This window comes from Georgenia sp. Z1344 (assembly GCF_049856295.1).
Taxonomy (GTDB): domain Bacteria; phylum Actinomycetota; class Actinomycetes; order Actinomycetales; family Actinomycetaceae; genus JB111.
This window is the reverse complement of the sequence record NZ_JBNDMZ010000002.1, coordinates 143,476-201,146: the sequence shown is the minus strand read 5'-3', so window position 1 is coordinate 201,146 and position 57,671 is coordinate 143,476. Positions and strand designations below refer to the sequence as shown.

Genomic DNA, 57,671 nt, shown 5'->3' with positions numbered 1-57,671 from the left:
CGCCGCGCTCGCCTTCACCGACGTGTTCAGCGCCGGCATCTCCCGCTACGGGATCGGCGACCTGCGGATGCTCGCCGAGGGCACCCACGACTTCGAGTCGCGCTATCTCGACCGCCTCGTCGGCCCTCTCCCGGAGGCGGCGGCGACCTACGACGAGCGCTCACCGATCAGGCACGTGGACCGGATCACCGCCGCCGTGCTCCTGCTCCAGGGCGACGAGGACCGGGTGGTCCCGCTCGACCAGGCCACCTCGGTCGCCGACGCGCTGCGGGCGGCGGGGCGCGACGTCGAGCTCGTCGTGCTCGAGGGCGAGGGGCACGGGTTCCGCTCGACCGAGGCGATCGTCCGCGCCGCCGAGGCCGAGATCGCCTTCCTCGACCGCGTGTGGGGGCTGTCCGACGGGGCGTGAGCCGCGGGGAGTGGCGCCGTCCGGGCCGGGCAGCGGCGCTACCTACCCGTCCTCACCCCGCGGGTCGCCGATGACGCCGTGGACGAGCACCCAGCCGGTCTCGCCGTCGACGATGCGCACCGCGTAGGGGCGGTCGACGATCATCTCGGCCCGCTCGGGGGGCTGCGCAACGCCCGACTCCGCGACCGCGATCTCGGTGACGGCGGCCGCGACGACGCCCTCCTCGCCGATCTGCAGGCGGGCCTGCTGGACGGCCTGATCGATGACGTAGCCGTCGCCGGGCAGCATGCGGGACAGGTCGGGAGTCGGACCGAACAGCTCGACGGCGCCGAGCTCGGTGAGCACCGGGGCCAGCCCGAAGCTCGTCTCGACGTCGGCCCGCGGAAGGGCGAGGTCGAGGGCCACCTGGTCCGCCCCGTCCAGTCCGTCGGCGATCGCCGCCCAGTCCTGCGCCGTGAGCTCCGCCGGCGCCGTCCCTTCGCCCGGCAGCACGACCTCGAGGCGCAGCCCGTCGAGCAGCGGGAGGCTCGTCGCCTGGTGACCGTCGACCTCGGCGTACGTCAGCGGGGCCTCGGCGTGCATCGTCGGCACCTCGACGACCTCGCCGCCTGCGAGCGTGAAGCCGTCGTCGGTGGTGGCCGCCTCGTCGAACCGGTCGAGCCACGCCGACGCGACGAGCATCGCGTCCTGCAGGACGAGCACCGTGTCGGCCCTGGCGTCGATCCCGCTCTCCTCGACGAGCTCGGCCGTGTGGAGGCGGACCCACTCGTCGAGGACGTCCTGCATCTCGTCCGGGCTGCTCGTCGCGACCACACCCGCGCCGAGTCGGTGGGAGACCGTGTCGAGCCAGTCCTGCTCGGGGACGACGTCGTCGCGCAGGACCACCTGGTTGGCCGTGTGAAGGATCGCGTGGTCGGGCAGCGGGTCGAGCACGATCGTGGCGGGGTCCTGGTCGAGGTCGGCCCGCTCTGCCCGCAGCGCCTGGATCGCCTCGAGAGCGCCGTCGACGTCCGACCCGAGCAGCTCCTCGACCTCGGAGCGGGTCTCCCCGTCGCTCCCTGCACCCACCATCGCGAGAGCGGTCGCCAGGCTCGAGGGCGAGACGACGAGGGTGTCCTGGTCCGGGTCGGCGAGGACCTCCGCGACGACGTCGGCGCCGAGCGCGGCCGTCGCGGCGAGGTGGGCGTCGAGCGCGGTCGCGTCGGCGAGCGCGACGGGTGCAGGCTGTCCCGCGGGCTCCCCCGTCGGCGAGAGATCGGTGGCGCCGCCGGCGCCCGCGGGTCCGTCCGACGGCGCGGCACCGTCCGAGGGCGCGCCCGGGGGACCCGCGGTCGAGGAGCCGGTGGCATCGCCGGACCCGGCGTCGTCGTCCGTCCCCGGTTCTCCCGACCCGCAGGCGGCGAGGGCGAGGAGCGGGAGGGCGGCGGCGGCCGCGACGGCGCGGCGACGGGTCGACATGGCCCGGACGGTACGCGTCCGGGGTCACCTTCCGGTCACGGGGCGGCGTCCCACCGGATGCGGTCCGCGCGGAGCGCCGATCGGCCGGGCGCGGGCCGGGCGCCCCCGGGCTACCCCTCGCCGCGTGGGTCCGCGACGACGGCGTGGACGAGCACCCACCCGGTCTCGCCGTCGACGACGCGCAGCGCGTAGGGCCGGTCGACGATCAGCTCCCGGGTCTCGGGCGGGGGCGGGATCGCGCCGGCGGCGTCGGTCTCGCTGACCGCCGCGGCCACCACGCCCTGCTCCGTCACCTCGAGGGTGGCCTGCTGGACGGCCTCGTCGACGAACGCGCCCTCGAAGATGCCGCCGAGCTCACCGCCGCCGTCGGCGAACGACTCGGCACCGAGTCCGGGCAGGGCGGACATGAGGTTCGTCGTCGTGGCGAGGTCGGCGCGCGGGAGACCGAGGTCGACGAGCGCCTCGTCCCCCGAGGTCAGCGCGTCGTCGAGGGCGTTCCAGTCCTCGGCCGTCAGCTCGCTCGGCGCGGTCCCCTCGGCCGGGAGGACGACCTGGACGTCGAGCCCGCCCTCGAGGTCGAGGCTGGTCGCCGTCGCGACCTCGGTCTCCGCCCACGGCAGGGGCCGCTCCGCCCGCATCGTCGGCACCGTGACCTCCGAGCCGTCGGCGAGGGTGAACGGGAGGTCCTCGGTGGCCGACCCGGAGAACCGAGGCTCGAAGGACGCGTGCAGGAGGACGGCGTCCTGGACGACGAGGCCCGTGCTCGCGTCCGGGGTGATCGCACTCTCCTCGACGAGCCCGCCGGTGTGCAGGGCCACCCACTCGTCGAGCAGCCCCGGTAGCTCGTCCGGCGATGCCTCGACGACCTCCGCGCCGAGGCCCTCGACAGAGGTCAGCCACGCGTCGCCGGGAGTCACGCCCTCGCGGACGGCGACCTGGTCGGCGAGGTGGAGCACGGGCGAGTCCGGCCACGGGTCGAGGTCGCCGGCGGCCGGGTCGACCTCGAGATCCGCCCGGACCGCCCGCAGGTCGCCGATCGAGGCGAGGACGTCCGACGAACCACCGCCGAGCAGGGTCTCGAGCTCGGCGAGCGTCTCGCCCTCCGCCCCGGCGGCTAGGATCGCCAGCATGGTCGCGGCGGAGGCCGGCGAGACCACGAGCGACTCGTCCTCGGCGGTCGCGGCGAGCTCGGCACCGAGGTCGGAGACGGCGGCCACGTGCGCGTCGAGCGCGGCGGGGTCCGCGGGCTCGTCGTCGGAGGGGTTCTCGTCGTCGGAGGGAGTCTCGTCATCCTGCGTCGACGTCGATTCCTCGGAGCCGTCCTCGTCCTCGCCGCCGGCGCAGGCGGCGAGGACGAGCGCGAGGGCGGTCACCAGGACGGCGGGCGGAAGTGCGCGGGAGGATCGCATGGGCCGACGGTAGGTGCGCCGGATCAATGCGCACGGGCGCACGGACGGGGAGGTCCGCCCTCCCCCGCGCAGGTGGGCCGTCGTCGGCCGCGCCGGCGCCCCGGACCTGGGCGCGTCGATCCCGCCCGGACGCACCGCGGCCCCGACCCGAGAGGGCCGGGGCCGCGTGCGACCGGACCTGCTGCGTCAGGCAGCGACGAGCGAGCGCAGCACGTACTGCAGAATGCCGCCGTTGCGGTAGTAGTCCGCCTCGCCGGGGGTGTCGATGCGGACGACCGCGTCGAACTCCACGACCTCGCCGGACTCCTTGGCGGCGCTCACGCGGACCGTCTTCGGCGTCGTGCCGTCGTTGAGGGCGGTGACGCCCGAGATGTCGAACGTCTCGGTCCCGTCGAGCCCGAGCGACTCGGCGCTCTCGCCCTCGGGGAACTGGAGCGGGAGGACGCCCATGCCGATGAGGTTCGAGCGGTGGATGCGCTCGAAGCTCTCGGTGATGACGGCGCGGACGCCGAGGAGCGCCGTGCCCTTGGCCGCCCAGTCGCGCGACGAGCCCGAGCCGTACTCCTTGCCGCCGAGGATGACGAGCGGGACGCCCGCGTCCTGGTAGGCCTGCGAGGCGTCGAAGATCGTCTCCTGCTCGCCGGTGAGGAGGTTCTTGGTGAACCCGCCCTCGACGCCGTCGAGCAGCTGGTTCTTCAGGCGGATGTTGGCGAAGGTGCCGCGGATCATCACCTCGTGGTTGCCGCGGCGCGAGCCGTAGGAGTTGAAGTCCTTGCGGTCGATGCCGTGCTCCGCGAGGTACTTCCCGGCCGGCGAGTCGGCCTTGATCGACCCGGCCGGCGAGATGTGGTCGGTCGTCACGGAGTCGCCGAGCTTGGCCAGCACGCGGGCGCCGGCGATGTCGGTGACTGGCTCCGGGGTGGCCGGCATGCCCTCGAAGTACGGGGGCTTGCGGACGTAGGTGGACTCGGGGTCCCACGCGAACGTCGAGCCGTCCGGGGTCTCGAGGCTGCGCCAGCGCTCGTCACCCGTGAAGACGTCGGCGTAGTCCTCGGTGAACATGTCCGAGCTGACCGACTCCGTGATCGTGCGCTCGACCTCCTCCGGCGAGGGCCAGATGTCGGCGAGGAAGACGTCGTTGCCGGACGGGTCCTGGCCGAGCGGCTCGGAGTCGAAGTCGAAGTCCATCGTCCCGGCCAGGCCGTAGGCGATGACCAGCGGCGGGGAGGCCAGGTAGTTCATCTTGACGTCGGGGTTGATGCGCCCCTCGAAGTTGCGGTTTCCCGAGAGCACCGACGCCACCGCGAGGTCGTTCTCGTTGACCGCCGCGGAGATCTCCTCGGGCAGCGGGCCCGAGTTGCCGATGCAGGTGGTGCAGCCGTAGCCCACGAGGTGGTAGCCGAGCTCCTCGAGGTAGGGCCACATGCCGGCCTTGTCGTAGTAGCCGGTGACGACCTTCGAGCCCGGCGCCATCGAGGTCTTGACCCAGGGCTTGACCTGCAGGCCCTTCTCGACGGCGTTCTTGGCGAGGATGCCGGCCGCCATCATGACGGACGGGTTCGAGGTGTTGGTGCACGACGTGATCGAGGAGATGACGACGGCGCCGTGGTCGAGCTCGGTCGTCCGGCCGTCGGCGAGGGTGACCTCGACGTTGGCGTGCGGGCGGTGGTAGCCCGCCGGGACGGCGCCCGAGTGCTGCGGGTGCCCGAGGTCCGAGGACGAGTCGTGCGCGTCGTGCGACGGCGCGTCCGAGGCCGGGAACGTGTCGGCGAGCTCCTTGTCCTGCGGGCTCTTCTCGATGTCGTGGCCGTTGACCACGTAGTTCTTGAGGTCGCCGGCGAACTGGCCCTTCGACTCGGTCAGCGCGATGCGGTCCTGGGGACGCTTCGGGCCGGCGATGGACGGGACGACCGACGAGAGGTCGAGCTCGAGGTACTCGGAGTAGACCGCCTCGCGCGAGGGGTCGTGCCACATCCCCTGCTCCTTGGCGTACGCCTCGGCGAGCGCGACCTGCTGCTCGTCGCGGCCGGTCAGGCGCATGTAGTCGAGCGTGACCTCGTCGATCGGGAAGATCGCGGCGGTCGAGCCGAACTCCGGGGACATGTTGCCGATGGTGGCGCGGTTGGCGAGCGGGACCTGGGACACGCCGTCGCCGTAGAACTCGACGAACTTGCCCACCACGCCGTGGCTGCGCAGCATCTCGGTGATCGTCAGCACGACGTCCGTGGCGGTCGCACCGGACGGGATCGAGCCGGAGAGCTTGAAGCCGACCACGCGCGGGATGAGCATCGAGACGGGCTGGCCGAGCATCGCGGCCTCGGCCTCGATGCCGCCGACGCCCCAGCCGAGGACGCCGAGGCCGTTGACCATCGTGGTGTGGGAGTCGGTGCCGACGCAGGTGTCGGGGTAGGCGCGCAGCACGCCGTCGACCTCGCGCGGCATGACGACGCGGGCGAGGTACTCGATGTTGACCTGGTGGACGATGCCGGTTCCCGGCGGGACCACCTTGAAGTCGTCGAACGCCGACTGGCCCCAGCGCAGGAACTGGTAGCGCTCGCCGTTGCGCTCGTACTCGATCTCGACGTTGCGCTCGAACGCGTCGGAGCGGCCGAACACGTCGATGACGACGGAGTGGTCGATGACGAGCTCGGCGGGTGCGAGCGGGTTGATCTTGTCGGGGTCGTCCCCGAGCTCGGCGACGGCCTCGCGCATCGTGGCGAGGTCGACGACGCAGGGCACGCCGGTGAAGTCCTGCATGAGCACGCGGGCCGGCGTGAACTGGATCTCGACGCTCGGGTCCGCCGCGGCGTCCCAGCTCGCGAGCGCGCGGACCTGGTCCGCGGTGATGTTTGTGCCGTCCTCGGTGCGCAGGAGGTTCTCAGCCAGCACCTTGAGGCTGTACGGGAGCTTCTCGAGCCCCTCGACGGCGTCCAGGCGGAAGATCTCGTACTCCGTGCCGCCGACGTCGAGCGTCGCGCGGGAACCAAAGCTGTCCAGGCTCATGTTCTCTCCTCGGGTTGTCAGCTGTCCGGCGCCCTCACCGCCGACCCGCCCATGGTGTCAGACGTCGACACGCAGGGACGGAAGTTATCTCGACGTCAAGATACTTCGCGGCGGCGCGTCGTGTCCAACCGGCGCGCGGTCTCGGCGAGAGTGCGGTTCAGGTCGGGGTCCTCGACGAGAGTGCGGTCGGTGGCCGGCGAGGAACAGCCGCACCCGTCGAGAATGCGGTTCACACGCCCCTCACCCGCCCTCTCGACACGGGGCGACGGGAAAGATCAGGCCCGGACGAGCGAGACGACGGCCTCGAGGTGGTGCGTGTGGGCGAAGAGGTCGAGGGCGACGACCCGCTCAGCGACGTACCCGGCCGACCGCGCAGCCGCGAGGTCCCGGGCCAAGGCCGCCGGGTCGCAGGCGACGTGGACGATCCGCCGCGGTCCCAGGTCGGCGACCGCCGACATCACGTCGGCCCGGGCCCCGGCACGCGGCGGGTCGAGGACGACGGTCCCGCCCGCCGCCCACTCCGGCTCACGGCCGAGCGCGGCGACCGAGCCCGCGTCGACCGCGCCGCTCAGAGGTCGCGCCCAGGGGGTACCCACGAGGTTCGCGCGCGCGTCGTCGACGGCGCCGGGCGCGCCCTCGAGCGTGAGGACGCCTCCGTCCGGGCCGACGGCTCGGGCGAGGGCGGCGCTCAGCAGGCCGGCGCCGGAGTACAGCTCGAGCACGCGCGTGCCGTCGAGGCCGGCGCGAACCGCGTCCGCACGAACCTTGTCGGCGCGGGCGTCCTCGTCGGTTCCTGCCGGTCCGGCCGCCGCGTCCCGCTCCCCCGGTGGACGCTCCCCCGGTGGACGCTCACCCGGTGCGCGCTGCCCCGCGGCGTGGTCCGATCCGTGCGCGGTCCCGGCCTCGTCCGGCAGCCATGCGGGCGGGTCGGGCAGCCGGGGCGCGACTCCGGCGGCCAGGGCCAGCACCACCTCGACCAACGTGGCCGGGGCGGCGTGGTGCACCTGCCAGAACCCGTCGGCCGCCACCGTGAGGTCGAGCGGGCCGAGCACGGTCGGCACGGTCTCGGCGACCCGGGGTCCGCCCCGGAGGGCCCGCCCGTCGACGAGCAGGCGGGGTTCGGCGTCGGGCCCCGTCCCTGATCCGACGACGGCGCGCACCCGCGCGCCGGGATCCACACGCAGGTCGGACAGCAGCGCGGGGGCGTCGAGCCTGGGGTCCGCGAGCGGCAGGCGCGCGAGCGGGAGGACCTCGTCGCCGCGGTACCGGTGCATCCCGAGGCGGCCGTCCGCCGCGCCCGTCAGCTCGACCCGCGTGCGGGTCCCGGGCTGCGCGGGGTCGGCGACGGCGCGGACCGCGGTGGAGCCCTCGGCGGCCGCGACGTCGCCGGCCACCTGCTCCCCGCCGATCCTTCGCAGCGAGTCGTCGAGGACCGCGGTCTTCCAGTCGAGCTGGGCCGCCGGGGCCACGTGCCCGAGGTCTCCCCCGCCGACGCCCCCGGGCCCGGCCTCGGGCCACACGTGCCGCACGCGCGTGCGGGCCGGCTCGATCACCTCCACGGCGTCGGCGAACCACACGCGGGACCGGCGCGCCGTCACCGCGACCCGCACCACCTCGCCCGGCACCGCGTGGCGCACGAGGGTGACGACGGACCCCACGCGCCCGACGACGAACCCCCCGTGCGCGGGGCTCCCCACCGCGACGGGGTCGTCGAGGAGCTCCGCCACGGCATCGGGCGCCGGCGCTCCCCGACCCCGCCCGGACGAGCCCGACCCGCCGGCACGACCCCGACGCGCCCCACCCGGGCGACGGCCGCCGCGGCCACCACCGCGACCGCCGCTCCTGCCCCGGCCGGCACCACGGCCACCTCCCGCACCGCCGCGTCCGCCACCGGCTCGACCACCGGCTCCGGCGCCCTGCGAGCCGCGCTCCTCGTCGTCAGCCACGGTGGACCTCCTGGTCGCCGATCTCGTCGGCGCTCGAGAGCTGGAAGGGGACGGTCGCGACCACGACGCCCGGCACGAGCCGGAGCCGGTCGTGCAGCCGCTTCGCGGAGCCGTTGTGCAGCAGCCGGTACCAGGCGCGGCGCACGACGTACTCGGGGAGGTACACGACGACGATCTCCCGCGGGGACGCCCGGCGCACGGCCCGGACGTGCTCGAGGACCGGCTCCGTGACGTCCCGGAACGGCGCGTCGAGGACGGTGAGCGGGACGGGGACCCGGACCTCGTCCCACCGCCGGCGCAGCTCGACGGTCGACGCCTCGTCGAGGAGCACCGTCACCGCCTCGAGGGTCGAGGGGCGGGTCGCCCGTGCGTACGCCAGCGCCCGGGCCGTCGGCTGGTTGAGCGTGGAGACGAGGACGATCGCGTGCACCCGGGCCGGGAGCGAACGCGCCTCCGTGTCCGCAGGCACGGCCACCCGGCGCGCGACGTCGTCGTAGTGCCTGCGCACGGCCCCCATGAGCAGGAACACGAGCGCGATGAGCAGCACCGTGATCCAGGCGCCCCGCGTGAACTTCGTGACGAGCACGACGACGAGGACGAGCCCCGTGAGCACGGCACCGACCACGTTGATCGCCCTCGAGCGCCGGGCGGCCCCCCGCAGACCGGGGTCCTGCTCGGTGCGCAGGACCCCGCGCCAGTGCCGGACCATGCCCGTCTGCGCGAGCGTGAAGGAGACGAAGACGCCGACGATGTAGAGCTGGATGAGCCGGGTGACGTCCGCCTGGAGGGCCACGACGAGGACGGCGGCCGCGGCGGCCAGCGCGAGGATGCCGTTGGAGTACGTGAGCCGGTCGCCGCGGGTGTGCAGGCGGCGCGGCAGCAGCCCGTCGCGCGCGAGCACGGACGCGAGCACGGGGAAGCCGTTGAACGCCGTGTTGGCGGCGAGAAGGAGGATCGCACCCGCGACGACGGCGACGAGCGCGACGAGCGGCGTCCACCCGCCCAGCACGGAGTTGGCGATCTGCACGATGGCGGGGTCCTGGTGGTAGGTCGGCCCCACCGGCACGCCGTCGCGGAGGAGCTGCTCGGCGGGGCGCTCGACCACCCGGACGTCGATCGCCGTGGCGAGCCAGATGATGGACATGAGCATCGCCGAGGAGATGCCGCCCAGCAGCAGGAGGGTCGTCGCGGCGTTCTCCGAGCGGGGTCGGCGGAAGTTCGGCACGCCGTTGGCGACGGCCTCGACCCCGGTGAGCGCGGCGCACCCGGAGGTGAAGGCGCGCAGCACGAGGAACGCGCCGCCGAGCGTGGCGATCGCCTGGTCGTGCGCGGGGTCCGGGACGACCGTGAGGCTCGCGGTCGCGGCGTCGGGCAGGCCCGCACCGACCAGCTCCCGGACGGCGCCGACGACGGCGAGGCCGCCGACCGAGGCCATGAACAGGTAGAACGGCACGGCGATCGCCCGCCCCGACTCGCGCACCCCGCGCAGGTTGAGCAGGGCGAGCAGGGCGATGAGCGCGACGGCGAGCGGGACGCGGTACGGCTGCAGCCAGGGCACGGCCGAGGCGAGGTACTGGACGCCGGAGGAGATCGACACGGCGACCGTGAGGACGTAGTCGACGAGCAGCGCGGAGCCGACACCGCGGCCGGCGCGCGGTCCGAGGTTCGTCGTCACGACCTCGTAGCCGCCCCCGCCCGAGGGGTAGGCGCGCACGGTCTGTCGGTAGGAAAGGACGACCACGACCATGACGACGACGACCGCCAGGCCCACGGCGGGCGACAGCGCGGTGGCGGCGACCCCCGCGAGGGCGAGTGTCAGCAGGATCTCGTCGGGCGCGTACGCCACGGACGACAAGGCGTCGGAGGAGAACAGCGGGAGCGCGAGCCGCTTGGGCAGGAGCGTCCCACCGAGGCGTTCGGTGCGCACCGGGCGACCCACGACCAGCCGCTTGAGCGCCGAGACGAGGTCGGGCACGCGGTCGATGCTAGACCGGGGTACCGTCGCGGCGTGCACGTGGTGATCATGGGATGCGGCCGCGTCGGGGCCTCGCTCGCGGAGCGGCTCGACGCCACCGGGCACTCGGTCGCGATCGTCGACCAGGACCCTGACGCGTTCCGTCGGCTGTCCGAGGACTTCTCGGGCCGCCAGGTCAAGGGCGTGGGGTTCGACCGCGAGACCCTGCGGCAGGCGGGCATCGAGGACGCCTACGCGTTCGCCGCCGTCTCCTCCGGCGACAACTCGAACATCATCGCGGCGCGCGTGGCGCGGGAGACGTTCCGGGTCGAGCGGGTCGTCGCCCGCATCTACGACCCGGTGCGCGCGGAGGTCTACCAGCGGCTCGGCATCCCCACGGTGGCCACCGTGCGGTGGACCGCCGAGCAGGTGCTCGCGCACGTCCTGCCCGCGTCGAGCCCCGCCGAGCACGTCGACGCCTCCGGGCTCGTCTCGCTCGTACGGCTCGAGCCGCACGTGACCTGGGTGGGGCGCACCGTCGTCGACGTCCAGGAGGCGACCGGCGGGCGCGTCGCCTTCCTCACGCGCCGCGGCGAGGGCACGGTCCCACACTCGACCTCGGTCCTCCAGGAGGGGGACCTCGTCCACATGGCGGTGGCGACCGACCGGGTCGGTGCGGTCCGCCGCACGCTCGCGGACCGGCCGCGGGAGGCGCGATGAAGGTCCTCATCGCGGGAGCCGGCTCGGTCGGCCGGTCGATCGCGCTCGAGCTGCTGGGGCACGGCCACGAGGTCACGCTGGTGGACCACGAGCCCTCGGCCATGCGCGTCGCGTCGGTCGCCCGCGCAGATTGGCTCCTCGCCGACGCCTGCTCGCCGAGCGCGCTGACCGACGCGGGGGCCGCGAGCAGCGACGTGGTCGTGGCCGCGACCGGGGACGACAAGGCCAACCTGGTCATCTCCCTGCTCGCGAAGTCGGAGTTCGCCGTGCCCCGTGTGGTGGCGCGGATCAACAACCCGAAGAACGAGTGGATGTTCACCGAGACCTGGGGCGTGGACGTGCCCGTGTCGACCCCGCGGATCATGACGAGCCTCGTCGAGGAGGCCGTCTCCGTCGGCGACCTCGTGCCGCTGTTCCGCTTCCACCGCTCCGGGGCGTCGATCCACGAGCTCACGCTCCCGGACGACTCCCCCGTGGTCGGGCGGCGCGTCGGCAGCGTCGACCTCGGGCCGCACGCCGTGCTCGCGGCCGTCATCCGGTCGGGGACGGCCTACGGTGCCGAGCCGGACCTCACGCTCGAGGCCGGCGACGAGCTGCTCCTCGTCCTGTCCGCGCAGGGCCAGGACGACCTCGGCGCGCTCCAGGACGCGCTCGCGCCGCACTGACCGCGCGCGGCTCCTCACCAGGAGGTCGCCCTCGCCGAGGGGCGCCCCGGGGACCGGGTCACCCCGGGGACCGACGACGCCGGACGGGGGCCGGTCAGCCGGCGGTCGCGGCCGGGCGTTCCCGCACGAGCGCCCACGTCAACCAGGCGGCGAGCGCGAACAGCGGGATCCCCATGACGAGCCGGGCCACGCCGAGGGCCGCGACCTCGCCGGAGAGGTAGAGCGGCACCTGCACGGCCAGCCGGGCGGCGAACACGCCGACCCACAGCCACGACGCGGCGACGTACCGGCGGCGCAGCGGCGCCAGCTCGGGATCGGTGCGCCACTGCATGCCGCGCCCCTTGAGCAGCTCGACGAGCACGCCGATGGGCGCCCACCGGACGAGGATCGCGATCAGCAGGCCGAGAGCGTAGGCGCCGTTGACGTACAGGCCCCAGGCGAAGAAGTCCTCGGCCTGCCCGGAGCGCCAGGCCCACACCACCCCGATGCCCACCCCGAGAAGGCCCGACAGCGCCTGGGTGAGCGGGGTGCGCTGGACGAGCCGGACCGCGCAGAGCAGGACGGCGACGGCGAGCGAGGCCACGAGCGGGATCGTCAGCTCGCGGGTGATGACGAAGGCGGTGACGAAGACGGCGCCGGGCGCGACCGCCTCGACGACGCCGCGGACGCCACCGATCGACTCCGCCAGGGAGAAGTCCTCGGCGACGACCTGGCCGAGGCCGGACCGGCGCCCGGCGGCGCCCGCGGCCCCGCCCAGCGGGTTCGCGCCGGGGCCGCCCGGGTCGTCGGAGCGGCCGTCGGTACCGGGGTCGATGACCTCGTCCGGCTCGAGCGCCGTGTCCGGCTCGACCGCCGGGCGCGTCGCGGGCTCGTCGTGGTGGGCGGGACCGCGATCGTCGGGCGCGCTCACCGGTGCCGCCCGGCGACCTGGTCGATCTCCTCGAGCTCGGCCAGCGAGGGCCGCAGCTCGTACGCGGGGTCCACCAGGGTGGGTCCGTCGTCGTCGAGGACGACCCCCTCGGCCACGAGGCGCCGTCCCGGGACGATGCCGGGGACCTCGCGCCGTCCGCGCAGGACGATCGCGAGCTCGCCGGTCCCGTCGTAGAGGTGGGCGCGCAGGTCCGGCGCGTCGTCGACGGGCGGGTACGTCACCGACCGCAGGATCCCGGCCACGCGCACCCGCTCCCGGGGCGCGACCGAGCCGATGGGACGGCAGCCCTCGACCCGGGAGGACTCGCGCTCGTCGAGGGCGTCGAGCTCCGCCACCGTCGAGAGCAGGCGACGCCGAACGGTCACCGGGTCTCCTGGATCTCGGGTCCGCGCTGCAGGTCCTTGAGCGTGAGCGTCCGGCGGGCGGGGGCACCGCCCGTGTCGACCTCGTCGGTGGTCTCCCCGGTCCCCGGCGCGGTCAGTGCCACGACCTCGCGCGGTGCCCGCGCCTCGGGACCGCGCACGACGACGACGTCCGCGAGGACGTCCCGCAGCGGCTCGGCCGCGGCCTCCTCCTTCGCCGCCAGGCCGGAGAACATGCCGCGCAGGAACCAGCGCGGACCGTCGATCCCGACGAAGCGCAGCACGTTCATCGCGCTCGTGCCGTCGGACCGGGTGACCGGGAGGTGGACGACGAGCTCGTCGCCCCAGCGCCCGGTCGCCTCCTCGACCATCCCCTTCTGCTTCTCGACGGACGCGGCGAGCTCCGTGCGCACGTCGTCCCACAGGCCGGCCGAGCGGGGCGCGGCGAACAGCTGCAGCTGCAGGGCGGAGCCCTCGAGCGCCACCGACGTCCCGATGACGGTGCGCCGTTTCTTCTCGAGCTCGAGCCGCACCTTCATCCCCGACGCGCGCGGGATGCGCAGCGCGCCGAGGTCGAGCCGCCCGTCGAGGTCGGGCCGGTCGGCCACGTCGAAGGGCCCGGTGGCGCCGTCGTCGTGCTCGGTCGTCGAGGTGTCGTCCTGGTCCGGCTCCGGCGTCTGGTCCGCCTTGTGCCGGCCGCGTGAAAACAGTCCCATGCGTTCCTCTCCTGCCCGCCGTCGCCGCGGCCGCAGCGCGCCCGGCGGGCACCGCGTGCGAGCCTACCCGCGGCCCCCGGGCCTCGGTCACCGGGTCGGGGCCCGCTTCTCCCCGGGCGAAGCCGCCGTCCGCCCGCAGGCGGTGGCAGGCTGTGGCGGTGACCTCCTCCCCCGCCGCCTTCCGCGAACGACTCACGCCCGGCCCGATCCAGCTCGTCCTCGCCGCCGGGCTGGGCCTCTCGCTCGCGCTGGCCACGCTGCCGTTCGGCGCGGCGGTGGCCGTACCGGTCGGGGTGGTCTCGGCCGTCCTCGTCGCGGTCGCGCTCTGGCTGTCCGCACCCGTCGTCGAGGTCACGGCCGACGGGCCGGGGGCGCAGGGGGACGAGGGCGAGGAGGGGCCGTGCCTGCGGGCGGGCGGGGCCGTCATCGGTCTGCACCACCTGGGGGACGCGCACGTCCTCGACCCGGTGGGGATGCGGGCGATCCTCGGTCCGCGCGCCGATGCCCGGAGCTTCGTGGTCCACCGCTCCTGGGTGGGGCACGGGGTCGTGGTCGTCGTCGACGACGACCGGGACCCGACCCCGATGTGGGTGATCTCGACGCGGCGGCCGGACGAGCTGGCCGCCGCGCTGAGATCAGGTCAGGCGGCGCACTCGGTGCAGACGAGAGAGCCGTTCTCCTCGTAGGCCAGCTGGCTGCGGTGGTGGACGAGGAAGCAGCGCGAACAGGTGAACTCGTCGGCCTGGCGCGGGAGGACCCGCACGCTCAGCTCCTCGCCGGACAGGTCGGCGCCGGGGAGCTCGAAGCCCTCGGCCGCCTCGGTCTCGTCCTCGTCCACCGAGCTCGAGGACTGCTCGGCGCGGCGCGCCTTCAGCTCCTCGATCGAGTCCTCGCCCAGCTCCTCTTCGCTCTTGCGGGGTGCGTCGTAGTCAGTCGCCATGCTGGCGTCACGCTCCGGGTTCTACTCGTGGTTCATGGGGTGGGAAGCGCCCCTGGATCGCGTTCAACGCACGCCTGCGAAAATTGTTCCCGACCTTGGTCGGACGGATTGTGCACCACAAATCGTCCGGCGGCCACCCATATCCACGGTCCTGCACCTGTGCCGCGACAGACCGCGCCACCGGGGCGCGGACGGCCCGCGCCGACGGGGTCGCACGACGCTCGAACTGTGAGGCGATCCACTGCCGTACGGGGCACGGGCGTCGCCGTCGGGGCCGTGGCCTCCCGCTCCCCCGGACCTCGTCCACCTATCCTGAGTGCGCCCGGGACCACGGGCAGTCGCCGATGGAGGACCGCATGGTCGAGCTGACCGTCACCGGAACGTCCGAGTCCGGCGAGCACCTGCTCGTCGCCGGACCGGACGGCGCCGAGTACCACCTGCGGATCGACGAGGACCTGCGCGCCGCCCTGCGGAGGGCGGCGGCCAGCACCCGTCGGTCGACCGAGCCCACGCACCTCTCGCCCCGGGAGATCCAGGCCCTGCTGCGCTCCGGGTACGACGTCGACGAGATCGCGGACGAGCACGGCCTCCCGCGTGAGCGGGTCGCCCCGTTCGAGCCGCCGGTCACCGCCGAGCGGAACTTCGTGGTCGAGCAGGCCCGTCGGCAGCGCGTGGGGCACGACTCCGACTCCCCCACCCTCGGCGACCTCGTGGTGGACCGCCTCGCGGCCCGGGGCGTCGAGGTCGAGGACCTCGCGTGGGACGCCCGACGGCGCGCCGGCGAGTCCTGGCAGGTCGGCGTCACGTTCGTCGCCGCCCGCAAGGAGCGCAGCGCGGTGTGGACGGTCGACCTGCAGTCGCGCACCCTCGTCGCGGTCGACGACGAGGCGCGGTGGCTCTCGGAGACCGAGGTCGGTTCCACGCGGCGCCCGGGTCGTGCCGACGGCCCGCTGGGTGCCACCCGGCCGCGCGGCGGTGCCGAGCCGCCGTGGGCGCGCGACGAGACCTCCCGCGCCCGGTCCGGCACCGACGGCGAGACCGCCGTCGAGGTCGGAGCACCGCAGGGAACGGACGACGCCGAGGACGAGGTGACGTCCCCGGCCGACCTGCCCGAGTCGGACACGACCGAGGCGCTCCTCGACGACCTCGCCGCGCACCGGGGCACGCGGCTCGATCTCGACGACCTCCAGGACGAGCTCGACCTCGACTCCCTCGACGACGACACGGCGCCAGACACGACCCCGGTCGACGACGTGCCTGCGGCACACCCGCCCGCGTCCCGTCCCGACCAGGCGCGCGACGCCCAGGTCCTCTCGCTCGACGCCCACCGGCGCTCGCGCCCGCTCCCGGGTGCCGGACCGGACCCGGACGCGCCGGCGCTCGACCCCCGCGGGACGCACCCCTCGGGGCGCGGCCGCACGGCGCCGACCGGCGCGGGCCCCACGGACGCCCGGCCGCAGGGTGCCGGTGAGCCCGGTGCGGGACGGACCGCCGCCGAGGCCGCCGGTTCGGGCTCCGGTCCCGAGGCAGGATCCGGCTCCGGACCGGACCGCGACGCCGAGCCTTCGGGGACCGGCTCGACGGAGACGACGAGCTCGGCGTCGGAGTCTGCGCCCGACGACGAGACTGCCGCGACGGGATCGTCCGCCGGCCCCGCGACCGGGTCCGGTACGACCACCGTCGACGACGACGCCACGCCCTCCGGCGACGGGAGCGGCACGTCCGACCCGTCCGAGACGGGCGCGACGCAGGCCGACGCGGCCGACCGGTCCGACGCCGAGACGGACGACGCGGACTCCCCTGCTCCCGCGCCGCGCCCTGCCCGGTCCTCGGGCCGCAAGCAGCGCCGCTCGGTCCCGTCGTGGGACGAGATCGTCTTCGGGTCCCGCTCCGACTCGGACTGACCCGGGAGGCGTGCGTCAGTCGCCCGCGAGGTCGAGCGTCGGCGGGCTCAGCTCCCCGGCGCCCGCGCGCGCGGCGGTGAGCCCGCGCATGTGGTGGCGCCGGCACAGCACCTCGTACGCGACGTCGGCCCTGACTCCTCCGTCGGCCGTGTCCCCGACGACCACCTGCTCACCCTCGGTCACCATCACCCCGCCGACGGTCCGGGCGTTGTGGGTGGCACGCGCCCCGCACCAGCACAGGGCCTCGACCTGGAGCCGCTCGACCCGGTCGGCGAGCTCGACGAGCCGCGCGGCCCCAGGGAACAGCCGGGTCCGGAAGTCGGTGGTGATGCCGAAGGCGAAGACGTCGACGTCCATCTCGTCCGCCACCCGGGCCAGCTGCTCGACCTGCTCGGGGCTGTAGAACTGGGCCTCGTCGCACACGAGGTAGTCCACGCGCCCGCCGGCCGTCCGGCGGCGCACGACCTCGGCCCAGAAGTCGGTGGCGTCGGAGACCTCGACGGCGTCGGCGCGCAGGCCGAGCCGGGACGACAGGACCCCCGTACCCGCGCGGTCGCTCCGGCTGAAGCGCAGGCCGTCGCGCCCCCGGGCCGCGTGGTTGTGGTCGACCTGCAGCGCGAGCGTGGACTTCCCCGAGTCCATCGTCCCGGAGAAGAAGACGAGCTGACCCATCAGCCGGCCGCCACGAGGAGGGGGACCTCCTGCTCGGCCGGCGTCGACGAGCCGTGGACGCCGACCAGCCTGGTCGAGCCGATCGCCTCCGAGCCCTCCTCGAGCACGACCGTCGTACCGCCGAGGAACGCGACGACCTCGCCGACGGCGGCCGCGCGGTCGTCGGGCACCTCGGCGCCGAGGGCCCCCGACGACACGAGCTCCTCGCGGGTCACCACGGCGGACTCCGGACCGAGGACCTCGCGCCAGCGCGCGGCGACCCGTGCCGGTTCGGCGTCGTCGTCGAGGAAGAGGTGGCACGCACGAGGCTCGCCGGCGACGAGGGCGACCCCCTCGCGCAGCTCCGGGTGCGACGCGAGGTCGATCCGCCCGGCGACGTCGACCATGCCGTGGTCAGCCGTGACGAGCACCAGGGTGTCGCGGGGTACCTCCCGGGCGAGCCGGCGCAGCTCGGCGTCGGCGGCCATCAGCTCCTCGCCCCACTCCCACGAGCCCCAGCCGTGCACGTGCCCCACGTGATCGACGTCGCCCCAGTAGAGGTAGGCGAGGCGCGCATCCGCCCTGAGGGCACCGACCGCGGCGTCGACCCGCGCGGCCAGCGACTCACCGGTCAGGCCCCGGCCGCCGCGCAGGGCCGAGCGCGTGAGGCCGGAGCCCACGAACCGCGCCGGCCCGATCGTCACGGCGCCGCGCGGCTCGCCGGTCGCCTCCGCGGCCCGCTCGAACAGCGTGGGGACACGCTGCCAGCGTTCGGCAGTCATCGGCGCCTCGGCCCAGGTCACGAGGTTGACGAGGTCACCGGTCGGCGGGTGCCGGACGGTGTAGCCGAGCATCCCGGTCGCGCCGGGCAGCTCGCCGGTGCCGAAGGTCGTCAGCGCCGAGGCCGTGGTCGAGGGCAGGCACGTGTCGAGCGCGATCGCGTCCGGCAGCAGCGAGCGGAGGAACGGGGCGTGCCCGCCTCGCTCGGTGAGCTGGGCCAGCCCGAGCCCGTCGACGAGAACCACGCAGACCCGGCGCGCGTCCGGCAGGCCGAGGCCGCCGCGGTCCTCCGCGGACGCCCGCCCGGCGGACCGGGTGGGCACGCCCACGGCGTCGAACGCCGCCGGCAGGACGGCACGCAGGTGCCGCGAGAGGTCAGGTGCTCCCGGGGTGCGGGCCCGCATCTCCTCGCGCCTCAGGTGGTGGAGGCGGTCGCGCGCGAGAGGTCGCGGGCGAACCCGAGGGCGCGGTCGAGGGCGTCCTGTCCGTCGGCCTGGGCCGCCACGCGGATGACGACGTCCTCCGGGGAGAGCGTCCCGGTCATCCCGTGGTCGGCCTCGCAGTCCGGGTCGCCGCAGGTCTGCCGCTCGAGGTCGACCCGGTGGATCGCGCCCCAGCCCACCGAGAGCGTGAGCTCGGAGGTGCTGCCGGTCCCCGCCGGGTCCAGGACGCCGTGCGTGAGCGCCACGGTGCGGATCTCGTGCAGGGCGACGGTCTCCGAGGTGGCCAGCGCGCCCGGGCCCGCCTCCTCGTCGGCGACGTCGTCGACGTGCACGACGACGAACCGGCTCGGGGTCAGCGCGAGGACGGTGAGGTGGCGCCGCAGCTCGTGGTCGAAGGTGGTCTCCGGGTGCACGAGGTGGGCGGTCACGGCCTCGCCCGCCAGCGCGACGTCGAGCACGTCCGCGACGAGCTGGGGGTAGAAGCCCGCGTCGTCGAGGTCTTGGCGCAGAGAGCTGGTCCGAGGCACCGTGCCATCCTGCCACTCCCGTCCACCTGCCCGGAGCGCGGGGGCGAGTCCGCCGTCACGGAGCGCCCGCGGCGCCCTCCGCGCCGGGCCGCGGCAGGGTGCGGCGCCCGGCGTCGAGCCGGCTCGGCGCCCGCAGCGTGACGCGGGCGCCCGCCACCGCGAGGCCCTCGCGCGCGACGATGACGGGGTTGAGCTCGAGCGCGGCGATCTGCGGCAGGTCGTCGACGAGCGCGGCCACGCGGGCCAGCAGGTCGGCCAGCGCCGCGGTGTCGACCGGGGTGAGTCCCCGGTCGCCGGTCAGGCGCGCGGCGGCCCGCAGGTCGGTGATCATCGTCGCGACGTCACGGGCGGTCACGGGCGCGACCCGGTAGGTGCGGTCGCCGAGGATCTCCGAGGCGTCGCCGCCGACCCCGAGGGAGACGACCGGCCCGTAGACCGGGTCCTCCCCGCCGTGGACGACCACGGCGACGCCGGGCTCGGCCATCGCCTGCACCTCGAGGGCGCACTGGCGCCCGAGCACCTCGCGGGAGCGCTCCCGGACCTGGTGGACGGCCGCCGCCACGTCGTCGTCGTCCCTCAGGTCGAGCCGGACGCCCCCGAGGTCCGCGCGATGGCGCAGCACGTCGTCGGCCGCCTTGAGCGCGACGGGGTGGCCGACCTGCCGGGCGAGCGCGACCGCCGCCTCGGCGACGTCGTCGTCGGAGCTCTCGACGGGGACGTCGACGGCCCGTGGGAGGAGGACCTCGATCCCGTAGGTGCCCAGGAGGTCCGCCGCGCGCGCCGGGTCGAGGTCGACGCTGTCCCCGCTCGTCGCCGTGGGCGCCACGTCGGCGAGGGTGGCGCGTGCCGCGAGCGGGTCGGTGCCGTCGGGCTCGAGCAGCGCGCCGACGTCGTCGTCCCGGCGCGCGGCGGCCGCGGCACGCAGGGCGACGGACCGCGCCGCGACGTCGAGCGAGCCCACCGCGGGCAGCACGTGCTCGCCCCGGCGCAGCCGGTCGTCGAGGCCGTGCACGCCCGACACCCACGCGACCCAGGGCCGGTCCGCGTCGGCGGCGGCGGCCGCGGCGACCGCCTCGACCAGCTCGGCGTCGACGCCGCCCAGCACGTCCGCGGCGGCGACCACCACGGCGTCCACGTCCTCGTCGAGCACGACGCCCTGGAGCCGTTCGCGGGCGTCGACCGGGCCCGAGTCGAGCACGACGACGGGACCGACCGGGGTCAGACCGCTCGCGCGGGCGGTCGCCGAGAGGGTCGCGGCGAGGGAGTGGGAGGTCGCGACGAGCGCGACCCGCACCCCGTCCGGGGTCGGCTGCGTGAGCGCGACGGCCGCCAGGTCGAGCGCCTCCGCGACCGACCGCGCCGGCAGGGCGCCGGCCTGGGCGAGCACCGAGTCGATGACGCTGGGCGGCAGGGGCGAGGTGGCGACGGCGTGGCCCGGCAGAGTGGCGACCGCGGTCGTCGCCGAGGTGAGGACCACGAGCGCGCGGTCGACGGAGAGCCGCCGGGCCACCCGCGTGAACTTCCGCGCGTTGCCGAGCGTCTGCAGGTGGACGATGCCGACCCCGATGCGGTCGTCCGCGGACCAGCCCTGCATCGTGTCGTTGCCCGAGACGTCGATCCGGTTCCCGGCGGCGACGACCGCGACCTCCGGCAGCCGCCGGTTCGCGGCGCCCCGGCGCAGCGCGAGGGCGGCCTCCCGGGTCTGGGCGAACACGCCCACCCCGCGGCCACCGACCTCGCGCGCCGGCGCGCCGCCGTCGACCCCGAGCGCAGGGTCGGCGAGCGTGAGGTCGTAGGAACCGGCCGGACCGCGCCCGAGCACGCCGTACGAGGCGGGACCGAGGACGCGCAGCCCGGCGAGCCGGGTGGCGCGGAGCAGGTCGAGCTGCAGCTCGCGGCCCGGCCCGATCGCGAAACCACCGGTGAGGACGACGAGCGAGCGGACGCCGAGGGAGCGCAGCCGGGGGACGACGCCGACGACCCGTGCCGGCTCCCCGGCGACGACCGCGAGGTCGAGGTCGGCGCCCTCGACCAGGTCGGGGACCGCCTCCTCCATCGCGGTGACGTCGGCGACGTGCGGGACGCCCGCGGGATCGAGGTCGCCGACCGCCACGAGCGGGATCGTGCCGCCCTCCCCCGCGGCGGCGCGGGCCCGGGCGAGCACGCGGGACGCCATCGCCCGCCCCGACTCGTCGAGCGCCACGACGACCGCGCCGCGGGCCGCGGTGAGCGTGTGCATCGAGAGCGACTCGGCGCGCCGCTCCCGCTCGGCGAGCACCTCCCAGGACCGGCCCGTGCTCCGCAGCGGGATCTCGATGGCGACGACCCCGTCGTCGTACCGGGACCGGACCTCGTACCCGGCGTCGGAGAAGACCCGGATCATCTGCGTGTTGTCCGGGAGGACGTCGGCGACGAACGTGTGGACGCCGCGCTCCCGGGCCGCCGCCACCACGTGCTCGAGGAGGATCGACCCGAGCCCGCGGCCCTGCTCGGAGTCCGCGACCGCGAACGCGACCTCGGCCGTCCCGTCCTCGACGACGTCGTACCGACCCACCCCGCGGATCGACGGCCCCTCGGTCAGCACGAGGGCGACCCGGCGGTCGTGGTCGACGTTCGTGAACCGGTGGACGTCCGACGGCGAGAGCCGCGGCATCGGGGCGAAGAACCGCAGGTACTGGGACCGCTCGGACTGGGCGGCGTGGAAGTCGGCGAGGGCCTCGGCGTCGTCGGGCGAGATCGGACGGATGTGCATGGTCGCCCCGTCGCGCAGGACCACGTCCGCCTCCCACTGCGCGGGCGCCGCGTCCGGAGCGAGCTCGTCCCGCGAGGTCGCGTCGTCCTCGGCGGCCGCAGGCGTTCCCATGGACCCAATCTAGTCCGGGACGTGACGCGGCCCACGCCCGGGCCCGCGGCGGCGCGGGAGTGGCGGCGTGCCGCGCCCGGCCGTCGGCCTCGGGCGGTGCGACGATCGTCGGCATGCCGAAAGCACCGCCGCCCGTCGTCGAGGAGAACATCGTCGACATCGACGTCGCCGCCGAGATGGAGGGCTCGTTCCTCGAGTACGCCTACTCGGTGATCTACGCGCGAGCCCTGCCGGACGCGCGCGACGGTCTCAAGCCCGTGCAGCGGCGGATCCTGTTCCAGATGAACGAGATGGGCCTGCGCCCCGACAGGGCCCACGTCAAGTCCTCCCGCGTCGTCGGCGACGTGATGGGCAAGCTCCACCCGCACGGCGACACCGCCATCTACGACGCGATGGTCCGGCTCGCCCAGGACTTCGCCATGCGGCTGCCCGTGGTCGACGGGCACGGGAACTTCGGCTCGCTCGACGACGGTCCCGCGGCGCCCCGATACACCGAGGTCCGCCAGGCGAAGGCCGCGCTCGCGATGGTCGCCGACCTCGGCGAGGACGTCGTCGACATGGTCCCGAACTACGACGGGTCCACGACGCAGCCCGAGGTGCTGCCCTCCGCGCTCCCCAACCTGCTCGTCAACGGGGCCTCGGGCATCGCCGTCGGCATGGCCACGAACATGGCGCCGCACAACCTCGTCGAGGTCGTCGCCGCCGCCCGTCACCTCGTCGCCCACCCGGACGCGAGCCTCGAGGCGCTCCAGCGGTTCGTCCCCGGGCCCGACCTGCCCGGCGGCGGGCGGATCGTCGGGCTCGAGGGCGTGCGCGAGGCCCAGGCCGGGGGGCGCGGCGCGTTCCGCACCCGGGCCACCGTGCGGGTCGAGCAGGTCACGGCCCGCAAGAAGGGCATCGTCGTCACCGAGCTGCCCTACATGGTCGGCACCGAACGGGTGATCGGGAAGATCAAGGAGGGCGTCGACGCCCGCCGGATCGAGGGCATCTCCAACGTCGTCGACCTCACCGACCGGCACCAGGGCCTGCGGCTCGTCATCGAGCTGAAGACCGGCTACAACCCGGACGCCGTGCTCGAGCAGCTCTACCGCTACACCCCGCTCGAGGAGTCGTTCAGCATCAACAACGTCGCCCTCGTCGACGGGCAGCCCCGCACGCTCGGGCTCAAGGAGATGCTCGAGGTCTACGTCGACCACCGGCTCACCGTCACCCGGCGCCGCTCCGAGCACCGCCTGCGCAAGGCGCGCGAGCGCGCGCACCTGCTGGAGGGCCTGCTCACCGCGGTCCTCAACATCGACGAGGTCGTCCAGCTCATCCGGTCCGCCGAGAGCGCCGAGGCCGCCCGCACCCAGCTGATGACGGTCTTCGACCTCAGCGCCGAGCAGGCCACCTACATCCTCGACCTCCAGCTGCGCCGACTCACCCGCTACTCCGTCCTCGAGATCGAGGGCGAGCACGAGGAGCTGCTGCGCCGCGCCGCCGAGCTCGAGGAGATCCTCGGGTCCGACCAGGCGCTCCGTTCCCTCGTCTCGTCCGAGCTCGCGGAGGTGGCCCAGGCCCACGGCACCCCGAGGCGGACCGTGCTGCTCGAGTCCGCGGGCGGGGCCCCGAGGTCCGGCGCCGAGGCGGAGGCGGCGCCTGCGCGCGGACGCAAGGGCGCACCGGCCGCGCCGCTCGTCGAGCCCGACGACCCGTGCTGGGTCCTGCTCGGCGGCACCGGCCGGATCGCCCGCACGCCCGGCGAGGAGGCACCGCCGCGGACCGGCGGCCGCGTGGCCCACGACGCCGTCACCCACGCCGTCGCGACGACCGCCCGCGCCGACGTCGGCCTCGTCACCTCGGCCGGCCGGGTCGTCCGCCTCGAGGCGCTCCACGCCCCGGCGCTGCCCGGCACCTCGACGGCCCCCGGGCTCTCCGGCGGCACCGCCGTCGAGGAGCTCGTGGCGCTCGAGCGGGAGGAGTCCGTCGTCGGGCTCGTCGCCCTCGGGGACGACGCGGCGCCGGTCGCGCTCGCGACCGCGAACGGCGTGGTCAAGCGGGTCTCCCCCGCCGACCGTCCCGGCAACCGCGAGTCGTGGGACGTCATCACCCTCGCCGACGGCGACACCCTCGTCTCCGCCCGGCACGCCGGCGACGACGACCAGCTCGTGCTCGTCTCGTCCGACGCCCAGCTGCTCCGCTTCGACGCCTCGCTCGTCCGGCCCACCGGCCGCGCAGGCAAGGGCGTGGCCGGGATCAAGCTCACCGGCGGCGCCCGGCTCGTCCACATGGGCGTCGCGCCCACCGAGGACCTCGGCTCGTACGGTGTCGTGACGATCGCCGGGCCCGCGAACGCGCTGCCCGGCACCACGCCCGGCAGCGCCAAGGTCACCCCGCTCGACCGCTACCCCGCCAAGGGGCGCGCCACCGGGGGTGTGCGCGCGCAGCGGTTCCTCCGCGGCGAGGACGAGCTCCAGCTCGCCTGGGTCGGCCCGACCCCGGTCCGCGCGGTGGGCGCCGGCGGCCAGGCCGTCGAGCTGCCCGAGGTCGACGAGCGGCGCGACGGCTCCGGCAAGGCGCTGCCCGTCCCGGTCGCGGCGATCGGCTGACGCCGACGGGGCAGAGCTCCCGCACCGCACCGACGTCTCGCCGCTCCTGGCCCGCGTCCCCGTTCCCGATCAGGGAGCGGGGCCGCCTCGCGTCGTCCGCACCCGTGCTCCGTGCGCTCGTTCGGCCGGCAGGACCGCGCTCACTCGTGAAGCAGAAGTCCGCTCACTCGTCGTCCCGAAGGGTCGCCGGCCGGCCCGAGGACACCGTCGACACGCCGGGGGTTGTGTCCCGAACCCCACGGCCCTACTCTGCGGAAAGCGCTTTCGCGCATGCTCGTTCCGAACAAGGAGGCTCGGATGTCGACGAAGATCGTCAGGCTCACCACGATCGCGGCAGGCGCCGCTCTCGTCCTCGCCGCGTGCGGCGGCTCGGACGACTCGGGCGGCGGTGAGGACACCGACGACCCCATCGTCATCGGCGTCTCGCTGCCGCTGACGGGCGACTTCGCCGAGCCCGGGCTCGGCGTGCAGCGGGGCTACGAGGCATGGGCCGAGATCATCAACGACAACGGCGGACTGCTCGGCCGGCAGGTCGAGCTGCAGATCCTCGACGACGCCTCGGACGCCGCCCGCGTGGTCGCCGACTACGAGTCGCTCATCGCCCAGGAGGAGGTGGACCTCGTCTTCGGCCCGTTCTCCACCCGCCTCGTCGTGCCCGCCTCCCGCGTGGCGTCGGAGTACGGGATGCTCTTCGTCGAGCCGGCGGCCGCGGCCGCCGAGGTCTTCGAGCAGGGCTTCGAGAACATCTTCTACGCGGCCCCCGCGATCGCTCCCGACCACTACAACCACCTCCTCGAGGCCATCGAGGCCATGCCGGAGGAGGAGCGCCCGCAGACCGTCGCCGTCGCCGCCATGGACGACCCGTTCGCGCAGGGGACCGCCTACGGCCTGCGGGACGGGCTCGAGGAGATGGGGCTGGAGATCGTCGTCGACGAGGTCTACCCGCCCAACGCGACCGACTTCTCCGGCATCGCCGCCCAGATCGCGTCCGCCGACCCCGACGTCGTCATCGGCGGCACGCAGTACCAGGACGCGGTCAACCTCATCCTCGCGCTGCAGCAGCTCGACTACCAGCCGCGCCTGGCCGCCTTCTCCACCGCGCCCACGAACCCCGAGTTCGTCGAGGCCATCGGCGGCAACGTCGAGGGCATCATCGCCCCGACCGGCTACACGCCCGAGTCCGAGTACCCCTCCAACGCGGAGTTCGTCGAGGCCTACACCGAGATCCACGGCCACGCGCCCGGCGAGGACGAGGCCAACGCGTACACGACCGGCCAGGTCGTCGCCGCCGCCGTCGAGGCCGTGGGCTGCGCCGAGCAGGGCGACTGCCAGCAGGAGCTCATCGACTGGCTGCACGAGAACTCGGTCGACACGATCGTCGGCACCCTGTCCTGGGACGAGGCCGGCCGGCCCGACGGCGCGCACCTGATCCAGCAGTACGTCGACGGCGAGATCGCCATCGTCCTGCCCGAGGAGACCGCCACGACCGAGCTCGTCTACCCGAAGCCGGAGTGGTGACCGGATGGTCTCCGGACCCCTGCTCTTCCAGACCCTCATCCTGGGGATCCTGCTCGGTGGCCTCTACGCGCTCCTCGCGGCCGGCCTCACGATGTACTTCGGCATCATGCGCGTGGTCATGCTCGCGCACGCCGCGTTCATCGTGCTCTCGGCCTACATCGCCTGGCGCTGGCACGGGGTCACCGGCTGGGACCCGCTCCTGTCGCTGATCGTCACGGTCCCGCTGTTCTTCGTCATCGGGTTCGTCATCCAGCGCTACCTGCTCAGCCGGCTCAAGCCGGCGACGATGACGATGATGTCGGTGCTCCTCACCTTCGCGATCGCCCTGGCGATCGAGGGCGGGCTCGGCATGGCGTACTCGGGCACGCAGCGGAGGATCAACCTCAGCTACGGCTCGGACAGCGTCGAGCTGCTCGGCGCGCAGATCCCGGTCGTCCAGATCATCTCGTTCGCGCTCGCCGTCGTCGCCCTCGTGGCGCTGTGGCTCGTCCTCCAGCGGACCCGGCTGGGGCGTGCGCTGCGCGCCACGATCCAGCACCCGCAGGCGGCCCAGCTCGTCGGCATCGACACGAACAAGATCGCCGGGTTCGGTTTCGGGCTCGGGCTGGCCACGGCTGCCGTCGGAGGTGCCGCGCTGTCCCTCCAGGCGACGATCTACCCGTCGTTGCACTGGCACTGGGTCGGGCCGCTCATGGCGATCATCGTCGTCGGCGGTCTCGGCTCGGTGCCCGGGGCGGCGATCGCCGCCCTCGTCCTCGGCGTCATGCGTCTGCTCCTCGAGCTGCCCGTCGGCTCGACCTGGGCGCAGACGATCTTCTACCTCGCCCTGTTCCTCACGCTGATGTTCCGACCGCAGGGACTGTTCGGAGGCCGCCTTGCGCAAAGATTCTGACACCGTCACCGCACCCGCCCGCGTCACGCGCGCCCCGCACGCCAGCGAGCGCTCCTCCGGACAACGACGCGTCCGCAGCATCGGCGCGATCGTCGTCGTCGTGGCCCTGCTCGCCCTGTGGCCCCTGCTGGCCCCGAACGCCTACATGCTCTCGGCCGGCGTCATCGTGCTCAACTACGCGGTGCTTGCCACCGGGTGGAACATCATGGGCGGGTTCACGGGCTACATCTCGCTCGGGCACATCGCCTTCTTCGGGCTCGGCGCCTACGGGACCGGTCTGATCGTCCGCGACACCGGCATGAACAGCTTCGTCGCGCTCGGCATCGCCGCCCTCATCGTGCTCGTCGTCGCGATCCCGGTCGGGTACGCGGCGCTGCGGGTGCGCGGGGCGTCGTTCGTCATCGTGACGATCGCGCTCGTCCTCGTGCTCCAGCTCGTCTTCCAGTCCTGGCGCTCGTTCACGGGCGGCTCCGAGGGGCTCGTGGTCCCGCGGCCCTTCGACATGCTGCGTCCGGAGATGCACCAGACCTTCTACTTCCTCTTCCTGGGGCTGCTGGCCGTGGCCCTGCTCGTCTGGGCGATGATCGACCTGTCCCAGTTCGGGTCGGGGCTCAAGGGGGTCCGGGAGGACGAGGACAAGGCCGAGTCGCTCGGCATCCCCACCGCGGGGCTCAAGCTCGTGGCGTTCGCGATCTCCGCGGTCGTCGTCGGCCTCGCCGGGGGCCTGTACGGCCTGTGGTTCGGCGACCTCGACCCGATCTTCCAGTTCGACGTGGTCCTCAGCTCGCAGGTGGTCCTCATGGCCCTCCTCGGCGGCTCGCGCTTCCTGTTCGGGCCGCTGCTCGGCGCGATCATCGTCGGCTCCGCGCTCGAGTACTTCGTCCTCGAGTTCGGGCAGAGCCAGTTCCACCTCGTCGCCACCGGCATCCTGCTCGCCGTCGTCGTGCTCTTCCTGCCCGACGGCGTCCTCACCGGCGCGCAGAGCCTGTGGCGGCGGTTCCGGCACCAGGGCGAGACCTCGATCCGCGAGATGAGCGCCGAGGAGCTGCGCGCGACCCAGACGGCCTCGGCCGGGCCCTCCGGCTCGTCCCGCTCGGCACCTGCGGCCGGTTCGGCAGCTCCGGCTGTCGGTCCCGACACCGTCACTGCTGACGGCCGCGTGGTGGCCGACGACGAACGAACGGACGCCGACCCGGCGGACGACGAGGGAGGGAACCATGACCGTGGCTGAGCCTCAGGCACGCACCGCCGAGGGAACGGCGGTCCTTCGCACCGAGAGCCTGTCGAAGTCGTTCGGCGGCGTCCACGCAGTGGCCGACGCGTCCGTGACGTTCCTCGACGGGAAGATCAACGGCCTCATCGGGCCCAACGGGTCCGGGAAGACGACCTTCTTCAACTGCGTGACGGGCATGATCAAGCCGGACTCCGGCCGGGTGCTCCTGCACGAGAAGGAGATCACCCGGTGGGCCCCCCACCGCATCGCCCGGGCGGGGCTCGGCCGCAGCTTCCAGCTGTGCCGGGTCTTCCCCCGGATGACCGTGCTGGAGAACATGCTCGTCGCCGTCCAACCGCGCACGCTCGGCCAGTACCTCGGCGGCAGCACCTCGCCCGCCGTGGTCGAGCGGGCGCGCGCGATGCTCGCCCGCGTGGGTATCGACCACCTCGAGCGCTCGGAGGCGCGGGACATCTCCTACGGGCAGCAGAAGCTCCTCGAGCTGGGCTCCACCCTCATGGCCGACCCGCCGTTCGTCATGCTCGACGAGCCGGCCGGCGGCGTGAACCCCTCGCTCATCGAGCGGATCGCCACCCTCGTGCGCGAGCTGAACGACGAGGGGACGACCTTCCTCATCGTCGAGCACAACATGGACCTCATCATGAGCCTGTGCGACCACATCGTCGTGTTCGACCGGGGTGCCCCGATCGCCGACGGCCCTCCGTCGGTCGTCAAGACCGACCCTCGAGTCCTGGAGGCCTACCTTGGCGTCTGAGTCCGACATCATCCTCGACCTCGACCACATCGAGGCCGGCTACGGGAAGGCCGCGCTCGTCCTGCGCGGCCTGTCGATCCAGGTCCCGCGCGGGACGGTGGTCTGCCTGGTCGGACCGAACGGCGCGGGCAAGTCGACCGTGCTCAAGGTGGCCAGCGGCCTGCTCACGCCCCGCTCGGGCACGATCCGCCTCAACGGCGAGGACGTCACCGGCAAGGGTCCGCAGCCGCTGCTGCGCAAGGGGCTCAGCCATGTGCTCCAGGGGCACTCGGTGTTCAAGGAGATGACGGTCGAGGAGAACGTCATGCTCGGCGGGTACTCGGTCAAGGACCAGGGCTCCCTGAGCGAGCGCGCGGACTTCGTGCGCGAGATCTTCCCTGTGGTGGCCGAGAAGTGGTCGACCGTCGCCGGGGTGCTCTCGGGCGGTCAGCAGAAGCAGGTCGAGTTCGCCCGTGCGCTCATGGTGCGGCCCGACGTCGTCCTGCTCGACGAGCCGTCGATGGGCCTGGACCCCAAGCGCACGACCGTCGTGTTCGAGGAGGTCGCGCGGATGCGAGACGCGGGTGTGGCCGTGCTCCTCGTCGAGCAGAACGCACGGCGCGCGCTCGAGATGGCGGACATCGGCTGCGTCCTCGACCTGGGCACCGTGTTCGCCACGGGGCCCGCGCGCGAGCTGCTCGCCGACCCCAAGCTCAGCGACCTCTACCTCGGCGGCCGGCCGGCCGCCTGATGCGCGGGCCCCGCAGGCCGGGACGGGGCCCCGCAGGTCCGCCCGGCGAGGTGGGTTCTCCGCCTGCCGAGGTGGGTTCTCCGCCTGCCGGCGCGGGTGCTCCGCCGCCCGCCGGGACCGGCCCCACGGTGCGGTCCCGGCGGGCGTTCACGGGAGGTCTGGGTTAGCGTCGCGGCGATCCGGTCGCGGCGAGGGTCCGCGCGAGAGCACGAGGAGGGGCGATGGCCGAGCAGGGGGCTGGACGACCCGCGGCACCACGCGCGGGCGGACGGGGCCGCGTCACCCTGTCCCAGGTGGCCCAGGAGGCGGGCGTGTCCCTCGCGACCGCCTCGCGCGCCATCAACGGCAGCTCCGAACGCCGGGTCCGGGAGGACCTCCGGGAACGCGTGCTCGACGCGGCGCAGCGGCTCGACTACTCCCCCGACGCCAACGCCCAGGCCATGGCCCGCGGCCGGACCGACACCGTCGGCCTCATCGTCCAGGACATCGCCGACCCGTACTTCTCCGCGATCGCCGCCGGCGTCATCAACGCGGCCGACGAGGCAGGCTGCGTCGTCACCCTCGCGACGACGCACCGCGACCCGGTGCGCGAGCTCGAGTTCATCGCCACCCTTCAGAACCAGCGGGCGCGCGCGATCATCATCGCCGGTGGCCGCGTGGAGGACGCCGCCGTCAACGAACGCCTGCGGGACGTCCTCGCGACCTACCAGGACCGCGGTGGCCGCGTGGCCCTGGTCGGTCAGCCCCTGCCCGGCCTCAGCACCGTGGTCCCGGACAACGCGCACGGCAGCGCCGATCTCGCCCGGGCGCTGCACGGCCTGGGCTACCGCGACGTCGGCATCCTGGCCGGCCCCGACTGGCACACGACGGCGCGCGACCGGCAGGCCGCCTTCCGCGACGCGCTGGCCGAGCTCGGCGTCGAGGTCCCGGCCGACCGGGTCGTCCCCGGTGACTTCACCCGCGACGGTGGGCACGCCGCAATGACCACCCTGCTGCGCGGCGAGGGCACACCGCGCCTCGTCTTCGCCGTCAACGACGTCATGGCGGTCGGCGCGATGTCCGCCGTCCGCGAGGCGGGCCTCGACGTGCCCGGCGACGTCGCCGTGGCGGGCTTCGACGACATCACCACCCTGCGGGACGTCGCGCCCGGCCTGACGACGGTGGCCCTGCCCATGGTCGAGATGGGGCGGCTCGCCGTCCCCCTGGCGCTCGACCCCGCCGACGGTCCCCGCGAGGTGCCCGTCGGCGCGTCCGTCGTCCTGCGCGAGTCCACGCCGCGGATCGACTGAGGAGCCCGAGGGCGCGCTCACCCGCACCCTCGACACGCGGGGCACCCTCAGCCGCACTCTCGACACGCGGGGCGCGCTCACGCGCACTCTCGACACCTCACGAAGCACCCTCAGCCGCACTCTCGACACCGCGCCGGGGTGGACCTCGTTGACACCCGCGGCGCCGCCCCATAATGTGGAAAGCGCATTCCGCCCCGCACTCGATGGAGAGACCATGACCACTCGCACCCTCCGTATCGCCATGAACGGCATCACGGGACGTATGGGCTACCGCCAGCACCTCGTCCGCTCGATCCTCCCGATCCGGGACGCCGGGGGCGTCCGGCTGAGCGACGGGACGCTCGTCCAGGTCGAGCCCGTGCTCGTGGGCCGGAACGCCGACAAGGTCGCGGAGCTGGCGCGCCGGCACGGGGTCGAGCACTGGACGACGGATCTCGAGTCGGTCCTCGACGACCCGTCGATCGACGTGTACTTCGACGCGCAGGTCACCTCCCGCCGGGTCGAGGCGATCACGGCCGCCCTCGGCCGGGGCAAGCACGTCTTCACCGAGAAGCCGACGGCGGAGACCCTCGACGAGGCGGTCGAGCTCGCGCGCCGGGGCGACGAGGCGGGCGTGACCATCGGCGTGGTCCACGACAAGCTCTACCTCCCGGGCCTGGTCAAGCTCCGCCGCCTGGTCGACGAGGGCTTCTTCGGCCGGATCCTCTCGATGCGCGGCGAGTTCGGCTACTGGGTGTTCGAGGGCGACGTCCAGCCCGGTCAGCGGCCGTCGTGGAACTACCGCAGCGAGGACGGCGGGGGTATCACCACGGACATGTTCTGCCACTGGAACTATGTCCTCGAGGGCATCGTCGGCACGGTCGACACCGTGACGGCGCGGACCGTCACCCACATCCCCTCCCGCGTGGACGAGCAGGGGGCGACCTACACCGCCACCGCCGACGACGCCGCCTACGGGATCTTCGACGTCACCACCCCCGGCGGCGACCCCGTGGTGGTCCAGATCAACTCCTCGTGGGCGACCCGCGTCCACCGCGACGAGCTCGTCGAGTTCCAGGTCGACGGCACCCACGGCTCGGCAGTCGCGGGCCTGCACTCGTGCGTGGCCCAGCAGCGCGCCCACACGCCCGCCGCCGTGTGGAACCCGGACCTGCCCGTCACCGAGTCCTACCGCGACCAGTGGCTCGACGTCCCCGCGAACGCCCCGCTCGACAACGGCTTCAAGGCCCAGTGGGAGGAGTTCCTCGCCGACGTCGTGGCCGGTCGTCCGCACCGCTACGACCTGCTGTCCGCCGCGCGCGGCGTGCAGCTCGCCGAGCTCGGCCTGCGCTCCTCGGCCGAGGGCCGACGCCTCGACGTCCCGGTCGTCTCGTTCGACACGGCGCACGGGTCCGCCCCCGCGCCGGCCGCGCCCGCGGACGCGGCCCGATGACCGGCACCGGCACCGGCACCGGCACCGGGCCGAGAGTCACGCTGCCCGGCGCCGACGGCACCCTGGAGGACCACCGGCTCGCGCCGGCCCGGGGCTGGGACCGCCCGTCGGCCCCGTTCAACTCGCGGGTGGCCTACGCGGCCGCCCACGTCGTTCCCGTCGTCACCGCAGAGACCGCCCCGGGCGCGCCCGCGGTCCTCGACTGGGACTCGACGCTGGGTTTCCGGCACCACCTGTGGTCGCTCGGACTCGGGGTCGCCGAGGCCATGGACACGGCGCAGCGCGGCATGGGGCTGGACTGGCCGGCCGCGGCCGAGCTCATCCGCCGCTCGTCGGCCGAGGCCGCCTCCGTGGGCGGCACGATCGCCTGCGGCGCCGGCACGGACGAGGTGCTGCCGGCCCAGGTCGCCGGCGCGGACCCGGCCGGCGCGCTGCGCACGGTGACCGACGCCTACCGCGGCCAGCTCGACGTGGTCGGCGAGGCCGGCGCCCGGCCGATCCTCATGGCGTCCCGCGCGCTCGCCGCCGCCGCCCGCGACGCCGACGACTACCGCTCGGTCTACTCCGACCTCCTGTCCCGCTCGACGGCGCCGGTCATCCTCCACTGGCTCGGCGAGGCGTTCGACCCGCAGCTCGCCGGCTACTGGGGGCACGACGACCCCTACGCGGCCGCCGAGGTCCTCCTCGACCTCGTGCGCGAGCACCGGGGCGCGGTCGACGGCATGAAGATCTCGCTGCTCGACGCGGACCTGGAGATCTGGGTCCGGGAGCGCCTGCCCGAGGGCGTGCGGATGTACACGGGCGACGACTACAACTACCCCGACCTCGTGGTCGGCGACGAGCGCGGGCACTCCGACGCCCTCCTCGGGATCTTCGCCGCCATCGCGCCGGCGGCGTCCCACGCCCTGAGCGCCCTCGACGCCGGGGACACCGCGGGTGCGCACGCCACGCTGGCCTCGACGCAGGCGCTCGGACGACACGTGTTCGCCGCCCCGACCTTCTACTACAAGACGGGCGTGGCCTTCCTCGCGTGGCTCAACGGCCACCAGCCCGGCTTCCAGATGGTCGGCGGCCTCCAGTCGGGCCGGTCGGTCCCGCACCTGGTCGAGCTCGTCCGCCTGGCCGACGCCGCCGGGCTGCTCACCGACCCCGACCTCGCCGCCACACGGATGACCCGCTTCCTCGACGTCGCCGGGATCGGGGCCGGACGATGAGCGCCCCGGACCTGTCCCGGCTCTCCCTCAACACCGCCACGACGAAGCGCTGGACCCTCGAGGAGGCCGTCGAGGGCGCGGTGGCCGCGGGGATCCCCGCCCTCGGGCTGTGGCGCGACCGGGTCGCCGAGGCCGGGCTCGAGCGCGCGGCCCGGATCGTGCGCGAGGCGGGCCTGCGCGTCTCCTCGCTGTGCCGCGGTGGGTTCCTCACCGCGGCCGACGACGACGGGAGGCGCGCCGCCCTGGCCGACAACCGCGCCGCGATCGACGAGGCGGCCGCCCTCGGCACCCGCGAGCTCGTCCTCGTCGTCGGCGGGCTGCCCGCGGCCACCGGCCCCAACGGCCCGCCGTCGGCCGGCGGGGACCGCGACCTCGTGGCCGCCCGCGCGCGGGTGGCCGACCGGATCGCCGAGCTCTCGGAGCACGCGGCCGCGAGCGACGTACGCCTCGTGCTCGAGCCCTTGCACCCGATCTTCGCGGCCGACCGCGCGGTGCTCTCCACCCTGCGCCAGTGCCTCGACCTCGCGGCCCCCTTCGCACCCGAGACCGTCGGCGTCGTCGTCGACACCTACCACGTGTGGTGGGACCCGGACCTGCGCGAGCAGGTCGCCCGCGCCGGCGCCGAGGGACGCCTCGCGTCCTACCAGGTGTGCGACTGGAACCTCCCGATCGCCGCCGACCCGCTGCTCTCCCGCGGTTTCCCCGGGGACGGGTTCGTCGACTTCGCCACCATCACGGGCTGGGTCGCCGACGCCGGGTACACGGGCGACGTCGAGGTCGAGATCTTCAACCAGGAGATCTGGGACGCACCCGGCGACTCCACGCTGGCCACGGTGGCCGCGCGCTACGCCGAGCTCGTCGAGCCCCACCTGCACCGCTGAGCATCGCTCGACGGCGGTGCAGCCGCGCGCTGCGTCGTCGTCCGGCGTGCTCGTCCAGGGCGACGGATCCGCGTCAGAGCTCGAGGACGTACAGGGCGGACCGGCTGGTCGGGACGTAGTCGAGGCTCGTGTACAGCGCCATCATCGAGTGCGGCTCCGGATGGTCGACGTCGAGCGAGAAGTCGACGTCGACGTCGAGCCCCGCGTACTCCATGCCGTCGGCCGCGTACGCGCGCATGACGGCGCTCAGCAGGGCGCTGCCCACGTGCTTGCCGCGCCACTCCGAGAGCACGCCGAGGACCTCGGTGTACCCCTCGGTCCAGCCCAGCGCCTCCCAGTCCTGCTCGTACCTGCTGGACACGACGTAGCCGGCGACCTTCGCGCGGTCCGAGGACCGGTCGAGGGCGACGAAGCTCCAGCCCGGCTCGAAGGCCGTCGCCTCCGGGCCCCACAGCTCGGCGCCGCGCTCCATCGCGCCCTCCGGCTGGTCGGCGAACGCCCGGCCGTGGGCACGCCGCACCTGGTCGGCGAGCTCGGGCGTCCAGGGCTCGACCGACACGTACGGGGGCAGCGGGATCGTCGGGATGTCGAGCGACAGGCTCCGGCGCATCTGGACGTACCAGCGCCGGGGCCGGAACCCGTGCTCCTCGAGCAGCGCGCTGAGATCCGACTCGCTCTCGTCGACGTGGACGACGACGGCGCCACGCTCGGCCCCCGACTCGGCGAGCAGCGCCTGCGAGGTCGCCACCTGCCAGCCGACGAGCGCGGCGCCCGCGCCCTTGAGCCGCAGCGCGTCGTCGACCCCGCCGGAGCAGGTGAACGAGGGCATGCCGTCGACGACCTCGCCCTTGGGTCGCACCAGGCCGAACGCCCGCATCACGCCCTCGGCGTCGTCCCCGGCGACCGCCCGGTAGCCCTCGCGGGCGGCGAAGTAGCTCTCGACCTCCTCGGCAGAGGTGCGCAGCGGGGTGCCGTCGGCCGACTCGATGCGGGAGACGAGGGCGGCGAGCTCGGCTGCGCGCGGCGCGTCGAGCACCGACCACGTGAGCCCGTCGACCGCCCGCGGCAGGAGCCGGTCGGTCGACCCGGTCGAGGGGTCGGGCTCGGCGAGGACGTGCATGGCCACGGTCTCGCCGGAGGGACGCCGGGTCGAGGTGCGCAGGCCCGTCAGTGCGGCGCGCAGCCCGCGCCCGGGAGGCTGGCTCACAGCACCACCGCGAACGTCCGACCCGGCGCGCCGGGTTCGGGGGCGAAGCCGGCAGCCGCACAGAGGCGACGGCGGTCGCTCTGGTGCGGGTCGACCTCGATGACGATGCGAGCCGGCCCGGCGGGTGCGGCGTCGGCGAGGAGCTGACGCGCTCGGTCGTCCTGCCAGCCGAGCAGGGCCTTGCCTATGCCCAGCCCGCGCCTGCCCGGGTCGATCGTCGCGCGCAGGCGGACCTCCGCGCCGTCGCCCTGGAGCGTGAGGACGAGCGCCGCCGCCGCGCGCAGGATCCCGTCGGCGTCGAACCCGCCGAGGGTGTCGCCGGCGTCGGCCGCGGCCGAGAGCAGCCGGTCGACGTCGGCCCGGGTCGTGCGCGTCCCGCGGGAGTCGACGGCGTCGGAACGGTCCCACAGCGCCGCGACGTCCGCCCCGTCGTCGGCGGCGAGGGTGCGCCAGCGCAGGCCCAGGTGGGGACCCGGGACCGCGGCGGAGGCCGGCGGGTCGAACCGGCGCGCGAGCTGCGCGGCGGACCCGGCCGAGGACACGATCATGCCCGGAAGTCTACGTCGCCGTGTCGCCGGGCCCGAGGACTCCCCCGCCTCAGGCGTCGATCCGCTCACGGTCGACCGCGGCCGCACCGGCCACGATGAAGTCCTTGCGCGGCGCGACCTCGCTGCCCATGAGCAGCTCGAAGACGGACTCGGCGCGGGCCACCGCCTCCTCGTCGGCCCCCGTGATGCGTCGCAGCGTGCGGCGCGCGGGGTCCATCGTGGTCTCGGCCAGCTGGTCGGCGTCCATCTCACCGAGGCCCTTGTACCGCTGCGGGGTCGACCGCAGGTTCTTCCCGGCCTTGTCCAGCTTGGCGAGCAGGCGGGCGAGCTCGGCGTCGGAGTAGGTGTAGTGGACCTCGCCCTTGCGCCCGCCGGAGCCGGCGACCTCGACCCGGTGCAGCGGCGGGACCGCGGCGAAGACGCGACCCGCCTCGACCAGCGGCCGGCAGTACCGGAAGAAGAGGGTGAGCAGAAGGGTGCGGATGTGGGCGCCGTCGACGTCGGCGTCCGTCATGAGGACGATCTTCCCGTAGCGGGCGAGGTCGAGGTCGAACGTGCGCCCCGACCCGGCCCCGATGACCTGGAAGATCGTCGCGACCTCGACGTTGTTGAGGATGTCCGCGGCGGAGGCCTTCTGGACGTTGAGGATCTTTCCGCGGATCGGCAGCAGCGCCTGGAACTCCGAGCTCCGCGCCCGGCGCGCGGTGCCGAGCGCGGAGTCCCCCTCGACGATGAACAGCTCGGAGCGCTCGACCTCCTTGGAGCGGCAGTCGACGAGCTTGGTCGGCAGCGACGAGCTCTCGAGGGCGTTCTTCCGGCGCGAGATGTCCTTCTGCGTGCGGGCGGCGACCCGCGCACGCATCTCGCCGACGATCTTCTCCAGCAGGGCGTTCGACTGCGACCGCTGCGCGGCCCTCGTCGAGGTGAGCAGGTCCGTGAGCTCAGCCTCCACCACCTTCGCCACGACCTGCCGGACCTGCGCGGTCCCGAGGACCTCCTTGGTCTGCCCCTCGAACTGCGGCTCGGGCACGCGGACCGAGACCACGGTGGTGAGGCCGGCGAGGACGTCGTCCTTCTCGATCCGGGGGTCCTTGGCGGTGACCTTGAGCCGACGCGCGGACGCCTCGATCTGCTTGCGGGCCACCTTGAGGACGGCCTGCTCGAAGCCGGCCACGTGCGTGCCGCCCTTGGGGGTGGCGATGATGTTGACGAAGCTGCGGGCGGTCGTCTCGAACCCCGTGCCCCAGCGCAGCGCGACGTCGACCTCGCAGACCCGCTCGACCTCGACGGGCCGCAGGTGGCCCTTGCCGTCGAGCTGCTGGATCGTCTCGGTGAACGCGCCCTGACCGGTCAGGCGCCACACCTCGGTCACCGCGGTGTCCGGAGACAGGTACTCGACGAAGTCCGCCGTACCGCCGTCGTGCCGGAACTCCTCGGTCGTGTGCTCCTCGGGGTCCGACGCGCGGCGGTCGGAGACCACGATCGTCAGGCCCGGGACGAGGAAGGAGGTCTGCCGGGCGCGACCGAGCACCTCCTCGAGGCTGAACTCGGCCGTGGCCGGGAAGATCTGTGGGTCCGCCCAGTACCGCACGCGCGTCCCGGTGACGCCACGGCGCACCTTGCCGGTGACCTCCAGGCTCGACGCCTTCTCGAACGGCTGGAAGTCGGCGTCCGCCGAGGGGCCCGCGGCCGGGTCGTCGAACGTGCCGGGCTCACCGCGGCGGAACGTCATCCGGTGGGTCCTGCCCCCGCGGTCCACCTCGACGTCGAGGCGCGCCGAGAGCGCGTTGACCACCGACGCTCCGACGCCGTGCAGTCCGCCCGAGGTCGCGTACGACCCCGAGTCGAACTTCCCACCCGCGTGGAGCTTGGTGTAGACGACCTCGACACCGGACAGCCCGACGCCGGGGACCTCGTCGACCGGGATGCCTCGTCCGTCGTCGCGGACCTCGACCGAGGAGTCCGGGTGCAGGACGATCTCGATGCGGGTCGCGTGCCCGCCGAGGCCCTCGTCGACAGAGTTGTCGACGATCTCCCACAGGCAGTGCATGAGGCCCCGACCGTCGGTCGAGCCGATGTACATGCCCGGTCGCTTGCGCACGGCGGCCAGTCCCTCGAGGACCGACAGGTGCCGTGCCGAGTACTCGGCGGCGGAGGTGGGATTCACCGAAGGATCGTACGGCGGGGCCGCCCGACGGGCGCGGAGGCGTGGCCGACGGGCGCGGAGGCGCGGTCGACGGGCGCGGAGGCGCGGTCGACGGCCGGTGACCGGGGCGACACGCGGCTACGCCGGGGGCGAACTCCCCCGCCACCTCGGCACAGAACGGGGTCCGGGATGATTACATGCCGGTGTGACCACGACAGCGACCGAACCCCAGCTCACCGCCGCCGACCGCTGCGACGCCTGCGGCGCACAGGCCTACGTCCGCGTGACCCTGCGCTCCGGCTCGCTCCTGTTCTGCGCGCACCACGCCCGCCGCCACGCCGACAAGCTCGACGAGGTGGCCACGGAGATCCACGACGAGAGCGACCGTCTGCTCAGCGCGGACGCCTGACCCGGCACGCCCCGAACGGCTGCCGCCCCGCGCGGGGCGGCAGCCGTTCGTCGTCCCGGGTGCAGCGGCCCGCCACAGATGATTCGATGCCCCGGTGGACAGCGACTCGATGAAGGACCAGGTCGACCAGGTCAAGGACCAGGCCGACGAGGTGGCCCAGGACGCTCAGGACTCCGCGCGTGGAGGGTGGCTCCACCGGCTCGGCCAGGTCGGCTTCGCCGCCCAGGGCATCGTGTGGTTCGTCGTCGGCTGGATCGCCATGGGCCTCGCGATCGGATCCGGCTCCTCCGAGGACTCGACCACCTCGGGAGCGATCGAGGAGATCGGCAGCACGCCGCTCGGCGCCGCCCTGCTCGTCGTCATGGTGCTCGGCCTGCTCTGCTACGTCGTCTGGCAGCTCGTCCTCGCGGTCGTCGGGCACCCGGACGAGCACGGGTCCTCGGACCTGGCGCGGCGGATCGGTTCGGCCGCCAAGGGGGTCGTCGCCGCTGCGCTGGCGGTGACCGGCGTCGTCGTCCTCATGCGCGGCAGCTCCGGGTCGGGGAACACCGAGGAGCAGGGTGCGCAGACCCTCCTGTCCCAGCCGGGCGGGCAGATCCTGCTCGCGTGCGTCGGCGGCGCCGTCGTGGCGGTCGGGCTGTGGTGGATCTGGACCGGCGCCACGGAGCGGTTCGCCAAGAAGCTCGACCCGCGCGTCGACCGGAAGGTGCTGCTCGCCGGCCGCGTCGGGCACGCGGCACGCGGGTTCGCCTTCACCGTCCTCGGCGTCCTCGTGGCGCTCGCGGCGCTGCGATCGGACCCGGACCAGGCCGGTGGCACCGACACCGCGCTCGTCACCATCCTCGGCTGGCCCGCGGGCCCGGTGCTCGTCGGCGCGATCGCGGTGGGCCTCATGCTCTTCGGCGTGTTCCACGTGCTCGCCGCGCGGCACGTCGTCAAGGACTGAGCCGGACCGACAGGTCCTGACGGGCCCGACCGGAGGGGGCGGGCCGGACCGACCTGCCGAAACGCTGTCCGGGTGCCGCCCGAGCCCCTAGCCTGGGGGCCGTGCTCCCCACCAGGACCCCGCGCCGGCTTGGCGCTCTCGCCGCCGTGTCCGCCCTCGCCACCCTCGCAGCGCTCACGGCCCCCGCCTCGCCCACGGCGGCCACCGGGGAGGTCGGCGGATCAGGGACCGAGTTCTTCCTCGACGACGACCTCGACGGCGTCACCGACCGGCACCTCGTCTACGGCCGCGCCGACGACGACGTCCTGACCGGCGACTGGGACGGGAACGGCACCGACACGCTCGCGGTGCGCCGCGGCCAGGTGTACCACCTGCGCAACACGCTGACCTCGGGGCCGGCCGACCGGCAGATCGCCTACGGCCGGGCGGCCGACGTCGTCCACGTCGGCGACTGGGACGGGGACGGCACCGACACCCTCGCCGTGCGGCGCGGGAACCGGTACTTCCTCTCCAACACCCTCACCTCCGGCAACGCCGAGATCGAGCTCGACTACGGCCGCGCCGGGGACACCGTCCTCGTCGGCGACTGGGACGGGGACGGCACCGACACCCTCGCCGTGCGGCGCGGGAACCGGTACTTCCTCTCCAACACCCTCACCTCCGGCAACGCCGAGATCGAGCTCGACTACGGTCGCGCCGGGGACACCGTCCTCGTCGGCGACTGGGACGGGGACGGGACGGACACGCTCGCCGTGCGCCGCGGCACCGAGCTGCACGTGAGCACCACGCTGGCCGGCGGGAACGCGGACCGCACGATCTCCTTCGGCCGCACGGACGACACGGCCTTCGCCGGCGACTGGGACGGGAACGGCGCCGACACCTTCGGCCTGCGGCGCCCCGCGGCCGCCCCGACTCCCCCGCCACCGCCTCCGACGCCGCCCACCAACGGGGGGCTCGTCGGTGCACCGCCGTGGTCCGGGTCGGGCACCTTCGCGGTCGTCCCGGGCTCCGTGCCCGCCCCGAACGACTCCGCGCGGACGGTCCGCGTGCGGATCGAGACCGAGCGCGGCATCTCCGTGGTGCGCCCCGAGTTCGCCGACCTCGTCATGACCACCCTCAACGCCTCGCGCGGGTGGGGGCGCCACGGCGCGGTCTCGTTCGCCCGGACGGACGGGCCCGCCGACGTCGTCCTCCGCCTGACCTCGCCCGCCACGGTGGACCGCCTGTGCTACCCGCTCAACACGAACGGGTACACCTCGTGCCGCGTGGGGACGTCGGTGGTCATCAACGCGAACCGCTGGGCGTACGGCGCCGCGCCGTTCACGAACGCGGGTGGCTCGTTGACGAGCTACCGCGACTACGTCGTCAACCACGAGATGGGCCACTTCCTGGGCCACGGACACGTGCGCTGTCCCGCGCCGGGACGGCCGGCTCCCGTCATGCAGCAGCAGACGCTCGGCATGCAGGGGTGCGTCCCCAACGGGTGGCCCTACCCCTGATCCCCCTCGCTCGCGCGCGTCGCGGCGGGTCAGCGGTACGGCAGCATGACGCCATGGACATGCTCCGCCATGCCGGGGACGCGCTGCCGCGCGTGCTACGCACGCCCGACGAGCGCCCGCACGCCTGGGAGGGTGTGGCCTACATGGCGGGCGCCGAGCGCTTCGGTCCGCGGCCGAGGTTCGACCTCGGGTCGCCGCTGGACATGCTGCTCGGCCTGCCGACCGACTACACCGCCGATCTCGCGGACTCGGTGGTCACGGGCGTGTCCCTCATAGGTTGGCCGGACTGTCTCGCCACCGAGGTGCGCGACGCGATCGACCGCTGCGAGACGTTCCCGTACCTCCTCGTCACGTCCCACCGGGTGGTCCTCACGACGAATCCCCTCGAGAGCGCACCCGAGATCCTGTGGGACCTGCCGCGCGACGTGGTCCGCGGTGCCCGACGCCGAGGCCGGCTGCTGCAGGCCGGTCGGGTCGAGCTCGTCCTCGCCGACGGCTCCCTGCTTCGCGTCATGCTCGGGCTCGTGCTCACCGGGGCCGCACGCCGGCTCGTCGTCGCGTTCGCGACCACCGCGCGGCCCTGGGGTCCGCCGTGGCCCGGCGCGCGACCCGACCGACCCCGACCGCCAGGTACCTGACCCCTGTGCCTGACCGGCGCCGCACGCGCCGCTGTGCCACGCTGGACTACGCCCGACCGAGCGAGACGAGGAGTCCCGAGATGGAGCAGCGCGAACCAGGCTGGCACCCGGACCCGTGGCAGGAGGGCCTCGAGCGTCGATGGGACGGCACACGATGGACCGCCGACGTCCGGGAGCCCGGGACGGCCGGCCCCGACGAGTACCCGGCTGCGGGCCCCGAGCAGTACGGCGCCTCCGCCGCGCCCACCCCGGCCGGCGAGCGGCCCGCCTCCGACCCGTACGGCATGAACGGGCCGGACGCCTCCGGCGCCCCTGGCGACGGGTCAGGCGGCTACGGCGACGCGTTCGGCGCCGACGGCGCCGAGCCGCCGCCCTCGCGGATCTCCGATGCCGAGCGGGCCGTCGCGGCCCACGAGGGCCGGGAACCCGGGCCGACGATGGCGGGCCTCCCCTTCGGACGGTACGACGACGACCCGCAGTCCCGGCGGACGACCAGCTTCCTCATCAAGGGGCTGTGGGGCGTGACGATCGCCTTCGGCGTCCTGCTCGTCATCTGGGGCGTGATGACGCTCTTCTAGGCGGCGCCGGAGCTCGACCGCCCGTCGTCGGCCTCCGTGGCGCGCGGCGTCCGTGCCGGAACGCCCGATATCTGTACCGGCCGGGGACGCCGACGGGCCCGGGCCGCACGATGAGGTGCGACACGGGCCCGTCGGGTCGGTCGTTCGGTCGGGGTCAGTCCAGGTAGTCGCGCAGGACCTGGGAGCGGCTCGGGTGACGGAGCTTCGACATCGTCTTGCTCTCTATCTGCCTGATGCGCTCGCGGGTGACCCCGTAGACCTTGCCGATCTCGTCGAGGGTCTTGGGCTGGCCGTCCTGGAGGCCGAACCGCATGGAGACCACGCCGGCCTCCCGCTCTGAGAGCGTGTCGAGCACGGCGTTGAGCTGCTCCTGCAGGAGCGTGAAGCTCACGGCCTCGGCGGGCACGACGGCCTCGGAGTCCTCGATGAGGTCACCGAACTCGGAGTCGCCGTCCTCGCCGAGCGGGGTGTGCAGGGAGATGGGCTCGCGGCCGTACTTCTGGACCTCGACGACCTTCTCCGGGGTCATGTCGAGCTCTTTGGCGAGCTCCTCGGGCGTGGGCTCGCGGCCCAGGTCCTGGAGCATCTGCCGCTGGACGCGGGCGAGCTTGTTGATGACCTCGACCATGTGCACGGGGATGCGGATGGTGCGGGCCTGGTCGGCCATGGCGCGGGTGATGGCCTGACGGATCCACCAGGTCGCGTACGTGGAGAACTTGTAGCCCTTGGTGTAGTCGAACTTCTCGACCGCGCGGATGAGGCCGAGGTTGCCCTCCTGGATGAGGTCGAGGAACAGCATCCCGCGACCCGTGTACCGCTTGGCCAGGGACACGACGAGTCGCAGGTTCGCCTCGAGGAGGTGGTTCTTCGCGAGGCGGCCGTCGTTCGCGATCCACTGCAGCTCCCGGGAGAGCTTGCGCTCCATCTCGGGCTCCTGAGCCAGGCGCTCCTCGGCGAACAGGCCGGCCTCGATGCGCTTGGCGAGCTCGACCTCCTGCTCGGCGTTGAGGAGGGCCACCTTGCCGATCTGCTTGAGGTAGTCCTTGACCGGGTCCGCGGTCGCGCCGGCGGTGACGACCTGCTGGACGGGCTGGTCGTCGTCGTCGGAGTCCGAGACCACGAACCCGCTCGCGGTCGTCTCCTCCTTGCCGGACTTCCCGTCCTTCGTGGAGGACGCGTCCGGGACGACGGCGAGCTTGCCGCGGCGCGAACCACGGGTTGCGGACTGCGCCGGGGCCGGCTCCTCGGCGTGGTCCTCGTCAGAGGCATCGTCCGTGTCGGCGCCGTCGGTCTCGTCGTCCGAGTCGTCGGCCTCGTCGGCGCTGTCGGTGTCCGCCGTGCCGGTCTCGTCCACGAGCTCCGACTCGTCGACGTCCTCGGGGGTGGTCGTCGTCTCCTCGGTCTCCTCGACCTCGTCCGCCGGCTTCGCCGCCTTCGCGCCGCGCTTCGGAGCGGCCGCGGTGGTGGTCTTCTTCGCGGCGGTCGACGACTTCGCCGTGCTGCCCGACCTCGCGGCGGTGGTCGACGACTTCGCGCTGGACGTCTTCTTCGCCGCGGTCGACTTCGCGGCGGTCGTGGACGAGGTCGTCTTCCTCGCCGCGGGCTTCTTCGCGGTGGTCTTCTTGGCAGGTGTCTTCGCCGCGGGGGTGGTCGTGCTCGTGCCCGTCGCAGGCTCAGTAACGTCGGTACTCATCGGTAGGGGGCCTTTCGCCGGGGGTGGGGGCGTCGTGGTCTCAACACGCCCGTCGCGCCGCATGTTCCATGCCGACCCGCAGAACGAGCCCGGGGCGGCGCGCGCCGTCCCTACAATTATAGCCGACACAGACATTACACCCTTGTCGGCGTCGGCGCACGTCCGGCTGCGCGCCGACGCCGACGGGGCGTCCGTCGGTCCCCTGATGCGCCCCTCAGACCTGGGCGAACGCCTCCGGGGGCGGGCACGAGCAGACGAGGTTCCGGTCGCCGAACGCGCCGTCGACGCGCGCCACCGGCGGCCAGTACTTGTCCTCCTCGCCGGCCGGGAACGCGGCCTCGGCGCGCGTGTAGGGGTGCGTCCACTCCCCTGCCAGACGTGCGGCGGGGTGGGGGGCGTTGACGAGCGGGTTGTCGACCGCCGGCCACCGCCCCTCGGCCACCGCCCGCGCCTCGGCCTCGATGGCGAGCATCGCGTCGACGAACCGGTCGATCTCCGGCAGGTCCTCGGACTCGGTGGGCTCGACCATGAGGGTGCCGGGCACCGGGAAGCTCATCGTCGGCGCGTGGAAGCCGAAGTCGATGAGGCGCTTGGCGACGTCGTCGACCGTGATGCCGGTCGCGGACTTGAGCGGGCGCAGGTCGAGGATGCACTCGTGCGCGACGGCGTCCCCCGGGCCGCGGTAGAGCACCGGGAACGTGTCGCCGAGCCGCGCCGCCACGTAGTTCGCCGCGAGCACGGCGTCCTCGGTGGCGCGCCGCAGCCCGTCCGCACCCATGAGCCGGATGTACGCCCACGTGATCGGCAGGATCGACGGGGAGCCGTAGGGAGCCGCCGACACCGCCCCGTCCGCGCGCAGGTCGCCCTGCGCGAGCGGGTGCCCCGGCAGGAACGGCGCCAGGTGGGACTTGGCGGCCACCGGCCCCACGCCGGGTCCGCCGCCCCCGTGCGGGATGCAGAAGGTCTTGTGCAGGTTGAGGTGGCTGACGTCGCCGCCGAACTCGCCGGGCCTGGCATGGCCCAGCAGCGCATTGAGGTTGGCGCCGTCGAGGTAGACCTGGCCCCCGTGCTCGTGCACGACGTCGCACACCTGCCGCACGTGCTCCTCGTAGACGCCGTGCGTGGACGGGTAGGTGAGCATGATGGCCGCGAGGTCGTCGGCGTGGGACGCGGCGAGCTCGGTGAGCGCGTCGATGTCGATCGAGCCGTCCGACGCGGAGGGGACGACCACGACCGACAGCCCGGCGAGCACCGCCGAGGCCGCGTTCGTCCCGTGCGCGGACGCCGGGACGAGGCAGACGGTGCGTCGCTCGTCCCCGCGGGAGCGGTGGTAGCCGCGGATGGCAAGGAGCCCGGCGAGCTCGCCCTGGGAGCCGGCGTTGGGCTGGAGCGACACCGCCTCGTACCCCGTGAGGGCGGCGAGCCAGCCCTCGAGGTCCTCGACGAGGCGCAGGTAGCCGGTCACGTCCTCCGCGGGCGCGAACGGGTGGACCGCGGCGAAGCCCGGCCAGCTGATCGACTCCATCTCGATCGCGGCGTTGAGCTTCATCGTGCACGAGCCCAGCGGGATCATGCCGCGGTCGAGCGCGTAGTCCTTCGCCGCGAGCCGCGTGAGGTAGCGGAGCATCGCGGTCTCGGAGCGGTGCGCGGAGAACACCGGGTGCGTCAGGAACTCGGTCGTCCGGCGCATCGACGCGGGGACGCCCGTGCCGTCGGTCGGGTCGCCCGGCGCGGTCGGCCCGGCCCCGCCGGCGGGCTCGGACCCACCCGCAGGCGCGGCCCGGCCGGCGCCCTCCCCCGGCGTCCGGTCCTGCCCGACGACGACGCGCACCACCGTGTCGAGGTCGCCGGCCGTCGTCGTCTCGTCGGTGGAGATGCGCAGGGTGTCGGCGTCCTCGACCCACAGCCACACCCCGTCCGCCGACGCGGCGGCGGCGAGCTCGGCGGCCCGCCCGGGGACGCGGACCTCGACGGTGTCGAACCGGCCGCCGACCGCGACGTCGGCGCCGCCCGCCCGGAGGCAGGAGGCGAGCTCGTTCGCCGACCGGGCGGCGTGCGCGGCGATCTCGGTGAGTCCCTCGGGGCCGTGGTAGACCGCGAACGACGAGGCCATGACCGCGAGCAGCACCTGAGCGGTGCAGATGTTGCTCGTGGCCTTCTGGCGGCGGATGTGCTGCTCGCGGGTCTGGAGCGCGAGCCGGTGGGCGGGCCGTCCGTCGGCGTCGACGGAGACGCCGACGAGCCTGCCCGGCAGCTGTCGCTCGAGGCCCTCGCGCACCGACATGAAGCCCGCGTGGGGACCGCCGAAGCCCATCGGCACGCCGAGTCGCTGGGAGGAGCCGACGGCGACGTCGAACCCCAGGTCGCCGGGCGCCGTCATCAGCGTGCACGCGAGCAGGTCGGTGGCGGCGATCGCGAGTGCCCCGGCGGCGTGGGTGGCCTCGACGACACCGCGCAGCACCTCGGCGTCGGGGATGCGTCCCGAGGCCCCGGGGACCTGGACGACGACCCCGGCGACGCCCTCGAGGTCCGGGAGCTCCCCGGCCGAGAGGTCGGCGGGGACCAGCTCGATGCCGACGGGCTCGGCCCGGGTGGCCAGCACGGCCGCGGTCTGCGCGAACAGGTCGGTGTCGACGACGATGCGCGGGCCGGCGCCCTTGACGGCGCGGCGCGCGAGCAGCATCCCCTCGGCCACGGCCGTGGCCTCGTCGAGCATCGACGCGCCGGAGACCGTGAGGCCCGTGAGGTCCGAGACGAGGGTCTGGAAGTTGAGCAGCGCCTCGAGCCTGCCCTGGGAGATCTCGGGCTGGTAGGGCGTGTAGGCCGTGTACCAGGAGGGGTTCTCCAGCACGTTCCGCCGGATCACCGCCGGGGTGTGGGTGCCGTAGTAGCCCTGGCCGATCATCGACCGCCGCACGGTGTTGGTCGCCGCCATCGCACGGAGCTCGGCGGCGACCTCGGCCTCGCTCGCCGCCGCCGGGATCGGCAGCTCGGCGGCGAGGGTCTCGGCGTCGTCCCGGATGCTCGGGGGCAGGGCGCGCGCCATGAGGTCGGCCGACGACGAGGCGCCCACCGCGGCGAGCATCGTCTCGCGCGCGGCGGCGCCCGCGCCGAGGTGGCGGTCGACGAAGGGCCTCACTTGGCGGCCTCGTCGGCGAGCGCGGCGTACCCGGCGGCGTCGAGCAGGTCGGACGGCAGCTCGCCGACCGTGATCTCGTAGAGCCACCCCTCGCCGTGGGGGTCGTTCGTGATGAGCGCCGGGTCGGCGTCCGCGGCGTCGTTGACCGCGGTGACCTCGCCGGTGGCGGGGGCGACGAGGTCGGAGACCGACTTCGTCGACTCGACCTCTCCGCAGGCCTCGCCGGCCGTCACGGTGTCGCCGACCTCGGGCAGGTCGACGTACACGGCCTCGCCGAGCGACTCCGCGGCGAACCTGGTCAGCCCGACCCTGGCGGTCGCGCCGTCGACGGCGATCCACTCGTGCTCTGCGGTGTACTTCCGGTCCTCGGGGTAGCTGCTCACAGCGGTCTCCTTCGGGTGCGTGGCGGATCGGGACGAGTCTGACGGGGACAGGTGGGGCGAACGGGAGGAGGCGGGTGAGGAGGGGACGTCGCGGGTGCGGCGCGACCGGTCGACGTCAGGACGGGCGCTTGTAGAACGGGGTCTCGACGACGGTCATCGCCTGCCGACGCCCGCGCACGTCGGCCTCGGCGGCCGTGCCGGGCTCGAGGGGGCGATCGACGAGGGCGAGCGCGATCGGGTGGCCGAGGGTCGGGGAGAGCGCCCCGGAGGTCACCGTCCCGACCTCCACGTCCCCCACGAGCACTGCGGACCCCGCGCGCGCGGCGCGACGGCCCTCGCCGGACAGCGCGACGAGCGCCCGTCCGGTCGGGCGCTCACGCGCGGCCTCCACCGCCGCGCGGCCGACGAACGCGTGCTCCTCGGTCAGGTCGACGAGCCGGGTGAGGCCGACCTCGTCCGGGCCCGTCGACCGGGAGAGCTCGTTGCCGTAGAGCGGCATGCCGGCCTCGAGGCGCAGCGTGTCGCGGGAGGCCAGCCCGGCCGGGACGAGGCCCTCCTCGGCGCCGGCCACGAGCAGGGCGTCCCACACCGAGCGGGCGTGGGCGGCACCGAGCATGAGCTCGTAGCCGACCTCCCCGGTGTAGCCGGTGCGCGCGACGAGGAGGTCGACGCCGGCCACCGTCGCGCGCCGCGCCCGGTAGTACCGCAGCGTGTCGAGATCGTCGTCCGTGACGGACGCGAGGATCGCCGGCGCCTGCGGACCCTGGACCGCGATCAGGGCGCGGGCGGTGGTGCGGTCCTCCACCGAGACGTCGGCGACGCCCTCGGCCCGACGGGTCAGCTCGTCGACGACGACGAGCCGGTTGGCGGCGTTCGCCACGACGAGGAACTCGTGCTCGCCGAGGCGGTACACGACGAGGTCGTCGACGATGCCCCCGTCGGGGTCGAGCATGACCGAGTACCTCGCCCGCCCGACCTCGGCGGTCGAGGGGCGGGTGACGAGCGCCCGGTCGAGCGCCTCCCCGGCACCCGGGCCCTCCACGACGACCTGGCCCATGTGGGAGAGGTCGAAGAGGCCCGCCGCGGTGCGGACCGCCCGGTGCTCCTCGAGCTCGGAGCTGTAGCGCAACGGCATGTCCCAGCCGGCGAAGTCGGTCATCGAGGCGCCGGCGTCCAGGTGGGCGACGTGCAAGGGGGTGTGCTGGACGTCCTGCTCGGTCACGGCGGTCCTCCGGTGCGACGGTGCGGCGGGTGGGCTGCGCCCTCCAGCGTACGGCGCCGGGGACGCGGCCGGGCGGGATCAGGGATGGACGACCAGCACGGGGCACGGCGACTCGAGCAGGACGTGCTGGGCGCCGGAGCCGAGGCTCAGGGTGCCCGTCGGTGCGCGGCGCGTCAGGCCGAGGACGACGAGCCGGGCCTGCGTGTCCACGGCCGCCTGCACGATCTCGTGCCCGGCGTCCCGCCCCAGCCCGACGTACCGGATCTCGTAGGCGAGGTCCGCCTCGTCGAGGCGGGCGCGGGCGGCGTCCGCATCGACCTCGACGACCGTCTGCGTGTCCACCTCGGTCCGCGCACGGGTGAGGACGACGACGACCCGCTCGTCCCGCTCCGTGGCGGCGGCGATCGCCTCCGAGAGCGCGGCCTCGCCCTCGGGCGTGGCCAGGTACGCGACGACGACGTGCATCGGGTCCTCCTCCGCGCGGCCACCCGTGCGGTGCGCGCCAGGACGACGCTACCCGGACGTCCCGGGCGACGCCTGCCACCGCAGCGCGCTCGGCGCGGCCCGCGCCGTCCTCACGTGGTCCCCGAGCGCCCGTCGCCCCGCTCGATCTCGTCGATCAGCTCCTCCGTGTACATCTGCAGGCACCGGTCGTCGGTCGGCGGACCACCGAGCCACCACGACCCGTCGGGGCCGTCCTCCTCGATGTCCGAGAGATCGTCGAGGTCGGGGTGCCCGCCGGGCTCGTCGAGGAACGGCGACGGACCGAACCAGTCGTCCGCGTCATCCTCGAGCGCGTCCTGCCGGGCTGCCGGCGGGATCGCCCCGGATGCCTGCACCTCGAGCACGAGGCGGGCGAGGCTGTACTCCGGCCGATCCTCGAGCGCGAGCTCGGCGAGCACGGCCGCGCGCGCCCCCTCCCCGCGGCGCCACGCCAGCAGGGCGAGGAGCGCCGACGTCGGCGCCACGACCCCCGAGGGGGCGAACCTGGCCAGCACCTCGAGCGGTCGGCGACGGTCGGCGGCCTCGATGGGACCACCCGTCCACAGCTGCCCGACGAGCTCGGGCTCCGTCAGCAGCTCGACCGGCATGCCCGTCCCGACGAGCACGCGCGTGAGCACGGCGTCACGGACGCCCGGCCGCTCGAGGCCGAGGAGGAGCCGGGCGAGCAGCTCCCGGTCCCGCCCGCTCAGCCCCTGGTCGGGACGGAGCCTGCGGGTCACGAGCTCGTCGTACGCGCGCACGGTCAGCACCACCCCCGGCAGACGCCGCTGCATCCGGTCCGCGAGCGCGTCGAGCAGGAGGCTCCCGGTCGCGGAGTCCGGCTCGCGCGCGATCCCCAGGTCAGCCCGACCCGCGACTGGCGCCGAGCCCGTGAGCACGAGCTCGGTCACGGCCCGTGCGTGCCCCAGCTCGTCGAGCGGGCGCGGACCCGACCGGTCCTCGAACGGCGCGTGCCCCGGGAGGCGCTGCCACCCGTCGCGCGCCACGACCCACGCGCCGACGCGAGGGTCGTCGAGCTCGCGGACCCTCCGGACCGCGGTGAGCACGACCGGCGACTCGCACGCGTCCCTCAGCGGGAGGTCGGTGTGCACGACCGCGGCGTAGATGCCGAACCTGTCGCGGGCGAACCGGGAGATCACACCGGCGACGTAGGGCTGCCCGCCGGGGCCGCCCGCCTCGGTCAGCTCGAGCCGCGCGGCCGGTCCGACCCCGGGAGGCCCCGGCGGCATCGGCACCGTGAGCAGCGAGAGGGACTCCTCGGGCACGAACCCGAAGAGGTGCGGGACGGCGCCGACCAGGTCGGCGTCGCAGGACAGTCGGAGCGTCGTTGGCGTCATGCGAGCACGCTGGCAGCCGGCTCCCACCGCCCGGAGCGGCCCTGTGCACAGCACCGCCGCACGGCGACCTGTGGACTCGCCCGGGGACCTCGTGGCCGACCCGCGCCCGTACCCTGACCCCATGGCCCCCGACGCGTTGCCCGCCCCCCTGCCCGCCGTCCGCTCGGCGGTCGACGCGGCGACGCGCACCGAGCTCGAGGCCACGCTCGCGCGGCTCGAGGGGCTGACCGGCCGGCTCGACGCCCTCGTCGACCCGGGTCGCGCCCTGCTCGCCCGCGGGAAGCGGTCGCGCGCCCTCCTCGCCTACGCGGGGCACCTCGCCGCCGGAGGCCCGCAGGAGGTCGACGCGCCGGACCCGGTCGTGCGCGCCGGGGCGGCGCTCGAGCTCTTCCAGCTGGCGGCGCTCGTCCACGACGACGTGATGGACGGCGCCGACGTGCGCCGCGGGCTCCCGGCGGCGCACGTCGCCATCTCCGGGACGCACCGCGAGCAGCGGCTCGACGGCGATGCGGTGTCGTTCGGCGTGGCCGGGGCGATCCTGCTCGGGGATCTCCTCCTGGCCGCCTCGTCGGCCTCGATGGATGCCGCCCGCGCCGCCGTCGACGCGGGACCGGGCGCGACCGCCCGGGCGATCTACGACCACATGTGCGCGGAGGTCGCCGCCGGGCAGTACCTCGACGTCCGGGCGGCGGCCACCCCGCTGCGCACCGACCCGGACGGCGCGCTCACCCGCTCGCTCACGGTGCTGCGGCACAAGTCCGCGCGGTACTCGGTCGAGCACCCCCTCGCGCTCGGAGCGGCGCTCGCGGGCGGCGCGCCGGAGCTCGTCACCGGGCTCCGGGCGGTCGGCGAGCCGCTCGGCGAGGCGTTCCAGCTCCGCGACGACGAGCTCGGCGTGTTCGGAGATCCCGAGGTCACCGGGAAGCCCGCGGGCGACGACCTGCGGGAGGGTAAGCGGACCGCCCTGCTCGCGCTCACGTGGAGCGCCGCGGGCCCGGACGAGCGGGACGAGATCGAGGCGCTCGTCGGCGACCCCGCGCTCGACGCCGCCGGGGTGGACAGGCTGCGGGAGGTCATCACCTCGACCGGCGCCCGGGCGGCGCACGAGCGCCTCATCGACGAGCGCGAGCAGGCCGCCGGCCGGGCCCTGACGGACCTTGCGCTCGACGACGCACCCCGTCAGGTGCTCGAGGCCCTCGCGGCCGCGCTCGTCACCCGCTCGGCCTAGGAGAGCGGCCCGGCCCTCAGAACGCCTGCGCGAGCGCCACGCGGCGTACCGCGTGAACCCGACCGGACCGGAGCGCCTCGATCGGCGTCTCCTCAAGCTCGTCGTCCCGCTCCCACAGCCAGTCGACGACCGTCTCGGGTGACATCCCACCGTCGCCCAGCAGCGTGAGGGTGCCGGCGAGGCCGTCGAGGGCCGCCGGGGGCTCGGCGGCCAGGTCGAGCATCTCGCGAGCGATCCCCGCCGCCCCGGTCGACGACCGCACCGTCACGAGGCGACCGTCCCGGACGAGCTGACGGACGTCGCGGTCGCGGATGCCGAGCAGGTCGGCGGCCTCGGGCACGGAGATCCAGGTCGGTCCAGGCATGACGGCCAGCGTAGTCGCGGAAGCCCCTCGGTCACGCCGGGGTCCGACGCCGACACCCCGGTCCCTCCCCGCTCCGTCCACGACCCCGCACCCGCCGACCGCCGCGCCGGCGGCTCCCGACCCGCCCGGCCGTCCAGGACGCGCCACACGTTCGACTCCTGCCCCAACAACCACTAGTGTCCCAATCGTTACACCAGTAACACCTGTCAATCTGTTCACACCCGCAGCCTGGGGGCATGCTCGCAGGGGTGGGTCGCGTACCACTTCCCGGAGGACACATGCCCGCCGTCGCACGCGCGCATCGCCGTACCACCCACCGACCGATCACCCTCGCCGCGATCGCCACCACGGCGATCGGTGCGCCGACGCTCCTCGCCGTCCCGGCCGTCGCGTCGGACGTCCCGGCGCCGGCCACCCAGACTCCCGCCGTGCAGGACGCGGCGCTCCAGGCGCCCGTCACCACGCACGCACCCGCACCGGCCGTCACCTCGGCACCCGTCGCCGTGGTCCGCACCTCCCCCGCCACACCCGTGCGCCTCTCGCCGGAGGAGACGAGCTACACCGTCCGCCGCGGGGACACGCTTACCGGGATCGCCCGCGAGCTGGGCACCACGGTGCGCGAGATCCAGCGGGCCAACTCCCTGTCGGGCTCGCTCATCCTGGCCGGCCAGACCCTCACCGTCCCGGGCGCGAGCGCGCCCGCGAACGCCGAGCAGACCTCGTCGACCGGCGGCAGCTACCTCGTCTCCGCCGGTGACACGCTCATCGGCATCGCCCGTGCCCACGGCACGTCGGTGCGCGAGATCCAGCAGGCGAACTCCCTCACCGGGACGGTCATCCGCACCGGGCAGACCCTGACGATCCCGGGCGCGGGCGGCGCGGAGGCCACGGACGCCGCGGCTCCGTCGTCGTCGGCCTCGTCCACGGGCGGCAGCTACACGGTGCGCGCGGGAGACACCCTCACCGGGATCGCCCGCGCCCAGGGCACCTCGGTGGCGGAGATCGCCGAGGCCAACTCGATCGGCTCCGACGGCCGGATCTACGTGGGCCAGACCCTGACGATGCCCGGCGCCGCGGCCGCCGGCCCCGCCACCTCCGACCCCGGGAACACCTCCGGCGGGGTCGGCTCGACCTTCGCGGGACGCACGTACCCCGAGGCCGTCGTCGGCGCGGCGAACGCCAACCGCACGGCGCTCGTCGCGTCCGGGGTCCCCTCGCGGGCCTCGATGCAGGAGCTCGTGCGCAGCACGGCCGTGTCGATGGGCGTCGACCCCCGGCTCGCCCTCGCGCACGCGTTCGTCGAGTCCGGCTTCAACCACGCCGCGGTCTCCCCCGCCAACGCGATCGGCACGATGCAGGTCATCCCGTCGTCGGGCGAGTGGGCCTCGGACCTCGTGGGCCGCCCGCTCAACATCATGAACCCGCAGGACAACGTCGTCGCCGGCGTCGCCATCATCCGCGCGCTCCAGCGCTCGGCGGACGACTCCGACCAGGGCATCGCCGCCTACTACCAGGGACTCGGCGGCGTCCGCGCCCACGGCATGTACCCCGACACCGAGAACTACGTCGACACCGTCCGTGCGGCGATGAACCGGTTCTGACCAGGGACGTCACGACCGCGCCGGGACCGGGCCGCCCCTGCCACCAGGGGTGTCCGGCCCGGCGCGGGTCCACCTGAGGCCGTCCGCGCCCGGATAGCATCCGCCCGTGGACACCCGCGCCGACCCGCTGGCCGGCCACCTCGTCGACGAGCGCTACCGGATCATCGAGCGCATCGCCCGAGGCGGCATGGCCAGCGTCTACCGTGCGCAGGACCTGCGGCTCGAGCGCGTGGTCGCGGTGAAGATCATGCACCCCCACCTCGCCGAGTCCCCGGACTTCGTGCGCCGGTTCCGGCGCGAGGCGAGGGCCGCCGCCCGCCTGTCCCACCCCGGCGTCGTCGCCGTCCACGACCAGGGCGTGACCGGCGAGTCCTCCTACCTCGCGATGGAGCTCGTCGACGGCCCCAACCTCCGCGACGAGCTGCGGGCCCGCGGCTCGCTCACCCTCGGGCAGACCCTCGACGTCCTCGAGCAGGTGCTCGACGCCCTCGCCGCCGCGCACCGCGCGGGCCTCGTCCACCGGGACATCAAGCCGGAGAACATCCTCGTCACCGCGGACGGCCGGGTGAAGGTCGCGGACTTCGGCCTCGCCCGCGCGATCAGCGAGACGACGGCGGCCACGTCCGGGACCGTGCTCGGGACCGTCGCCTACATCGCGCCCGAGACCGTCCTCGAGGGCGTCGCCGACCCGCCCGCCGACGTCTACGGCGCCGGCATCGTCGCCTACGAGCTGCTCACGGGCGGGCAGCCCTTCACCGGGACGACCCCGGCGCAGGTGGCCTTCCAGCACGTCAACAGCGCCGTGCCCGGCCCGGGGTCGGAGCTGCCGTGGATCCCGCGCGAGGTCGACGACCTCGTCGCCGCGCTCACGGCCCAGGACCCGGACGACCGGCCGGCCGACGCCGGCGAGGCGCTCGCTCTCGTGCGCCGCACCCGCGCCGTCCTGCCCGACGACGTCCTCGACATGCGCTCCGACGTCGAGCCCCGCCCGCCGGCCGTGTTCGACGACGAGCCGACCGGCACCTCGGCCGACACCGGCGCGGTCGACACCGCCTCGCGGTCGGTCGCGATCCCGATCGGCTCGATCCGTCCGGACGGGCGACCCGCACCCCGCAGGGCGAAGGCCTCCGCCACCGGGTCACGACCCGCGCCCGCCGGCTCGCGCCCGGCCGCCTCCGCCACGCGCCCCGTGCCCGCCGGCTCGCGACCGCTCGGATCCGCCGGTCCGGCCGGATCGGGCGGTCCGGCCGGATCGGGCGCGCGCCTCGCGACGTCGGACGTGGACACCGGCGCGCGGGAGACCGCCGACGGGACGGCACACACCCGCGCTGCGAACGGCGCGGCGGCCCGTACCGGGTCGCCCGCCCGGGCCGCCGCGGGATCGCCGGACGCGCCGACGACCGCCCCGGCGCCGCGCGAGCGGGACGCGTCCGGCTCCGCGTCCCACCACGACGCACCGTCCCGCCACGACACCCCGGTCCACCCGGTCACCCGACCGGTCAGGGCCACCCCCGCCGACTCCCACGACACCCGTCCGATCGCCCTGCGCGGCGCCGGCGACGACGGGCGGTCGTCCGACCACCCGGGGTCACCGACCGGCTCCGGCCCCTCGCACCGGGGCCGGGCCGCACGCACGTCGTCCACCCGTGCGCGGGTCGTCCGGCGGCGACGCACCGGCGTCGTCTCGCTCCTGCTCGTCGTCCTCGCGGCGCTCCTCGCGGGCGGCTGGTGGCTGCTGACGGCGGGCCCGCTCGCGGGCACGACGGTCCCCGACGTCACGGGCCGGACGAGCGACGCCGCGGTCGCCGCCCTCGAGGACGCCGGGCTGAGCACCGAGCTCGAGCAGGCCTACTCCGACGACGTCTCCGAGGGCAACGTGGTCGCCACCACGCCGGCGGCGGGCGAACGCACGCGCGACGGCTCCGTCACCGTCATCGTCTCCCTCGGCGTCGAGACGCTCGCGGTCCCCGACGTCGTCGGCACGCCCCTGGAGGACGCGGAGTCCGTGCTGGCCACGGCCCGGCTCACCCTGGGCGAGGTGACGACCGCCTACGACGACACCGTCCCCGAGGGCGAGATCGTCTCCACCGACCCGGCGGCGGGCGAGGTCGTCCCGCACGACCGCCCCGTCGACGTCGTCGTGTCCGACGGGCGCGAGCCCGCCGAGGTGCCGGACGTGACGGGCGAGACCCGCGCGGACGCGGCCGACGCCCTCCGGGAGGCGGGGCTCGAGCCCGACGTCGTCGAGGAGCACTCCGACACCGTCGACGAGGGCCTGGTCATCTCGCAGGACCCCGCGGACGGCGACGCCTACGTCGGCGACCAGGTCGAGATCGTCATCTCGCTCGGCCCCGAGCTCGTCGAGGTCCCCGACCTCCTCAACGAGAACGTCGACGACGCGATCGCCCGCCTCGAGGAGCTCGGGCTCGAGCCGGAGCGAGAGGACGTGCTCGGCGCGTTCTACGGGACGGTGCGGGAGCAGACGCCCGCGGCGGGGGCCATGGTCGAGCCCGGCACGGTCGTCACGCTCCGCGTGGTCTGACGCCCGGTCGGCGAGAACCAGCCGGGCCACATCCGGCCATTGCGAACCGTCCGGGTCCAGGCCGGGACCGGGCGCGGGGCGGCCCGGACCTCGCCGCTCCCCGCCGCGGTCCGCGCGGCCTCAGCTGCGCAGCATCTCCGCGACCTCGAACGCCATCTGGAGCGACTGCTGGTGGTTGAGACGCGGGTCCACCAGCGTCTCGTACCGGCGGGCGAGCCCCGCGTCGTCGATCGGGTCGGCGCCGCCCATGATCTCGGTGACGTCGTCCCCGGTCAGCTCGACGTGCAGGCCGCCGGGCACGGTGCCCATCTGCTGGTGCACCTCGAAGAACCCGCGGACCTCGTCGAGGATCGTGTCCATCTCCCGCGTCTTGTAGCCGGACGGGGAGGTGATCGTGTTCCCGTGCATCGGGTCGCACACCCAGGTCACGGGCCGGCCGTCCGCGACGACCGACTCGACGATGCCCGGCAGCGCGTCGCGGACCATGCCCGCGCCCATGCGCGAGATGAAGGTGAGCCGGCCGGCGAGGCCGTCGGGGTTGAGTCGGTCGATGAGGCTGCGGACCTCGTCGGGCGTGACCTTCGGGCCGAGCTTGACGCCGATCGGGTTGCGCACGCGCGAGAGGAGGTCGACGTGGGCGCCGTCGAGCTGACGGGTGCGCTCGCCGATCCACAGGAAGTGGGCCGACGTGCCGTAGGGCTGCCCGGTGCGGTGGTCGATCCGCGTGAGCGCGGCCTCGTAGTCCAGCAGCAGCGCCTCGTGCGAGGAGTACATGTCGACCGTGCGCAGCGCGTCGAAGTCGACCCCGGCGGCGGCCATGAACCGCAGCGCGCGGCCGATCTCGCCGGCGAGCGACTCGTAGCGGCCGTGGGCGGGGTTCTCGATGAACCCGCGGTTCCACTCGTGGACGAGGCGCAGGTCGGCGAAACCGCCGCCCGTGAAGGCGCGGATGAGGTTGAGCGTCGTCGCCGAGCGGTGGTACATCCCGAGCAGCCGCTGGGGGTCCGGCACCCGGTCCTCCTCGGTGAAGCCGTGCGCGTTGACGGCGTCCCCGCGGTAGGAGGGCAGCGTGACGCCGTCCCGGGTCTCGAGGTCGCTCGAGCGCGGCTTGGCGTACTGGCCGGCCATCCGCCCCATCTTGACGATCGGGAGGCTCGCGCCGTAGGTGAGGACGACCGCCATCTGCAGGATCGTGCGGATCTTGTTCCGGATGCGGTCGGCGGTCGACTCGGCGAAGGTCTCCGCGCAGTCGCCGCCCTGGAGGAGGAAGGCCTCCCCGCGTCCGGCGGCGGCCATGAGACCGGTGAGCCGGTCCGCCTCGCCGGCGAAGATGAGCGGGGGGCTCGACTCGAGCTCGGAGACGACGGCCGACAGCGCCTCCGGGTCGGGATAGGTCGGCTGCTGGGCGGCGGTCATGCTCCGCCACTGCTGCAGTCCGGCCAGGGTCTCCGCGGTGGGCTCGACGTTCACCGCG

47 protein-coding genes (1 of these 47 running past the window's edge) are annotated in these 57,671 nt (G+C 74.4%); 23 read left to right on the top strand and 24 right to left on the bottom strand.

Features of this window, described 5'->3' with window-relative positions; all coding sequences use genetic code 11:
* Positions 1 to 409: the 3' end of an alpha/beta hydrolase family protein gene (locus ACPYO6_RS02790; protein WP_425713370.1), read on the top strand. It extends 1,547 nt beyond the left edge of the window; the window shows 409 of its 1,956 coding nt (coding positions 1,548-1,956); its start codon lies off the left edge, out of view; the stop codon is at positions 407 to 409.
* A gap of 42 nt (positions 410 to 451) precedes the next feature.
* On the opposite strand, the gene ACPYO6_RS02785 is transcribed toward ACPYO6_RS02790, so the two are convergent.
* From ACPYO6_RS02785 to ACPYO6_RS02765, 5 genes are all read right to left on the bottom strand, one after another.
* Positions 452 to 1,867, bottom strand: a complete 1,416-nt coding sequence (locus ACPYO6_RS02785; protein WP_425713369.1) for a serpin family protein — start codon at positions 1,865 to 1,867, stop codon at positions 452 to 454.
* A gap of 110 nt (positions 1,868 to 1,977) precedes the next feature.
* The gene (locus ACPYO6_RS02780; RefSeq protein WP_425713368.1) at positions 1,978 to 3,276 is read right to left on the bottom strand and encodes a serpin family protein; all 1,299 of its coding nucleotides are present in this window, start codon (positions 3,274 to 3,276) and stop codon (positions 1,978 to 1,980) included.
* A 186-nt stretch (positions 3,277 to 3,462) separates the two neighbouring features.
* Positions 3,463 to 6,279 carry an aconitate hydratase gene (locus ACPYO6_RS02775; RefSeq protein WP_425713367.1) on the bottom strand — a complete coding sequence of 939 codons (2,817 nt, stop codon included), beginning with the start codon at positions 6,277 to 6,279 and terminating at the stop codon, positions 3,463 to 3,465.
* Between the two features lie 275 nt (positions 6,280 to 6,554).
* On the bottom strand, positions 6,555 to 8,006 hold the full coding sequence (locus ACPYO6_RS02770) for a class I SAM-dependent RNA methyltransferase (RefSeq protein ID WP_425713366.1): 1,452 nt from the start codon (positions 8,004 to 8,006) through the stop codon (positions 6,555 to 6,557).
* 211 nt (positions 8,007 to 8,217) lie between these two features.
* A complete protein-coding gene (locus ACPYO6_RS02765; RefSeq protein WP_425713365.1) occupies positions 8,218 to 10,200 on the bottom strand; it encodes an APC family permease in 1,983 nt (660 codons plus the stop codon).
* Positions 10,201 to 10,233: 33 nt separating this feature from the next.
* On the opposite strand from ACPYO6_RS02765, the gene ACPYO6_RS02760 reads away from it, so the two are divergent.
* Positions 10,234 to 10,899 (top strand): potassium channel family protein, encoded by a 666-nt coding sequence (locus ACPYO6_RS02760; RefSeq protein ID WP_425713364.1) that lies wholly within the window; start codon positions 10,234 to 10,236, stop codon positions 10,897 to 10,899.
* The gene (locus tag ACPYO6_RS02755) at positions 10,896 to 11,564 is read left to right on the top strand and encodes a potassium channel family protein (RefSeq protein WP_425713363.1); all 669 of its coding nucleotides are present in this window, start codon (positions 10,896 to 10,898) and stop codon (positions 11,562 to 11,564) included. Before ACPYO6_RS02760 ends, ACPYO6_RS02755 begins: the two co-directional genes overlap by 4 nt.
* Positions 11,565 to 11,658: 94 nt before the next feature.
* Here ACPYO6_RS02755 and ACPYO6_RS02750 read toward each other — a convergent pair whose 3' ends face one another.
* Genes ACPYO6_RS02750 through ACPYO6_RS02740 form a run of 3 tightly spaced genes read right to left on the bottom strand, consistent with a single transcriptional unit; the run spans position 11,659 to position 13,573 of the window.
* On the bottom strand, positions 11,659 to 12,474 hold the full coding sequence (locus ACPYO6_RS02750; RefSeq protein ID WP_425713362.1) for a DUF3159 domain-containing protein: 816 nt from the start codon (positions 12,472 to 12,474) through the stop codon (positions 11,659 to 11,661).
* On the bottom strand, positions 12,471 to 12,860 hold the full coding sequence (locus ACPYO6_RS02745) for an OB-fold nucleic acid binding domain-containing protein (protein WP_425713361.1): 390 nt from the start codon (positions 12,858 to 12,860) through the stop codon (positions 12,471 to 12,473). The genes ACPYO6_RS02750 and ACPYO6_RS02745 overlap by 4 nt, the downstream gene beginning before the upstream one ends.
* On the bottom strand, positions 12,857 to 13,573 hold the full coding sequence (locus ACPYO6_RS02740; RefSeq protein WP_425713360.1) for a DUF3710 domain-containing protein: 717 nt from the start codon (positions 13,571 to 13,573) through the stop codon (positions 12,857 to 12,859). Before ACPYO6_RS02740 ends, ACPYO6_RS02745 begins: the two co-directional genes overlap by 4 nt.
* 158 nt (positions 13,574 to 13,731) lie before the next feature.
* Between ACPYO6_RS02740 and ACPYO6_RS02735 the strand changes: the two genes are divergently transcribed.
* Positions 13,732 to 14,259, top strand: a complete 528-nt coding sequence (locus ACPYO6_RS02735; protein WP_425713359.1) for a DUF3093 domain-containing protein — start codon at positions 13,732 to 13,734, stop codon at positions 14,257 to 14,259.
* Here the strand turns inward: ACPYO6_RS02735 and ACPYO6_RS02730 are convergent.
* Positions 14,214 to 14,513: a DUF4193 domain-containing protein gene (locus ACPYO6_RS02730; protein ID WP_425713358.1), complete on the bottom strand. Its 300-nt coding sequence runs from the start codon at positions 14,511 to 14,513 to the stop codon at positions 14,214 to 14,216. The genes ACPYO6_RS02735 and ACPYO6_RS02730 overlap by 46 nt on opposite strands.
* 356 nt (positions 14,514 to 14,869) lie before the next feature.
* On the opposite strand from ACPYO6_RS02730, the gene sepH reads away from it, so the two are divergent.
* Positions 14,870 to 16,417 (top strand): septation protein SepH, encoded by a 1,548-nt coding sequence (sepH, locus tag ACPYO6_RS02725; RefSeq protein WP_425713357.1) that lies wholly within the window; start codon positions 14,870 to 14,872, stop codon positions 16,415 to 16,417.
* Positions 16,418 to 16,432: 15 nt separating this feature from the next.
* Here sepH and ACPYO6_RS02720 read toward each other — a convergent pair whose 3' ends face one another.
* From ACPYO6_RS02720 to ACPYO6_RS02705, 4 genes are read right to left on the bottom strand one after another with little or no spacing between them, the layout of a single operon-like run.
* A complete protein-coding gene (locus ACPYO6_RS02720) occupies positions 16,433 to 17,089 on the bottom strand; it encodes a thymidine kinase (RefSeq protein WP_425713356.1) in 657 nt (218 codons plus the stop codon).
* A complete protein-coding gene (locus ACPYO6_RS02715; protein ID WP_425713355.1) occupies positions 17,089 to 18,252 on the bottom strand; it encodes an alkaline phosphatase family protein in 1,164 nt (387 codons plus the stop codon). Before ACPYO6_RS02715 ends, ACPYO6_RS02720 begins: the two co-directional genes overlap by 1 nt.
* 11 nt (positions 18,253 to 18,263) lie before the next feature.
* Complete coding sequence (locus ACPYO6_RS02710; protein ID WP_425713354.1) at positions 18,264 to 18,818, bottom strand: DUF5998 family protein; 555 nt, start codon at positions 18,816 to 18,818, stop codon at positions 18,264 to 18,266.
* A gap of 55 nt (positions 18,819 to 18,873) precedes the next feature.
* On the bottom strand, positions 18,874 to 21,681 hold the full coding sequence (locus ACPYO6_RS02705; RefSeq protein WP_425713353.1) for a GNAT family N-acetyltransferase: 2,808 nt from the start codon (positions 21,679 to 21,681) through the stop codon (positions 18,874 to 18,876).
* Between the two features lie 113 nt (positions 21,682 to 21,794).
* On the opposite strand from ACPYO6_RS02705, the gene ACPYO6_RS02700 reads away from it, so the two are divergent.
* From ACPYO6_RS02700 to ACPYO6_RS02655, 10 genes are all read left to right on the top strand, one after another.
* Positions 21,795 to 24,269, top strand: coding sequence for a DNA gyrase/topoisomerase IV subunit A (locus ACPYO6_RS02700; RefSeq protein WP_425713352.1), 2,475 nt, complete (start codon positions 21,795 to 21,797; stop codon positions 24,267 to 24,269).
* Positions 24,270 to 24,566: 297 nt separating this feature from the next.
* Positions 24,567 to 25,787, top strand: coding sequence for an amino acid ABC transporter substrate-binding protein (locus ACPYO6_RS02695; RefSeq protein WP_425713351.1), 1,221 nt, complete (start codon positions 24,567 to 24,569; stop codon positions 25,785 to 25,787).
* A 4-nt stretch (positions 25,788 to 25,791) separates the two neighbouring features.
* Complete coding sequence (locus tag ACPYO6_RS02690) at positions 25,792 to 26,679, top strand: branched-chain amino acid ABC transporter permease (RefSeq protein WP_425713350.1); 888 nt, start codon at positions 25,792 to 25,794, stop codon at positions 26,677 to 26,679.
* Positions 26,663 to 27,910, top strand: coding sequence for a branched-chain amino acid ABC transporter permease (locus tag ACPYO6_RS02685; protein WP_425713349.1), 1,248 nt, complete (start codon positions 26,663 to 26,665; stop codon positions 27,908 to 27,910). Before ACPYO6_RS02690 ends, ACPYO6_RS02685 begins: the two co-directional genes overlap by 17 nt.
* Entirely contained in the window at positions 27,897 to 28,667 is a 771-nt protein-coding gene (locus ACPYO6_RS02680) for an ABC transporter ATP-binding protein (protein ID WP_425713348.1), read from the top strand. The genes ACPYO6_RS02685 and ACPYO6_RS02680 overlap by 14 nt, the downstream gene beginning before the upstream one ends.
* The gene (locus ACPYO6_RS02675; protein ID WP_425713347.1) at positions 28,657 to 29,397 is read left to right on the top strand and encodes an ABC transporter ATP-binding protein; all 741 of its coding nucleotides are present in this window, start codon (positions 28,657 to 28,659) and stop codon (positions 29,395 to 29,397) included. The genes ACPYO6_RS02680 and ACPYO6_RS02675 overlap by 11 nt, the downstream gene beginning before the upstream one ends.
* Before the next feature lie 221 nt (positions 29,398 to 29,618).
* Positions 29,619 to 30,686: a LacI family DNA-binding transcriptional regulator gene (locus ACPYO6_RS02670; protein ID WP_425713346.1), complete on the top strand. Its 1,068-nt coding sequence runs from the start codon at positions 29,619 to 29,621 to the stop codon at positions 30,684 to 30,686.
* Between the two features lie 214 nt (positions 30,687 to 30,900).
* Complete coding sequence (locus ACPYO6_RS02665; protein ID WP_425713345.1) at positions 30,901 to 32,118, top strand: Gfo/Idh/MocA family protein; 1,218 nt, start codon at positions 30,901 to 30,903, stop codon at positions 32,116 to 32,118.
* On the top strand, positions 32,115 to 33,332 hold the full coding sequence (locus ACPYO6_RS02660; protein ID WP_425713344.1) for a dihydrodipicolinate synthase family protein: 1,218 nt from the start codon (positions 32,115 to 32,117) through the stop codon (positions 33,330 to 33,332). Before ACPYO6_RS02665 ends, ACPYO6_RS02660 begins: the two co-directional genes overlap by 4 nt.
* Positions 33,329 to 34,213 carry a sugar phosphate isomerase/epimerase family protein gene (locus tag ACPYO6_RS02655; RefSeq protein ID WP_425713343.1) on the top strand — a complete coding sequence of 295 codons (885 nt, stop codon included), beginning with the start codon at positions 33,329 to 33,331 and terminating at the stop codon, positions 34,211 to 34,213. Before ACPYO6_RS02660 ends, ACPYO6_RS02655 begins: the two co-directional genes overlap by 4 nt.
* A 73-nt stretch (positions 34,214 to 34,286) precedes the next feature.
* Here the strand turns inward: ACPYO6_RS02655 and ACPYO6_RS02650 are convergent, their stop codons facing one another.
* The 3 genes from ACPYO6_RS02650 to ACPYO6_RS02640 are packed head-to-tail and all read right to left on the bottom strand — an operon-like array spanning position 34,287 to position 38,135.
* Entirely contained in the window at positions 34,287 to 35,420 is a 1,134-nt protein-coding gene (locus tag ACPYO6_RS02650; RefSeq protein WP_425713342.1) for a GNAT family N-acetyltransferase, read from the bottom strand.
* On the bottom strand, positions 35,417 to 35,968 hold the full coding sequence (locus tag ACPYO6_RS02645; protein ID WP_425713341.1) for a hypothetical protein: 552 nt from the start codon (positions 35,966 to 35,968) through the stop codon (positions 35,417 to 35,419). The genes ACPYO6_RS02650 and ACPYO6_RS02645 overlap by 4 nt, the downstream gene beginning before the upstream one ends.
* Before the next feature lie 49 nt (positions 35,969 to 36,017).
* A complete protein-coding gene (locus ACPYO6_RS02640; protein ID WP_425713340.1) occupies positions 36,018 to 38,135 on the bottom strand; it encodes a DNA gyrase/topoisomerase IV subunit B in 2,118 nt (705 codons plus the stop codon).
* A gap of 184 nt (positions 38,136 to 38,319) precedes the next feature.
* Between ACPYO6_RS02640 and ACPYO6_RS02635 the strand changes: the two genes are divergently transcribed.
* The 5 genes from ACPYO6_RS02635 (at position 38,320) to ACPYO6_RS02615 (ending at position 42,184) form a co-directional block, all read left to right on the top strand.
* On the top strand, positions 38,320 to 38,523 hold the full coding sequence (locus ACPYO6_RS02635) for a DUF7455 domain-containing protein (RefSeq protein WP_425713339.1): 204 nt from the start codon (positions 38,320 to 38,322) through the stop codon (positions 38,521 to 38,523).
* A gap of 94 nt (positions 38,524 to 38,617) precedes the next feature.
* A complete protein-coding gene (locus tag ACPYO6_RS02630) occupies positions 38,618 to 39,469 on the top strand; it encodes a DUF1206 domain-containing protein (RefSeq protein ID WP_425713338.1) in 852 nt (283 codons plus the stop codon).
* Between the two features lie 101 nt (positions 39,470 to 39,570).
* Positions 39,571 to 40,968, top strand: a complete 1,398-nt coding sequence (locus ACPYO6_RS02625; RefSeq protein ID WP_425713337.1) for a DUF3152 domain-containing protein — start codon at positions 39,571 to 39,573, stop codon at positions 40,966 to 40,968.
* Positions 40,969 to 41,021: 53 nt separating this feature from the next.
* A complete protein-coding gene (locus tag ACPYO6_RS02620) occupies positions 41,022 to 41,606 on the top strand; it encodes a hypothetical protein (protein ID WP_425713336.1) in 585 nt (194 codons plus the stop codon).
* Between the two features lie 80 nt (positions 41,607 to 41,686).
* Entirely contained in the window at positions 41,687 to 42,184 is a 498-nt protein-coding gene (locus ACPYO6_RS02615) for a DUF2510 domain-containing protein (protein WP_425713335.1), read from the top strand.
* 154 nt (positions 42,185 to 42,338) lie between these two features.
* Here ACPYO6_RS02615 and ACPYO6_RS02610 read toward each other — a convergent pair whose 3' ends face one another.
* The 6 genes from ACPYO6_RS02610 to ACPYO6_RS02585 all read right to left on the bottom strand — a co-directional run bounded on the left by ACPYO6_RS02610 (position 42,339) and on the right by ACPYO6_RS02585 (position 50,462).
* Positions 42,339 to 43,877 (bottom strand): RNA polymerase sigma factor, encoded by a 1,539-nt coding sequence (locus ACPYO6_RS02610; protein ID WP_425713334.1) that lies wholly within the window; start codon positions 43,875 to 43,877, stop codon positions 42,339 to 42,341.
* A 214-nt stretch (positions 43,878 to 44,091) separates the two neighbouring features.
* On the bottom strand, positions 44,092 to 47,016 hold the full coding sequence (gene gcvP, locus ACPYO6_RS02605) for an aminomethyl-transferring glycine dehydrogenase (protein ID WP_425713333.1): 2,925 nt from the start codon (positions 47,014 to 47,016) through the stop codon (positions 44,092 to 44,094).
* Positions 47,013 to 47,399, bottom strand: coding sequence for a glycine cleavage system protein GcvH (gene gcvH, locus ACPYO6_RS02600; protein WP_425713332.1), 387 nt, complete (start codon positions 47,397 to 47,399; stop codon positions 47,013 to 47,015). The genes gcvP and gcvH overlap by 4 nt, the downstream gene beginning before the upstream one ends.
* 115 nt (positions 47,400 to 47,514) lie before the next feature.
* The gene (gcvT, locus tag ACPYO6_RS02595; RefSeq protein WP_425713331.1) at positions 47,515 to 48,621 is read right to left on the bottom strand and encodes a glycine cleavage system aminomethyltransferase GcvT; all 1,107 of its coding nucleotides are present in this window, start codon (positions 48,619 to 48,621) and stop codon (positions 47,515 to 47,517) included.
* 78 nt (positions 48,622 to 48,699) lie between these two features.
* The gene (locus ACPYO6_RS02590) at positions 48,700 to 49,086 is read right to left on the bottom strand and encodes a universal stress protein (RefSeq protein WP_425713330.1); all 387 of its coding nucleotides are present in this window, start codon (positions 49,084 to 49,086) and stop codon (positions 48,700 to 48,702) included.
* A gap of 110 nt (positions 49,087 to 49,196) precedes the next feature.
* Positions 49,197 to 50,462 carry a DUF4192 family protein gene (locus tag ACPYO6_RS02585; RefSeq protein ID WP_425713329.1) on the bottom strand — a complete coding sequence of 422 codons (1,266 nt, stop codon included), beginning with the start codon at positions 50,460 to 50,462 and terminating at the stop codon, positions 49,197 to 49,199.
* A gap of 121 nt (positions 50,463 to 50,583) precedes the next feature.
* On the opposite strand from ACPYO6_RS02585, the gene ACPYO6_RS02580 reads away from it, so the two are divergent.
* A complete protein-coding gene (locus ACPYO6_RS02580) occupies positions 50,584 to 51,690 on the top strand; it encodes a polyprenyl synthetase family protein (protein ID WP_425713328.1) in 1,107 nt (368 codons plus the stop codon).
* Between the two features lie 16 nt (positions 51,691 to 51,706).
* Here the strand turns inward: ACPYO6_RS02580 and ACPYO6_RS02575 are convergent, their stop codons facing one another.
* The gene (locus ACPYO6_RS02575) at positions 51,707 to 52,054 is read right to left on the bottom strand and encodes an Rv2175c family DNA-binding protein (RefSeq protein WP_425713327.1); all 348 of its coding nucleotides are present in this window, start codon (positions 52,052 to 52,054) and stop codon (positions 51,707 to 51,709) included.
* 278 nt (positions 52,055 to 52,332) lie between these two features.
* Here ACPYO6_RS02575 and ACPYO6_RS02570 point away from each other — a divergent pair, with 278 nt between their 5' ends.
* Positions 52,333 to 53,655, top strand: coding sequence for a LysM peptidoglycan-binding domain-containing protein (locus tag ACPYO6_RS02570; RefSeq protein ID WP_425713326.1), 1,323 nt, complete (start codon positions 52,333 to 52,335; stop codon positions 53,653 to 53,655).
* A 106-nt stretch (positions 53,656 to 53,761) separates the two neighbouring features.
* Positions 53,762 to 56,197: a PASTA domain-containing protein gene (locus ACPYO6_RS02565; protein WP_425713325.1), complete on the top strand. Its 2,436-nt coding sequence runs from the start codon at positions 53,762 to 53,764 to the stop codon at positions 56,195 to 56,197.
* Between the two features lie 120 nt (positions 56,198 to 56,317).
* Here the strand turns inward: ACPYO6_RS02565 and ACPYO6_RS02560 are convergent, their stop codons facing one another.
* Complete coding sequence (locus ACPYO6_RS02560) at positions 56,318 to 57,667, bottom strand: class II 3-deoxy-7-phosphoheptulonate synthase (protein ID WP_425713324.1); 1,350 nt, start codon at positions 57,665 to 57,667, stop codon at positions 56,318 to 56,320.
* Between the last annotated feature and the right edge of the window lie 4 nt (positions 57,668 to 57,671).

Excerpts from the sequence above, each read along its gene's own strand:
- ACPYO6_RS02785 (WP_425713369.1), bottom strand. The coding sequence starts at position 1,867 with ATGTCGACCCGTCGCCGCGCCGTCGCGGCCGCCGCCGCCCTCCCGCTC.
- ACPYO6_RS02780 (WP_425713368.1), bottom strand. The coding sequence starts at position 3,276 with ATGCGATCCTCCCGCGCACTTCCGCCCGCCGTCCTGGTGACCGCCCTC.
- ACPYO6_RS02775 (WP_425713367.1), bottom strand. The coding sequence starts at position 6,279 with ATGAGCCTGGACAGCTTTGGTTCCCGCGCGACGCTCGACGTCGGCGGC.
- ACPYO6_RS02755 (WP_425713363.1), top strand. The coding sequence starts at position 10,896 with ATGAAGGTCCTCATCGCGGGAGCCGGCTCGGTCGGCCGGTCGATCGCG.
- ACPYO6_RS02740 (WP_425713360.1), bottom strand. The coding sequence starts at position 13,573 with ATGGGACTGTTTTCACGCGGCCGGCACAAGGCGGACCAGACGCCGGAG.
- ACPYO6_RS02730 (WP_425713358.1), bottom strand. The coding sequence starts at position 14,513 with ATGGCGACTGACTACGACGCACCCCGCAAGAGCGAAGAGGAGCTGGGC.
- sepH (WP_425713357.1), top strand. The coding sequence starts at position 14,870 with ATGGTCGAGCTGACCGTCACCGGAACGTCCGAGTCCGGCGAGCACCTG.
- ACPYO6_RS02720 (WP_425713356.1), bottom strand. The coding sequence starts at position 17,089 with ATGGGTCAGCTCGTCTTCTTCTCCGGGACGATGGACTCGGGGAAGTCC.
- ACPYO6_RS02715 (WP_425713355.1), bottom strand. The coding sequence starts at position 18,252 with ATGCGGGCCCGCACCCCGGGAGCACCTGACCTCTCGCGGCACCTGCGT.
- ACPYO6_RS02705 (WP_425713353.1), bottom strand. The coding sequence starts at position 21,681 with ATGGGAACGCCTGCGGCCGCCGAGGACGACGCGACCTCGCGGGACGAG.
- ACPYO6_RS02700 (WP_425713352.1), top strand. The coding sequence starts at position 21,795 with ATGCCGAAAGCACCGCCGCCCGTCGTCGAGGAGAACATCGTCGACATC.
- ACPYO6_RS02695 (WP_425713351.1), top strand. The coding sequence starts at position 24,567 with ATGTCGACGAAGATCGTCAGGCTCACCACGATCGCGGCAGGCGCCGCT.
- ACPYO6_RS02690 (WP_425713350.1), top strand. The coding sequence starts at position 25,792 with ATGGTCTCCGGACCCCTGCTCTTCCAGACCCTCATCCTGGGGATCCTG.
- ACPYO6_RS02680 (WP_425713348.1), top strand. The coding sequence starts at position 27,897 with ATGACCGTGGCTGAGCCTCAGGCACGCACCGCCGAGGGAACGGCGGTC.
- ACPYO6_RS02670 (WP_425713346.1), top strand. The coding sequence starts at position 29,619 with ATGGCCGAGCAGGGGGCTGGACGACCCGCGGCACCACGCGCGGGCGGA.
- ACPYO6_RS02665 (WP_425713345.1), top strand. The coding sequence starts at position 30,901 with ATGACCACTCGCACCCTCCGTATCGCCATGAACGGCATCACGGGACGT.
- ACPYO6_RS02660 (WP_425713344.1), top strand. The coding sequence starts at position 32,115 with ATGACCGGCACCGGCACCGGCACCGGCACCGGGCCGAGAGTCACGCTG.
- ACPYO6_RS02655 (WP_425713343.1), top strand. The coding sequence starts at position 33,329 with ATGAGCGCCCCGGACCTGTCCCGGCTCTCCCTCAACACCGCCACGACG.
- ACPYO6_RS02645 (WP_425713341.1), bottom strand. The coding sequence starts at position 35,968 with ATGATCGTGTCCTCGGCCGGGTCCGCCGCGCAGCTCGCGCGCCGGTTC.
- ACPYO6_RS02620 (WP_425713336.1), top strand. The coding sequence starts at position 41,022 with ATGGACATGCTCCGCCATGCCGGGGACGCGCTGCCGCGCGTGCTACGC.
- ACPYO6_RS02615 (WP_425713335.1), top strand. The coding sequence starts at position 41,687 with ATGGAGCAGCGCGAACCAGGCTGGCACCCGGACCCGTGGCAGGAGGGC.
- ACPYO6_RS02610 (WP_425713334.1), bottom strand. The coding sequence starts at position 43,877 with ATGAGTACCGACGTTACTGAGCCTGCGACGGGCACGAGCACGACCACC.
- ACPYO6_RS02590 (WP_425713330.1), bottom strand. The coding sequence starts at position 49,086 with ATGCACGTCGTCGTCGCGTACCTGGCCACGCCCGAGGGCGAGGCCGCG.
- ACPYO6_RS02585 (WP_425713329.1), bottom strand. The coding sequence starts at position 50,462 with ATGACGCCAACGACGCTCCGACTGTCCTGCGACGCCGACCTGGTCGGC.
- ACPYO6_RS02580 (WP_425713328.1), top strand. The coding sequence starts at position 50,584 with ATGGCCCCCGACGCGTTGCCCGCCCCCCTGCCCGCCGTCCGCTCGGCG.
- ACPYO6_RS02575 (WP_425713327.1), bottom strand. The coding sequence starts at position 52,054 with ATGCCTGGACCGACCTGGATCTCCGTGCCCGAGGCCGCCGACCTGCTC.
- ACPYO6_RS02570 (WP_425713326.1), top strand. The coding sequence starts at position 52,333 with ATGCCCGCCGTCGCACGCGCGCATCGCCGTACCACCCACCGACCGATC.